The 50,399-nt window shown below is 64.7% G+C and carries 47 protein-coding genes (1 of these 47 running past the window's edge); 25 read left to right on the top strand and 22 right to left on the bottom strand.

The window, feature by feature from the left end; translation table 11 throughout:
• From G5A46_RS19405 to G5A46_RS19395, 3 genes are all read right to left on the bottom strand, one after another.
• The coding region (locus G5A46_RS19405) for a hydantoinase/oxoprolinase N-terminal domain-containing protein (RefSeq protein WP_163852247.1) at positions 1–751 on the bottom strand (751 nt) is incomplete at its 3' end.
• Between the two features lie 59 nt (positions 752–810).
• Entirely contained in the window at positions 811–2,469 is a 1,659-nt protein-coding gene (locus G5A46_RS19400) for a hydantoinase B/oxoprolinase family protein (protein ID WP_239521133.1), read from the bottom strand.
• Between the two features lie 114 nt (positions 2,470–2,583).
• Positions 2,584–3,474 (bottom strand): LysR family transcriptional regulator, encoded by an 891-nt coding sequence (locus G5A46_RS19395; protein WP_275585276.1) that lies wholly within the window; start codon positions 3,472–3,474, stop codon positions 2,584–2,586.
• A 183-nt stretch (positions 3,475–3,657) separates the two neighbouring features.
• Between G5A46_RS19395 and G5A46_RS19835 the strand changes: the two genes are divergently transcribed.
• Together G5A46_RS19835 and G5A46_RS19385 are read left to right on the top strand one after the other, a co-directional pair.
• Positions 3,658–3,858 (top strand): type II toxin-antitoxin system Phd/YefM family antitoxin, encoded by a 201-nt coding sequence (locus G5A46_RS19835; RefSeq protein ID WP_163852243.1) that lies wholly within the window; start codon positions 3,658–3,660, stop codon positions 3,856–3,858.
• A complete protein-coding gene (locus G5A46_RS19385) occupies positions 3,855–4,121 on the top strand; it encodes a Txe/YoeB family addiction module toxin (protein WP_163852241.1) in 267 nt (88 codons plus the stop codon). Before G5A46_RS19835 ends, G5A46_RS19385 begins: the two co-directional genes overlap by 4 nt.
• 75 nt (positions 4,122–4,196) lie before the next feature.
• Here G5A46_RS19385 and G5A46_RS19380 read toward each other — a convergent pair whose 3' ends face one another.
• The 3 genes from G5A46_RS19380 to G5A46_RS19370 all read right to left on the bottom strand — a co-directional run bounded on the left by G5A46_RS19380 (position 4,197) and on the right by G5A46_RS19370 (position 6,286).
• Entirely contained in the window at positions 4,197–4,739 is a 543-nt protein-coding gene (locus G5A46_RS19380; protein WP_163852239.1) for a CoA transferase, read from the bottom strand.
• Positions 4,732–4,914, bottom strand: a complete 183-nt coding sequence (locus tag G5A46_RS19375; RefSeq protein ID WP_204318818.1) for a hypothetical protein — start codon at positions 4,912–4,914, stop codon at positions 4,732–4,734. The genes G5A46_RS19380 and G5A46_RS19375 overlap by 8 nt, the downstream gene beginning before the upstream one ends.
• 157 nt (positions 4,915–5,071) lie before the next feature.
• Positions 5,072–6,286, bottom strand: coding sequence for an ABC transporter substrate-binding protein (locus G5A46_RS19370; protein ID WP_163852235.1), 1,215 nt, complete (start codon positions 6,284–6,286; stop codon positions 5,072–5,074).
• Between the two features lie 227 nt (positions 6,287–6,513).
• Here G5A46_RS19370 and G5A46_RS19365 point away from each other — a divergent pair, with 227 nt between their 5' ends.
• Entirely contained in the window at positions 6,514–7,452 is a 939-nt protein-coding gene (locus G5A46_RS19365; RefSeq protein ID WP_163852233.1) for a LysR family transcriptional regulator, read from the top strand.
• Positions 7,453–7,488: 36 nt separating this feature from the next.
• On the opposite strand, the gene G5A46_RS19360 is transcribed toward G5A46_RS19365, so the two are convergent.
• From G5A46_RS19360 to G5A46_RS19335, 6 genes are read right to left on the bottom strand one after another with little or no spacing between them, the layout of a single operon-like run.
• Entirely contained in the window at positions 7,489–8,514 is a 1,026-nt protein-coding gene (locus G5A46_RS19360) for a branched-chain amino acid ABC transporter permease (RefSeq protein ID WP_239521130.1), read from the bottom strand.
• Between the two features lie 3 nt (positions 8,515–8,517).
• Complete coding sequence (locus G5A46_RS19355) at positions 8,518–9,396, bottom strand: branched-chain amino acid ABC transporter permease (RefSeq protein ID WP_163852231.1); 879 nt, start codon at positions 9,394–9,396, stop codon at positions 8,518–8,520.
• Between the two features lie 12 nt (positions 9,397–9,408).
• A complete protein-coding gene (locus tag G5A46_RS19350; RefSeq protein WP_163852229.1) occupies positions 9,409–10,122 on the bottom strand; it encodes an ABC transporter ATP-binding protein in 714 nt (237 codons plus the stop codon).
• Positions 10,119–10,901 (bottom strand): ABC transporter ATP-binding protein, encoded by a 783-nt coding sequence (locus G5A46_RS19345; RefSeq protein WP_163852226.1) that lies wholly within the window; start codon positions 10,899–10,901, stop codon positions 10,119–10,121. The genes G5A46_RS19350 and G5A46_RS19345 overlap by 4 nt, the downstream gene beginning before the upstream one ends.
• 36 nt (positions 10,902–10,937) lie before the next feature.
• Positions 10,938–11,699, bottom strand: a complete 762-nt coding sequence (locus G5A46_RS19340; protein WP_163852224.1) for an SDR family NAD(P)-dependent oxidoreductase — start codon at positions 11,697–11,699, stop codon at positions 10,938–10,940.
• A gap of 35 nt (positions 11,700–11,734) precedes the next feature.
• Positions 11,735–12,529 (bottom strand): SDR family NAD(P)-dependent oxidoreductase, encoded by a 795-nt coding sequence (locus tag G5A46_RS19335; RefSeq protein ID WP_239521127.1) that lies wholly within the window; start codon positions 12,527–12,529, stop codon positions 11,735–11,737.
• 246 nt (positions 12,530–12,775) lie between these two features.
• Between G5A46_RS19335 and G5A46_RS19330 the strand changes: the two genes are divergently transcribed.
• The gene (locus G5A46_RS19330) at positions 12,776–14,746 is read left to right on the top strand and encodes a flavin-containing monooxygenase (RefSeq protein WP_163852222.1); all 1,971 of its coding nucleotides are present in this window, start codon (positions 12,776–12,778) and stop codon (positions 14,744–14,746) included.
• Positions 14,743–15,516 carry an alpha/beta fold hydrolase gene (locus tag G5A46_RS19325; protein WP_163852220.1) on the top strand — a complete coding sequence of 258 codons (774 nt, stop codon included), beginning with the start codon at positions 14,743–14,745 and terminating at the stop codon, positions 15,514–15,516. Before G5A46_RS19330 ends, G5A46_RS19325 begins: the two co-directional genes overlap by 4 nt.
• Before the next feature lie 287 nt (positions 15,517–15,803).
• Here the strand turns inward: G5A46_RS19325 and G5A46_RS19320 are convergent, their stop codons facing one another.
• Both G5A46_RS19320 and G5A46_RS19315 read right to left on the bottom strand, forming a co-directional pair.
• Positions 15,804–17,282, bottom strand: coding sequence for a M81 family metallopeptidase (locus tag G5A46_RS19320; RefSeq protein ID WP_163852218.1), 1,479 nt, complete (start codon positions 17,280–17,282; stop codon positions 15,804–15,806).
• Between the two features lie 12 nt (positions 17,283–17,294).
• A complete protein-coding gene (locus G5A46_RS19315; protein ID WP_204318819.1) occupies positions 17,295–18,182 on the bottom strand; it encodes a MurR/RpiR family transcriptional regulator in 888 nt (295 codons plus the stop codon).
• A 266-nt stretch (positions 18,183–18,448) separates the two neighbouring features.
• On the opposite strand from G5A46_RS19315, the gene G5A46_RS19310 reads away from it, so the two are divergent.
• From G5A46_RS19310 to G5A46_RS19275, 8 genes are all read left to right on the top strand, one after another.
• Positions 18,449–19,774, top strand: coding sequence for an aspartate aminotransferase family protein (locus G5A46_RS19310; RefSeq protein WP_163852216.1), 1,326 nt, complete (start codon positions 18,449–18,451; stop codon positions 19,772–19,774).
• A gap of 3 nt (positions 19,775–19,777) precedes the next feature.
• Positions 19,778–21,262, top strand: a complete 1,485-nt coding sequence (locus G5A46_RS19305; protein ID WP_163852215.1) for a M81 family metallopeptidase — start codon at positions 19,778–19,780, stop codon at positions 21,260–21,262.
• A gap of 39 nt (positions 21,263–21,301) precedes the next feature.
• Positions 21,302–22,882 (top strand): ABC transporter substrate-binding protein, encoded by a 1,581-nt coding sequence (locus tag G5A46_RS19300; RefSeq protein WP_163852213.1) that lies wholly within the window; start codon positions 21,302–21,304, stop codon positions 22,880–22,882.
• 111 nt (positions 22,883–22,993) lie between these two features.
• The gene (locus tag G5A46_RS19295) at positions 22,994–23,938 is read left to right on the top strand and encodes an ABC transporter permease (protein WP_163852211.1); all 945 of its coding nucleotides are present in this window, start codon (positions 22,994–22,996) and stop codon (positions 23,936–23,938) included.
• On the top strand, positions 23,935–24,795 hold the full coding sequence (locus G5A46_RS19290) for an ABC transporter permease (protein WP_163852209.1): 861 nt from the start codon (positions 23,935–23,937) through the stop codon (positions 24,793–24,795). Before G5A46_RS19295 ends, G5A46_RS19290 begins: the two co-directional genes overlap by 4 nt.
• Positions 24,795–26,462 carry an ABC transporter ATP-binding protein gene (locus G5A46_RS19285; protein WP_163852207.1) on the top strand — a complete coding sequence of 556 codons (1,668 nt, stop codon included), beginning with the start codon at positions 24,795–24,797 and terminating at the stop codon, positions 26,460–26,462. Before G5A46_RS19290 ends, G5A46_RS19285 begins: the two co-directional genes overlap by 1 nt.
• Positions 26,459–27,337: a carbon-nitrogen hydrolase family protein gene (locus G5A46_RS19280; RefSeq protein WP_163852205.1), complete on the top strand. Its 879-nt coding sequence runs from the start codon at positions 26,459–26,461 to the stop codon at positions 27,335–27,337. The genes G5A46_RS19285 and G5A46_RS19280 overlap by 4 nt, the downstream gene beginning before the upstream one ends.
• A complete protein-coding gene (locus tag G5A46_RS19275) occupies positions 27,334–27,879 on the top strand; it encodes a carboxymuconolactone decarboxylase family protein (RefSeq protein ID WP_163852203.1) in 546 nt (181 codons plus the stop codon). The genes G5A46_RS19280 and G5A46_RS19275 overlap by 4 nt, the downstream gene beginning before the upstream one ends.
• Before the next feature lie 78 nt (positions 27,880–27,957).
• On the opposite strand, the gene G5A46_RS19270 is transcribed toward G5A46_RS19275, so the two are convergent.
• Positions 27,958–29,385 carry an alanine/glycine:cation symporter family protein gene (locus G5A46_RS19270; protein ID WP_163852201.1) on the bottom strand — a complete coding sequence of 476 codons (1,428 nt, stop codon included), beginning with the start codon at positions 29,383–29,385 and terminating at the stop codon, positions 27,958–27,960.
• Positions 29,386–29,925: 540 nt separating this feature from the next.
• Between G5A46_RS19270 and G5A46_RS19265 the strand changes: the two genes are divergently transcribed.
• On the top strand, positions 29,926–30,636 hold the full coding sequence (locus G5A46_RS19265; RefSeq protein WP_163852198.1) for an IS6 family transposase: 711 nt from the start codon (positions 29,926–29,928) through the stop codon (positions 30,634–30,636).
• A 519-nt stretch (positions 30,637–31,155) separates the two neighbouring features.
• On the opposite strand, the gene G5A46_RS19260 is transcribed toward G5A46_RS19265, so the two are convergent.
• Genes G5A46_RS19260 through G5A46_RS19245 form a run of 4 tightly spaced genes read right to left on the bottom strand, consistent with a single transcriptional unit; the run spans position 31,156 to position 35,105 of the window.
• On the bottom strand, positions 31,156–32,505 hold the full coding sequence (locus tag G5A46_RS19260; protein WP_163852196.1) for an acetyl-CoA carboxylase biotin carboxylase subunit: 1,350 nt from the start codon (positions 32,503–32,505) through the stop codon (positions 31,156–31,158).
• A 10-nt stretch (positions 32,506–32,515) separates the two neighbouring features.
• Positions 32,516–33,268 (bottom strand): GntR family transcriptional regulator, encoded by a 753-nt coding sequence (locus G5A46_RS19255; protein WP_163852194.1) that lies wholly within the window; start codon positions 33,266–33,268, stop codon positions 32,516–32,518.
• 39 nt (positions 33,269–33,307) lie between these two features.
• A complete protein-coding gene (locus G5A46_RS19250; RefSeq protein ID WP_163852192.1) occupies positions 33,308–33,535 on the bottom strand; it encodes an acyl-CoA carboxylase biotin carboxyl carrier protein subunit in 228 nt (75 codons plus the stop codon).
• A 34-nt stretch (positions 33,536–33,569) separates the two neighbouring features.
• The gene (locus tag G5A46_RS19245; protein WP_163852190.1) at positions 33,570–35,105 is read right to left on the bottom strand and encodes an acyl-CoA carboxylase subunit beta; all 1,536 of its coding nucleotides are present in this window, start codon (positions 35,103–35,105) and stop codon (positions 33,570–33,572) included.
• A 134-nt stretch (positions 35,106–35,239) separates the two neighbouring features.
• Here G5A46_RS19245 and G5A46_RS19240 point away from each other — a divergent pair, with 134 nt between their 5' ends.
• From G5A46_RS19240 to G5A46_RS19215, 6 genes are all read left to right on the top strand, one after another.
• Positions 35,240–36,790 (top strand): acyl-CoA carboxylase subunit beta, encoded by a 1,551-nt coding sequence (locus G5A46_RS19240; RefSeq protein WP_163852188.1) that lies wholly within the window; start codon positions 35,240–35,242, stop codon positions 36,788–36,790.
• Between the two features lie 15 nt (positions 36,791–36,805).
• On the top strand, positions 36,806–38,392 hold the full coding sequence (locus G5A46_RS19235) for an AMP-binding protein (protein ID WP_163852186.1): 1,587 nt from the start codon (positions 36,806–36,808) through the stop codon (positions 38,390–38,392).
• Positions 38,393–38,416: 24 nt separating this feature from the next.
• On the top strand, positions 38,417–39,439 hold the full coding sequence (locus G5A46_RS19230) for a TRAP transporter substrate-binding protein (protein ID WP_163852184.1): 1,023 nt from the start codon (positions 38,417–38,419) through the stop codon (positions 39,437–39,439).
• Between the two features lie 96 nt (positions 39,440–39,535).
• Entirely contained in the window at positions 39,536–40,075 is a 540-nt protein-coding gene (locus tag G5A46_RS19225) for a TRAP transporter small permease (protein WP_163852182.1), read from the top strand.
• Positions 40,072–41,337, top strand: a complete 1,266-nt coding sequence (locus G5A46_RS19220) for a TRAP transporter large permease (protein ID WP_163852180.1) — start codon at positions 40,072–40,074, stop codon at positions 41,335–41,337. Before G5A46_RS19225 ends, G5A46_RS19220 begins: the two co-directional genes overlap by 4 nt.
• Positions 41,330–42,115, top strand: a complete 786-nt coding sequence (locus tag G5A46_RS19215; protein ID WP_163852178.1) for an enoyl-CoA hydratase/isomerase family protein — start codon at positions 41,330–41,332, stop codon at positions 42,113–42,115. Before G5A46_RS19220 ends, G5A46_RS19215 begins: the two co-directional genes overlap by 8 nt.
• Before the next feature lie 126 nt (positions 42,116–42,241).
• On the opposite strand, the gene G5A46_RS19210 is transcribed toward G5A46_RS19215, so the two are convergent.
• On the bottom strand, positions 42,242–42,973 hold the full coding sequence (locus tag G5A46_RS19210) for a DnaA N-terminal domain-containing protein (protein WP_163852176.1): 732 nt from the start codon (positions 42,971–42,973) through the stop codon (positions 42,242–42,244).
• A 463-nt stretch (positions 42,974–43,436) separates the two neighbouring features.
• On the opposite strand from G5A46_RS19210, the gene G5A46_RS19205 reads away from it, so the two are divergent.
• Positions 43,437–44,780 (top strand): AAA family ATPase, encoded by a 1,344-nt coding sequence (locus tag G5A46_RS19205; RefSeq protein ID WP_163852174.1) that lies wholly within the window; start codon positions 43,437–43,439, stop codon positions 44,778–44,780.
• The gene (locus G5A46_RS19200; protein WP_163852172.1) at positions 44,777–45,874 is read left to right on the top strand and encodes a ParB N-terminal domain-containing protein; all 1,098 of its coding nucleotides are present in this window, start codon (positions 44,777–44,779) and stop codon (positions 45,872–45,874) included. The genes G5A46_RS19205 and G5A46_RS19200 overlap by 4 nt, the downstream gene beginning before the upstream one ends.
• A 123-nt stretch (positions 45,875–45,997) precedes the next feature.
• Here G5A46_RS19200 and G5A46_RS19195 read toward each other — a convergent pair whose 3' ends face one another.
• Complete coding sequence (locus G5A46_RS19195) at positions 45,998–47,053, bottom strand: tyrosine-type recombinase/integrase (protein ID WP_239521136.1); 1,056 nt, start codon at positions 47,051–47,053, stop codon at positions 45,998–46,000.
• A 178-nt stretch (positions 47,054–47,231) separates the two neighbouring features.
• Here G5A46_RS19195 and G5A46_RS19190 point away from each other — a divergent pair, with 178 nt between their 5' ends.
• The 3 genes from G5A46_RS19190 to G5A46_RS19180 all read left to right on the top strand — a co-directional run bounded on the left by G5A46_RS19190 (position 47,232) and on the right by G5A46_RS19180 (position 50,010).
• The gene (locus G5A46_RS19190) at positions 47,232–48,116 is read left to right on the top strand and encodes a DUF1403 family protein (protein WP_163852168.1); all 885 of its coding nucleotides are present in this window, start codon (positions 47,232–47,234) and stop codon (positions 48,114–48,116) included.
• 2 nt (positions 48,117–48,118) lie between these two features.
• Positions 48,119–48,712 (top strand): SMC-Scp complex subunit ScpB, encoded by a 594-nt coding sequence (gene scpB / locus G5A46_RS19185; protein WP_163852166.1) that lies wholly within the window; start codon positions 48,119–48,121, stop codon positions 48,710–48,712.
• A gap of 128 nt (positions 48,713–48,840) precedes the next feature.
• Positions 48,841–50,010, top strand: coding sequence for an ATP-binding protein (locus G5A46_RS19180; protein ID WP_163852164.1), 1,170 nt, complete (start codon positions 48,841–48,843; stop codon positions 50,008–50,010).
• Positions 50,011–50,197: 187 nt separating this feature from the next.
• Here G5A46_RS19180 and G5A46_RS19175 read toward each other — a convergent pair whose 3' ends face one another.
• Positions 50,198–50,399: the 3' end of a MerR family transcriptional regulator gene (locus tag G5A46_RS19175; protein WP_163852163.1), read on the bottom strand. It continues 209 nt past the right edge of the window; only the last 202 of its 411 coding nucleotides appear in the window; the start codon falls outside the window, past its right edge; the stop codon is at positions 50,198–50,200.

The raw sequence follows: 50,399 nt of genomic DNA, 5'->3' as shown, positions 1-50,399 counted from the left end.
CCCCGCCATGGGACAGGATGATGAACAGCGGGCCGTCATAGCCCGCCTGGTTCAGCCGACCGGTCAGCCGTTCCATGTACAGCTTCACGATCGGGCCGACATAGGCATTCACCACCGTGGTCGACAGCCGTTCGTATTCCTTGATCTGCGGCAGCACCTCGGAAGAGACGGAGACATAGGCATCGGGCATCATCTCGGCCACGATGCGGGCAGCGCGGCGTTCGTGGTCGGGATTGCGGTAGGCATGCAGGAAGCAGATGGCGACCGCCTCGACCCCGGCGGTGCGCAGCACGTCCACCTCGGCCCGCAGGGCGGCTTCGTCCAGCGGGCGGACCACGGTCCCGTCATGGGCGATCCGTTCCGCGACCGGGCGGCGCAGATCGCGCGGTACCAGCGGGGCCGGAGGCGCCATGCGCAGGTTGTAGCGATCCGGCTTGAGCCCTTCGCGCATTTCCAGAATGTCGCGATGCCCCGCCGTGGTCAGCAATCCGGTCTTGCGGCCTTTCCGCTCCAGCAGGGCATTGGTGGCGACGGTGGTGCCATGCACGATCCGGTCGGTCCGCGCCAGCAGTTCGGGCAGGGAAAGGTCAAGCCGGGCGGCCAGGTCGTTCAGACCCGTCAGCACCCCGATCGATTGATCTTCGGGGGTGGAGGGGGATTTGCAGATGGTGGTCCGGCCCGCGTCGCTCATCGCCACGAAATCGGTGAAGGTGCCGCCGACATCGATGCCGATCTTGTAGGTTGTGGTCATGTCGCTCTCCTTGCTCCGGGCGTCGTCCGGAACCTGTATTCGGTCTGGATGGGGACGGGTCAGAGCAGGCCAAGCGCCGCGTCGCGCGCGCTGGCCTTCGGGTTGCGCTGATCGGCCGGGCCCCAGCCGCCGCCGCCGGCTGACCGGATGCGGAACAGGGTGTCCTGCGTGATGGCGATGCCGAACTGCTTGGTCCGCAGGGCGGTTTCCCCTTCGGGGGTCTGCATCCGGTAATCGTGCGGTTTGCCGTCCTGTCCGCCCGCGATGCCCGCCGATCCGTGGCGCACCCCCTCGCCCGCCGTGTGGGCATAGGCGGGCACCTCGACGCGCAGGTCCATCGAACTGCCCAGACCGCCCCGGAACTGGCCGCCGCCGCCCGATCCGGGCCGGAATTCATGGGTCTCGAAGAACAGCGGGAACCGCGCCTCGCTGACTTCGACAGAGCCGAACTTGATCCCGCCGACGGAGTGCCATTCCCCGGCCCCCGACCAGCCATCACCCGCCGAGGAGGCCCCACCGCCGGGCCGGGCATGGAACAGATGCCAGACAAAGGGGCGCCCGTTGCGCGGATTCTGCCCCGTGATCGACATCCGGAACCGCCGCGACCACCCGGCCGCGCACCGCTCCGGGCAGGCGGATTGCAGCGCGCGGGTGATCGCCTCCACGATCTCGTTGGCGGGGTGGGTCGTCGACATGGTGACGGGGGCCCCTTCAAGCGGGTTCACGATGGTGCCGGGCTTCAGCTTCACATCGAGGATGCGGAACACCCCGTCATTCTTGGGAATCTCCGCATCGATCAGGTAGGCGAAGGCCATCGCCACCGCCGCCTGGGTGTTCGCAAAGGGCGAATTCACGAAGCTGTCGGACTGGGCATCCGATCCGGTCAGGTCAACCTCGAGATCACTGCCCCGGATGGTCACGCGGGCCCGGATCGCCACATCCTGCCGGCCGCGTCCGTCGTCATCCAGATAGGCCACGCCGTCGTAGCTGCCGTCGGGCCAGTCCTGCACGATGGCCCGGGTGCGCCGTTCCGCGGCGTCGAGGAAAAAGCCCACGGCGGCGGTGACCGTCTCGGGGCTGTATTCGGCATAGAGCCGATCCAGACTGCGCTGCCCCATCCGGGCCGCCCCGATCATCGCGCTCAGATCGCCCCGGAATTCGCGCGGAAAGCGCACGTTCAGCAGGATCATGTCGATGACGTCATCGCGCATCCGTCCGGCCTCGGCCAGTTTCATGGGGGGCAGGCGCAGCCCTTCCTGCCAGATTTCGCTGGCCTCGGGGTTGTAGGCGCCATGGGTTGCGCCGCCGATATCGCCCATATGTGCCCTGACCACCGCCCAGAGGCGCCGCTCCCCGCCTGCGAACACCGGGACAAAGACAGTGACATCGGGCAGGTGGCTGCCGCCGGTATAAGGATCGTTCAGCACGATCACGTCTCCCGGCGCGATATCGTCGCCAAATCGGTCCTCCACCGCGCGCACCGCCCAGGGCAGGGCACCGACGTGGACAGGGATATGATCGGCCTGGCTTATCAAGCGGCAATGCCGGTCAACCAGCCCGATGGAGAAATCGCGGCTGGCGTTGAGGATCTGGCTATAGGCCGTGCGCAGCATCGCCTCGCCCATCTCCGCGACCAGAGAACTCATGCGGTTCTGGATAACCGCATAGGAAATGGGGTCTATACGGGGGGGTTCGCGGGCGGGCGCGGGGTCTGGCACGATGGCTCTCCTGTCGTCTTCTGCCCGTATCGGGCCCAAAACGGAGGCGCGACGCCAATATGAAGTTCCTACGATATTATAATGAAATTTGTATAAATACGCGTTTTCAGCAACTTACCCTTCGCGGATGTGGATTTTCTCCACGACATCAAGCAGCTCTCCGATGAACGGTGCGTAGTTATCGGGCATCCAGACCGCGTAAAGTTCCACCGGGGGGCTGTAATCCATGATCGGACGGTAGACCACGTCCGGGATCTGCATGCGCTGTGCAGAACGCGGCACGAGGGCACAGCCGAAGCCTCCACCGACGAGGCAGAGCATGGTGCTCATCTGCGAGGCGTCCTGAATGGTCGTGGGAACATAGCCGGCCGACCGGCAGACATGCAGCATGAGATCCCGAAACCCCGGCGCCTCCTCCCGCGAGAAGATCACCAGGGATGTGCCGCTGAGTTCCGCCAGGCGCACACTCTCCCGGCGGGCAAGGGGGTGATCGGCGGAGAGGGCGACATAGAACGGATCGGTGTGTACCAGGCGGATGCTCATCCGCTCATCCTCGACCGGGGGGCGTACAAAGCCGATATGGATGTCCCCGCGTTCAAGCGCGCTCAATTGATCGGGCGAGGCCAATTCGCGCAACGACACCTGGACGTTCGGACGGCGACGGCCAAAGGCCTGAAGCACCGGAACCGCGAATTCCAGGGCCGCCGTGCCCGTCACGCCGATGATGAGGCGCCCGCCGTCCTTTGACCCCTCCTGCCGCGTCAGCTTTTCCGCGCGCGTCACCTTGGCCAGGATCTCGCGCCCTTCGTGCAGCAACGCCATGCCTGCGGGGGTCAGTCCGATCGGACGCGTCGATCTGTCCAGAAGCTCCACCTGAAGTTGCGCCTCCAATTGCTTGATCTGCTGGGACAGGGCGGGTTGGGCGATATGCAGCATCTCGGCGGCCTGGCCGAAATGGCGTCTCTCGGCGAGGGTCACGAAATATCTGATCTGGCGAACATCCATTCGCGAAGTATGTCCACAGCGCCCGGAACCTCAAGCGCGATGACCATGCCCCCGTGACCCAGCGAACGGGTCGGGAAACGCGTTTACCTTAGCCCGGCGGGTCATGTCCTGCTGGAGCGCGCCCGCGAAATCCTGGCCCTGAACGACGCCGGGATCGAGGCGGCGCGGCGCACCGCGAAGGGCATGATCCGTGAAGTCCGGGTCGGGTATATGCCGCTGGCGCTGCTGATCGGGGGGATCGCGCCGGCGTTCCAGGCCTTCCGCCGGACCCTGCCGCATTACGAGGTGCGCCTGTTGTCCACGCCCAGGAACGCCGCCCGCCTGCGGGCCTCCATCGAGCAACTTGATGCCGGAACGGGCGAAGAGCGTGAGCTGATCGAGTGAAGTTGGTGTTCTCCGTTCAGGCCTGGAAAGTTTACCAGCATTGGGTAGAGACGAACGACAAGGTGAAGGAGCGGATCAACGACCTGATCCGCCAATGCAAACGGACCCCGTTCAAGGGTACCGGCAAGCCGGAGCCGCTGAAAGGCGATCTGACCGGCTGGTGGTCGCGACGGAACTCCCGCGAGGACCGTATGGTCTACCGGATCAGTGGAAGCCCCCCCAATCAAAGCCTGGAGATCGCGCAGCTGCGGTTCCATTATTGAGGGACGGGGCGCGGGTTGGCCAGGCGATCGGCCCTGTTGCGCGTCCACGGCGCCGGGCTGGCGCCGGAGACCGGGTCAGATGACGGCCCCGCCGTCGGCGACCAGGCCGGAAACCTCCGCGTCCGACAGCCCGGCCTTGCCCAGGATTTCGGCGCTGTGCTGGCCGACCTCCGGGCTGGCCTCCGACAGGCGCGGCGCGCCCGGCACCAAGGGCAGGGGCACCTGACCCACCACCGGGTGGTCGACCCAGTCGCAGGCGCCGATTTCGGCGACATGCGGATCGGCGAAATAATCGGCGTAGCTGTTCACCACCGAGTTCATCACGTCGGCTTCCGTCAACCGCGCGGCCCAATCGCGCGAATCCCGCGTGGCAAAAGCCGCGATCAGAAGCGCGTTCAACTCGTTCTCATGCTCCAACCGGTCGAGCGAGCTGCGGAACCGCGGCTGCCTTGGCAGGTCGTCACGACCCAGGGTGCGGCCCCATTCACCGGCCAGGGGTTCGACCTTGATGACCTCGGCGCCGTGCATGGCCATCAGCTGCGTGGCATGCGGCCCGGCGACACCGGCGGTGAAGTCCAGAACCCTCATCCCCGAGAAGGCGCCTTGCAAGTCAGTCATCCGCGATGCCCCCCTTGCGGCGGGTCAGCCCCAGCCCTGTCACCGTCGCCGCGCCGAAGACGGCAAGGCAGCCGAGGTAAGGCAGGAAGTGGCGGAAGTGCAAGCCCATCCAGGCCGGTACGACCACAATCGCCAGCACCGCCAGGCAGATGCTCCCGGCCGCGGCGCAGGCCATGACGATGGGAATGGTCGCCCGGATCCCCGTTTCGAACCCGGCGCCGTGAAGATGCCCGGACCGTGTGCGGATCGAGGCAGAGCCCCGCGGAACGACAAATCTCCGCCGGCATGTCTGCGGGCGGAGATCCGTTCAGGTGGGGTAGACTTCGATGCGTTCAATAAAGATCGCCGAACAATTCCCAGCGTTCTCCGTTGAATTTCATCAACTGCATGTTCTCGATCACACCGTAATCCTCGGGACTGGTGTTCACGGCGATGCCGGGCAGGAGCATGGGGGGCACGTAATCCTTGAGGTTGGCAGCCTGCCGGATCACGTTCTCACGGCTCAGGTCGTCGCCCGCTTGCTCCAGCACCTGCACCAATGTGTTCGCTGCGGCATAGCCGTAGGCCGTCAGGATGCTGTTCTTGTCCCCATCGGGGAAATATTGGTCCATGAAGGCGGTCCATTCCTTCATGTCGGGGGCGTCTGCCCAGGTCGGGTCGGTCGGGTCCTTGATATAGGCTGCGGAAATGATGCCTTTCGACGCCTCGACCCCGGCGGGGCTCATCACCGCACCCACGGAATTCGCCACGCTGTTGAGGAGTTGCACGGGCGTCCAGTCGATTTCATGCGCCTTGCGAATGGCCTGTGCCGCCGCCTTGTTGGTGGCGATGTTGACGAAGACCGTCGCGCCCGAGCTTTTGAGCGACACGACCTGCGAATCCACCGTCGGGTCGGATGTCTCGTAGGATGCTGTGGCGACGATCATGTCATCGGCCTTGTCCCCCAGGCCTATACGCAGCCCTTCGAGAACCTCGCGGCCGTAATCGTCGTTCTGGTACAGCACGGCGACCGTGGCGTCGGGATGCTCTTGCAGGATGTAGCGCCCGTAGATGGTGCCCTCCCCTTCGAGTGTGGGGTTCCAGCCGAAGGTCCAGGGATAATCCTCGGGGTTGGTAAAGGTCTTCGCCCCGCTGGAGGCGAACAGGTGCGGCACTTCGCGCCCGTTCAGATACTTGTGGATGGCCGTGTTGGCGGGCGTGCCCAGGGTCTGGAACACGGCCAGAACCTCGTCACGTTCCACCAGCTGGCGCGTGCGCTCCACCGTCTTTGGGGGGCTGTAGGCATCGTCATAGGACATGAAGACGATCTTGCGACCGTTGATCCCGCCCTCGGCGTTGATCTTGTCGAAATATGCCTGCTCCGTCTTGGCAATCGTGCCATAGGCAGAGGCGGGGCCGCTGTAGGCGGTGGTGTTGCCGATGCGGATTTCCGTATCGGTCACCCCCGGCATGTCCGCGGCCATCAGGGGTTGCGTGGCAAGAAACGCAAAGGCCCCGATGATGGTGGCCTTGACCGCCGACCGTGCCGACGAAGTTCGTGATGTCATGACTTCTCTCCCCAGAAGCTTTGCAAGATAACCAAGAGGTCACGCCCGCGGCAATGCGGGCACCTTGACCAACCCGGTCAGCACGTACCCGGAATTAGCGGTTGGCTATTCCTCCCTCACGTGGAAGTTTAGTCGGGTTGTCTTGCACCGGGCTAGGTGACCTCAACTGATAGTGGCCATCATTCGATGTGATGGCCCCCGCCGAAGTCACGGAAGGGGCGTATCGTATGGATTTGAAACAGCTATCGTATTTCATGCTCATCCACGAACACGGCAGCATCAGCAAGGCCGCCGCTGCGGCAGGTGTCGTGCAACCCGCGCTGAGCTCGCAGATCAGAAAGCTGGAGGCCGAGTTCGGTGTTCCGCTTTTCGTGCGAACGCATCGCGGTGTGGTGCCCACGCCGGCAGGTGACAGGATCTACCAGCTTGCCGTGTCCATCACCGCCAACATCGCTGACGCCAAGCAGGAGCTTTCGGCCCTGGTGGAGGCGGACAAGGTCGGTGGCCGGATCAAGGTCGGCTTTCCACCGTCGCTTGCGCGGGGGATATTCAGCCCCCTGATGACCAATTTCACCAGGGATTTCCCGAACGTGCAGGTCACCATGATGGAGGCCTTCAGCGGCACCCTGACGGAATGGGTGATTGACGGGCGTATTGATTTCGCCATCGGGGCGGTGCCGGTGGACGTCGCTGGACTGCGCCAGCGCAAGATCCATACCGACAACATCGTCCTGATCTCGGGCCAACCCATCGCCGGTGGCCAGCTAGAGCCGTGCCGGCTGGACAATATCCCCGGTCTCAAGTTGATCCTGCCGTCGCAGGCGCACAGTTTCGGCACGGTGGTTCGGCAATATCTCGAAGAGGGCAAGATCGTTGCCGACGCCACAGTGGAGGTGGACGGGACTTCGGGGGGGATCGCGTTGGCACGCTCCACCGACTGGGCCGGTCTTTGCCCGTTCTGCGCCGTGCATGGGGAACTGGAGCGCAACCAGATCTACGTCAACCCGATCGTGGCGCCCGAACTGAAGTGGGATCTCTACCTGCTGTATGACCAGAAACGCCCCCTGACCGCCGCGGCCCACCGGTTCATTTCCCTGGTGGAACGCGAACTCGCCCAGTTGAAGAAGACATGGACCGAGCTGAGCCAGGCCACGGCGATCGCCTAGCCTGGCCTGCCCGCCCATCGGGGTCGACCGGCGGTGCTACCCTGCGCGCTTCCCTCCGCCAAGCCGGGTGTAGAGCCAGGCGGCGATCTGCTGGGCGCCGTTTGGCAGCACGAAGATCACCAGCAGCAACAGCGCGCCGAAGACGGCTCCGGACAGGCCCTGCGAAATGCCGTCTGCGATGTTGGGGACAAAGATGACGAAGGCCGCACCGACCAGTGATCCCGGCAACCAGCCGATCCCGCCCACGATCATCCCGACGAATAGCAGGATCGCCAGTTGGAAAGTGAAGCTGTCCACGGCCACGAACTGCACGGCAATCGCGCTGAGCGCCCCGGCGATGCTGGCAATCGCTGCGCTGAGCCCGAAGATCAGCGTCTTGTAAAGCGCGACATTCACACCCATGGCTGATGCCGCGATCGGATTGTCGCGCAGCGCCAGGCAAGCGCGCCCGGTCCGCGAATTCAGCAGAGAAGAGCCGAACAGGAAGACCAGCACGCCGACCCCCAACGTCAGATAATAAAGCCACGCGTCATCGGAAATCGGCAGGCCCATGGGCGCAGAAGGCTTGTCGACGAACAGGCCCTGCACACCGCCGGTCCATTGCTCGAATACGTGCAGTTTGATGATCGGGGGAGTGGCCACCGCCAGGGCAAAGGTCGCCATGGCCAGGTAGACCCCCGTCAGCCGCAACGCCGGAAACCCGAAAAGGAAACCCGCGCCGAACCCGATCAGCGCCGCAACGGGCAGGGTCAGAACATAGTGGATGCTGGTCTGATCCAGCAAGATCGCCGCCGTATAGGCCCCCACCGCGTAGAAGGCGCTGTGGCCCAGGGAGACCTGGCCGCTTGTGCCTGTCAGCAGGTTCAACCCCAGTATCGCGATGGCGTAGATCAGCCAGAGCGTCATCTGAAACACGAAGAAGTTCTTCACGAATGCAGGGGCGAGCAGCAGCACCAGCAGCACTGCGCCCAACAGGTACAGGGTGATGCGCCGCCCGGGGCCTGCATGGGATGTTCCGGGGTCGGAAGGCGCGGCGGTGCTGGAGGTGTTGCCTGTAACCATGTGTCAGACCCTTTGCGTAATCTTGCGGCCGAACAGGCCATTCGGTTTGAACGAGAGCACGGCGGTGATCACGGCCAGCGCCAGGGGCAGCTTGATCTCGTGACCGACGCCGGGGATGTAAGTGCCGACGAGATTCTCGAAGACCCCGACCAGAAAACCCCCGGCGACCGCGCCTGCCGGGCTGCCCAGCCCGCCCAGAACCGCCGCAGCAAAACCGTAGAGCAGGATCCCGGCCATCATGTTCGGCTCCAGGAAGACCACGGGTGCGATCAACATTCCCGCGACGGCGCCGATCGCACTGGCCATGCCCCAGCCCAGGGACACCATCCGCCCGGTTCTGATCCCGACCAGCCGCGCGGATTCAGGCAGCGTCGCGGCGGCCCGCATGGCCAGCCCGACCCGCGTGAACTGGAAGAAGAGGTAGAGGATGAACAGCAGCACCATGGAAATGCCGATCATCGCTGCCTGGTGGGTGGAAATCAGGCTGCTGCCGAGGAAGGGGGAGGTGCCGAAAGGGTAGGGGAAGGGTTTGATCGTGAAGTCCCAGACAAGGCCGGCCACGCTGTTGAGGATCATGAACAACGCCACGAATCCGGCCAGGTGGGTCAACACCGGGGCCTTGGCAAGCGGCCGGAACAGCACCCGGTCGATGGCCACGCCGCCGCAGAACGCCATGATGATCGTCAGGAAGAAGGCGGGCCAGTACGGCACGCCCCAGGCCATCAATTGCCAGGCGAAGAAGGTCGAGAACATCGCCATTTCGCCCTGCGCGATATTGAGATGGTCGATGGTCTTGTAGATCATGACCAACGCCAGGGCGATGCAGGCATAGATGGCGCCGGTTGCCAGTCCGGACAGGATCTGGCCGATAAGAAGTTCCATTCCGTCGCCCCCTTAATAGCCGAGATAGGATTTACGCACTTCGTCATCCTGCGCGATTTCATCCGCCGGACCCGACATCGCGATCTCGCCGCTGGCGATCACGTAGGCCTTTGTCGCGATCTTCAGCGCCAATTGCGCGTTCTGTTCGACGACCAGGATGCTGACCCCGTCATCGCGATTGACCTGTTCGAGGATCTCGAACAATTCCTGCACCACCAGCGGCGCCAACCCGAAGGAGGGTTCGTCCAGCAGCATGAGCCCGGGCCGCAACATCAGGGCACGGGCGACCGCAAGCATCTGCTGCTCTCCGCCGGACAGCGTTCCGGCCTGTTGCGACCGACGCCGTTTGAGGATCGGGAACCGGATGAACATCTTGTCGATGTCCTCTTCGATGGCGCGATGGTCCTTGCGGGTCATGGCGCCCAGTCGCAGGTTTTCATCGACTGTCAGCGGGGTGAAGGTGCCGCGCCCCTGGGGCACGTGGGCCACGCCCATCTCGACAATGCGCTCGGTGCTGCGTCCCGATATCCGCTGACCGTCCAGGCTGATCGTGCCGGTGGTGCGGATCATGTTGCAGATCGCGCGCAGGGTTGTCGTCTTGCCTGCGCCATTCGCACCAAGCAACGTCGTGATCGTCCCTCGTTCCATCGACAGGGACAGCCCGTGCAGGGCCTGAACCTGCCCGTAGAAGGCATTCAGGTTTTCGATTTCCAGAAACGCGCTCATGTGTCCCCGCCCCCCAGGTACGCTTCGATGACCCGTGGATGGGCCTGTATCTCTGCCGGCGTGCCTTCGGCCAGTTTCCTGCCGAAATTCAACGCGACCACGTGATCCGCGATCGACATCACCAGGCCCATGTGGTGTTCGACCAGCAGGATGGATGTCCTGAACTCGGTGCGGACGCGCTTCATCAGGTCGCCCAGGACGAAGACTTCCTCCTGGTTCAGCCCACCCGCCGGTTCATCCATCAGCAGGATCCGGGGTTTCGCGGCCAGGGCCCGCGCCAGTTCCACCCGCTTCTGGGTGCCGAACGGCAGATTGGCGGCGGTGACATCCAGCACGTCGGCGATCTCCAGCAATTCCGCGATTTCGGTCGTCGCGGCCCGGATCTGCGCCTCGGTCCGGCGGGAGGTGGGCAGGCGCAGGGCATCGCTGATCACGTTGCCCCGCGTCAGCGCGTGCATTCCGACGCTGATATTGTCGCGTACGGTCAGATCGGCAAACAGCGCGACATTCTGAAACGTGCGCCCGATGCCGACCTTGGCAATCTGGTGCGCCGGCCGGTTCAGGATCGACTTGCCGTCCAGCACGATATCGCCCTGCGTCGGGTGGTACAGCCGGCTGAGGCAATTGAAGAGCGTGGTCTTGCCCGCGCCATTGGGCCCGATAAGGCCGAGGATCTCATCCTGCGCAATTCCGAACGACACGCCATCCAGGGCAACGATACCGCTGAATTCGACATGCACGTCCCGGACATCCAGGATTGTTTCGCTTCTGTGGGTCATGTTGGTTTGTCTTCCCGGGTTCTGCGCGGTCACGGTTCAATGCAAGAAAGAGCCGCCGTCGACAACGAGGGTCTGGCCGGTGATGAAATCGCTGCTGCGCGAACACAGGAACAGGATCGCACCGGCCAGGTCTTCGGGCACCTGTTCGCGCGGGATCGACCGACCGTCGATCTGGGCAGACATCACCGCATCGGTGCCCATGGTGGCGTGGTCGCGCATCTGCTCGGTCATCACCAGCCCGGGCGATACGCAGTTCACCCGGATGCCATGCGGTCCCAATTCCCGCGCAAGGGAGCGGGTCATGCCGACGACTGCCCCCTTGGAGGCGACGTAATGCGGCAATCCCGCCATACCTTTCAGGAACGTGCCGGACCCCATGTTCACGATCTTGCCGTATCCTGCCCGGCGCATGATTGGCGTGACCGCCTTGGTGCATTCGAACACGCCGCGCACGTTCACGTCGAACACCCGCGTCCATTCCTCGCTCGAGATCGCTTCGATCGGCTTGAAATCCAGAGCACTGGCAAGAGCTGCGTTGTTGATCAGGATGTCGGGGTCTCCGAAGGTCCGGCAACAATGATCCACCATGGCGGCGACCTGCGCAGGGTAGGTCACATCGGTCCGGACAGCGGTCACCTGTCCCCCGGCACGGCGGATGGTTTCGACCGCGGCATCGCAGGGGGCGATATCCGCCAGGACGACGCGCGCGCCTTCGGCCGCCAGATGTGCGGCTGTTTCCGGACCGATCCCCTGTGCCCCGCCAGTGACGATGGCGATCGCATTTTCAAGTTTTCCCACGTTCTCTCATGCTCGCTATTATTGGAATTCGGGGTTCAGCCGCAGGCATTGCAACCACCGTCAATGGGTATGACCGCGCCGGTGATGTAGCTGGACGCCGCAGAGGCAAGCAGCATTGTCACCCCCTTGATTTCCTCCGGCTCGCCGATCCGGCCCAGGGGAACCCGCCCGGCAAAGGCCTCCTCCACCGTCCCGTCGTGCATTCGGCCATTGCCGATATTCGTTCGGATCGGACCGGGCGCAATGGCATTGATCAGGACATTGTCCCGGGACAGCTCGATCGCGGCTTGCCGGACCAGGTTCGCCGTCGCCGCCTTGGTCGCGGCATAGGCATAGCCGACCATGGTCTCACCACGCAGCCCGGCAACGGAGGAGGTCACGATGATGCGGCCGGATTTCTGCGGCCGCATGTAGCTGGCCGCCATCTGGATCGTGTTGAACACGCTGGTCAGGTTCAGTTCCACGATGCCCGTCCATTCCTGCGGTGACACGGCCGCCAACGCGCCAGCCGGATTCAGGGGGCCGGCACCGGCGCCCTTGCCGGCATTGGCGCAAACGATGTCCATCCGCCCCTGCCAGCCGTAGGCCCGGGCCATGGCCTCCGTCAGTTGTGCTGCATCCGCGACATCCGCCACCACGCCTTGAGCGCGTCCGGGACTGCCGTCCAGAGCCTGGGCCAGCGCAAGGACGCTGCGATCCAGATCGACAAGCGTCACATTGGCCCCGTTTGCCAACAGCACCTCTGCCATCGCGCGGCCGATGCCGTTGGCGGCGCCGGTCACGATGGCGTTCTGACCCTGGATGTCGAACAGGCCGGCGGCATTCATCATGTGTCCCTCTCTCTCCCACATCGTCCGGTTGGCCCGGCAATGCTCCCCTTGGTGTCGGGCACCCTAACTGCCCTGCGGCGCGGCGGTAGGCGTTGCGGTTTTATGACGGGTATCACCGAAATGTTTTAACCGAAGAGAGAGGGCATCAATTTTCAAGATGGGCGTTATTGCCCCGAGATTTGTTCCGACACGTTGGAAATGTTCTTACGAACTGGGGGGCAAGCAGTACTCACGCAGGGGATAAACATGAAGAATCTGGCGTCCACAGCCCTTCTGGACGAAACGGCCCTCCGGTCGGCTTTGTCGGAAGCCGAGATTTTGACAACCTTGCTCGTGACGACGCATCTCGGTGGCAAGACGGATCTTCTGGAGAAGGCGGCGCCCCATATCCAGGGGGCGTGGGACTACATGCAGACCCTGCCCGACGACCTGCGCGCCGAGATCATCGACCGGCTGGTCGCGACGCTCGGGGATCTGGAGCGCACCGGGGATTTCCCGCCGCGCGAACCCGCGCCCGCGCTGATGCAGCAGATGATGGACCTTGCCACGGGCCAGAAGGTTCCGGAGGAATATCAGCCCCTTGTGGTTGAAGAACTGGGACTGGCCACCGAGGATACACGCCGCCTGCGCTGGCGAAAGACGCCGACCGCACAGCAGCTGGAGGCCCACAAGGTGACGATCATCGGGGCCGGGTTGTCTGGCATCTGCGCCGCCGTCCGCTTGCAAGAGGCGGGCATTCCCTACACGATCTTCGAGAAAAACGACGACATTGGCGGCACCTGGCTGGAAAACGACTACCCGGATTGCGGGGTCGATACCGCCAACCACATCTATTCCTATTCGTTCAAGCCCAAGGCGGACTGGTCGCGCTATTTCTCCAAGCGCGACGAGATCCTGGACTACATCCTTGAAACGGTCCGCGACTATGGCATCCGTGATCACATCCGGTTCGGGGTGGAGGTCACGTCGATGACCTGGAATGACACCAATGCCCGTTGGAACACGCGCCTGCGCCACAAGGACGGGACAACGGCCACCCATGAAAGCCGGTCGGTCATCACGGCGGTCGGTATTCTGAACCGGCCGGCGATGCCCGATATCGCTGGGCTGAAGGATTTCCGGGGGGCGGCGTTCCACACCGCGGAATGGGACCACGACATCCAACTTGCGGGCAAGCGCGTGGCGATGATCGGCACCGGGGCCAGCGGAATGCAGGCCGGGCCGGCCATCGCGGGAGAGGTCGAACATCTGACCGTTTTCCAACGCTCGCCGCATTGGGCCGGGTACAATCCGCTGTATCACAAGACGGTTTCCGATGGGCAGATGTGGGCGCTGGCCAATGTCCCGCTGTTTGCCGAATGGCAGCGGTTCCTGATGTTCTGGGCCTCCTCCGACGGGTTTCATGGCACGCTCAAGGTCGATCCGGACTGGACGCAGCCTGACCTCTCCCTGAACCGCGAAAACCACGCGATGCGGGAAATGCTGGTCGGCTATATCAAGGATCAGTTGAACGGCGATGAAGAGCTGATCCGCAAATGCGTGCCCGGCTATCCGCCCTATGGCAAACGGATGCTGCGCGACAACAACTGGTACAAGACGATGCTGCGCCCGAATGTCGATCTGATCGACACGCCGATCAGCCGCGTGCGGCCAGAGGGGGTCGAAACCTCCGACGGCGTGACCCATCCCGCCGATGTCCTGATCCTTGCCACCGGGTTCAACGCCACGCGGGTCCTGTGGCCGCTGGAGATCACCGGGCGGGGGGGGCGTCTGCTTTCCGATCAATGGGCGGGCGAAGACCCGCGCGCCTATCTTGGCATATCCGCGCCGAATTTCCCGAACCTGTTCATGACGCTGGGGCCGAATACCGGGCTGGCGCACGGGGGGAGCGCGATCTTCCATATCGAATGCCAGATCAAGTACATTCTACAGGCGATGCGGGACATGATCGAACGTGATCAGATCGCGATCGAGGTCCGGCAGGATGTCCATGACGCTTATAATGATCGTGTCGACGAAGCCTGCAAGAACATGGTCTGGTCCCATCCCGGCGTGAACAGCTGGTACAAGAACGACAAGAACAGGGTGACGATCACATCGCCCTGGCGCCTGGTCGATTACTGGGCGCTGACGCGCGATTTCGATCCGGCCGATTACACGTTCACCCCCATCCCGACCCCTGCGACCCCCAAGCGCGTGAAGGAGCAGCAACAATGATCGAGAACGCGGAATACAAGGTAGATGTCGACGGGACCGAATTGCGGATGCAACGTGGCGGCCAGGGCACGCAGGTGTTGTTTCTGCACGGTGCCGCCGGGCACCAGGGATGGCTGCCGTTCGTCGATGCGCTGGCCCGGACCCATGATGTGATGGCGACCGAACACCCCGGTTTCGGGCTTTCGGATGCTGCGGTCTGGGCGGATTCCATGGCCAAGCTCGCGGATTTCTACGTCGCCTTCCTGCGCCGCGACGACATCGGACCGGTCCACCTGATCGGCAGTTCGCTGGGCGGCTGGCTGGCGGCCGAGATCGCGATTCGCGACGAGAGCTTGCTGCGCTCGCTCACCCTCATCAGCCCGGCCGGTATTCAGACCCCTGAGCTGAGGCTGCCCGACATGCTGGCCATGACCTACGAAGAGCTGATGCGCGCGGTCTTTGCCTCCTCCGCGATTGCCGACATGGTGCTGTCCCAGCCGCTCAGCCCGCAGCAAGCCGATATGCGCAATCGCAACGGCACGGCCGTCGCGCGACTCGGGGGGGAGGGGTTCCACAACCCCGAGTTTCCGGGCAAGCTTTCGGCGATCACCGTGCCGACGACTCTCATCTGGGGCGATACCGACCGTATCGTGCCCACCGGCTACGGCCCGATCTGGAAGACCGCCATCCCCCAAGCGGCGTTCCACGTGCTGGGCCAATGCGGGCATCTGCCACATGTCGAATGCCAGGCCGCCGTCATGGATATCCTGGCCACGCGGCTGAACGACTGACCTGACCGCAGTTTCGAGCCGAATGACCCACCCCATGCCTGGGGTGGGCTGCAAAACAGGCGTGCGGCGCCTTGCAGGCCGAAATCCGGGCACTGCTGCGGCATCCGGGCCACATGGAAAGATCCTTGCGCGCGCATCTCCAGATCGTCGAAGCCATCAGGGTCCGCGACCTCGACAGGGCGCAGACACTGCTGGCCTGCCAAATCGACCGCAAGGGAGGTTCGTATTGGAACACCGCCACGAAGGCAGGGCCATGGGACGCAGGACCCCACCGCCAGGGCCGCAGGTCAGGTATAGAAGGCGGGAGGGACGTGGCGATAGGGCAGCAGCGACATGTCGGCGGGGGCCACGCCGGGGCAATCGACCTCCTGGATCGGGCCGCAAATCTTTTCGAACCCGGCGCGGAAGTGGTTCTTGGCCTTGATCCCGAACAGGGCAAATTCGGCCAGGTCCACACCGTGCAGGTCGCACCAGGCCGGGTCATTGGCGCTTTGGCAGGTTTCGCTGATCACCACCGTCATGTGGCCGATCCGCAGCACCGCGGTGCGCCCCATGTCGATCTCGCGCCCGTATTCGAACGGGCCGCGATTGCGGAACCGCCCGTCGGTCACATGCGCCACCGTGCCGGAGAAGGGCACCGGGTCGCCGAATTCAGGCGCGATCCGTCCGCCCAGCGTGCCGTCGATTGGCGCGCCTGTGCCCAGATCATGGGCGCGGGCGACCAGATCCGGATCGTAGAAGAAGCAGAACAGCATCGGCAGATCCGATTTCACCGCCAGCATTTCACGGAACAGCGCCGTGGTGTCGCCGATGCCGCCTGAAAGAGGGTTGTCCGCCGCATCCACCAGAGTGACGGGCCAGCGGGCCCCGGCCTGCGCCCGGTCCAGCGCCTGCGGTACCGCGTCTTGTGCCGAGGGGAGGGAGACGTGGAACTCCGCGCGCCGGTCCATGTAGGCCGTCGCCAGCCGATCCACAACGGGCCCCGGATCCTGATGGGGCCAATACGAGACGCAGAGCGCGGCACGGGTGTTGGGCGTATCGGCATAGGTGAACCCGCCGAAGAAGCTGACATCGGCCAGACCTTCCGCGTCCCGCGAGGCCCGGCCCAGATCCACCAGCTCCGCCATTGGCCCGGCGGCTGTGGCCATGCCATGTGACAGCGGTGCGAAATCCAGCTGCCGCAAGGCGATGGCGGGCCGGACATCGCGCACGAAGGCGCGCTCCATCATGTCCAGCACCCGGCGGGCGGCCGCATCCATATCGACATGCGGATAGGTGTGGTAGCCCGACATGACATCCGCGGCATCGGTCAGCGACGGGTCGAGACAGGCGTGCATGTCAAAACTGACCCCCAGAAGCGGCTTTGGGCCGATGACGTCACGCACCGCGCGGAGCAGGGAATATTCCGGTGACAGGTCGCTTTCGGTGATCATGGCACCGTGCAGCGACAGGTAGACACCATCCCAATCCTGCCCGGCAAGTCCGGTCAGGATCTCGTCGCGGATCGTGGCGAAGGCTGTGTCCTGCACCGGTCCCAGGGGTGGCGCCGAGGTGCAGCGCAACACCGTGACCTCCCAATGCGGGTGTTCGCTCAGGAAGGCTGCCAGCCCGCCCAGTTCGGTCGCCGTGTCGCGCGCCGCGGCCAGCGCCTCGGCGCCCTTGCACCATTCCCTGCGCTGGAAATCCTCCAGCGCCGTCGCGACGGGGTTGAAGGAATTGGCCTCGTGCCACAGACGGGCAACAGCGATGCGGCGGGGTTCGGTCATTGGAGCCTGCTTTCAGATTTGGCGGCGCGGGATCGTATTGGCATAGATGTCGAGCTTTCCCAGGTGCTGGTCCGCCTCTTGCAATGCCTTCAGCGAGGCGTCGCGATCCCGCGCGGCAAGTAGTCCGCACAGCACTTCGGACACGGCCAGTGCCGGGGTCAGCGTGTGGAAGAACGTGCGGCTTTCGGTAGAGCAGAGGATCACCTGGTCCGAAATCGCGATCAGGGGAGAGACCTCGCTGTCGGTGACGGCAACGACCGACAGGCCCATGTCGCGGGCAAGTGCCGACAATTCCAGAGATTGCACCGCATAGGGGCTGATGGAAATGACCAGCAACACGTCCTGGGGGCCCGCGCGCAGCAACCCGTCGGCGCCCGTACCTGCGGGACCGTCCAGATGTACCGTGCGGTCGCCCAGCAGGGTCATGACGTAGTGAAAATGCCAGGCCACCGAATGGCAGGAGCGCAGCCCCAGAACGTAGACGCGCCGGGCCTGCGCCAGCAGATCGGCCGCTGTTTCCAGCCGGGACAGCGCCTCCGGCTCGCTCAGACGGGCGATCTGCGCGGACAAGCCTTGCAGCATGTCGTGGGCCAACCCGCTGCCGGCCTTGCCATTTTCGCCGTCGCGTTCCCGGGCGCGGGCGGCAAAGCCATCGGCCCGCAAGCGCAACGCCTCGGAGAAATGGGCGCGGATGTCATCGTATCCCGAGAGATCCAGGAACTTCGCCAGCCGCGTCATCGTTGCCGGTTGCACCTCCGCATTGCGCGCCAGTTCCCGCATCGAGATCAACGCCACTTCCTGCGTGTTTTCCAGGATATAGCGCGCGGCCTGTTGCAGCTGCGGCGACATCGCGTCGAAACGGGCGACGATCCGGTCCCGCAGGGTTTCCTCATGAAACACTTGTTTCAACTCCCCCTGTCCATCTATCGCTCTCTTTCTGCGCGGACATGGCACGGAAAACAATCATTTCCCGCTGTTTCGCGCGATGCGGCGCCGAACGCCCAGGATTTGAACGTTTCATGATTTCACGGTGAGAGCCAGTCGTTTCTCTTGAGATGAATATGAAACAAATGTTGCAAAACGATCGGACACCTGCGAACCAAGGGACAGCCGCGGCCTGACCCGCGATTCCCTCCGGCCCCGCCGGGACGACGTACGGATAGACCATGACCAGACTTCTCCACCGCAAGATCGGCAGCCCGCCGCCTCACGCCGTGACCGGGCGGGGCGTGTCGATCACCGACCACACCGGGCGCAGCTATATCGACGGCTCGGGCGGGGCGGCGGTCAGTTGCCTGGGCCACGATCATCCCGAGGTTCTGGCGGCGATGAAGGCCCAGATGGACCGGATTTCCTATGCCCATACCTCCTTCTTCACCACCGACCCGGCGGAAGAGCTGGCGGAACGCCTGACCGACCTTGCCCCCGAACCGCTGAACTATCTCTACATGGTGTCCGGCGGATCCGAGGCGGTGGAGGCCGCGCTGAAAATGGCGCGTCAGTATTTCGTCGAGATCGGCCAGCCGCAGCGGCGCCATATCATTGCGCGGCGGCAAAGCTATCACGGCAACACCATCGGCGCGCTTGCCACCGGGGGCAATGCCATGCGCCGCGTGCAGTTCCAGCCGCTGCTGCCAGAGACGCATCATGTCGCGCCCTGCTATCCCTATCGCGATCAGCGCCCGAACGAGACGCCCGAAGCCTATGCCGCCCGGCTGGCGGAGGAACTGGAACAGAAAATCGCGGAACTGGGCGGCGACCGGGTCATGGCCTTCGTGGCGGAGCCGGTGGTGGGGGCGACGCTGGGCGCCGTGCCCCCCGTGGCCGATTATTTCCAGCGTATCCGCGCCATCTGCGACCGCCACGGCATTCTGCTGATCCTGGACGAGGTGATGTGCGGCATGGGGCGGACTGGCAGCCTGTTCGCGTTCGAGCAGGAAGGCATCGTGCCTGACATCGTGACCATCGCCAAGGGCATGGGCGGCGGCTATCAGCCGGTCGGGGGCGTGCTGCTGTCCCAGCAGATCTACGAGGCGTTCCGCGACGGGTCGGGTCTGTTCCAGCATGGGCACACCTACATCGGTCATCCCATCGCCGCCGCCGCCGCCAACAAGGTGGTGGAGATCATCGCCCGCCCCGGCCTGATGGATCAGGTCAACCACCTGGGCAACCGGTTGCAGGCTGGGTTGGACGCCGCCCTGGGCCAGTGCGCCCATGTCGGCGATATCCGGGGGCGGGGGCTGTTCCGCGGGATCGAGATCGTGGCCGACAAGGACAGCAGGACGCCCTTTGATCCGACACTGAAGATCCACGCCCGGATCAAGGCAGAGGCCATGGCCCAGGGGCTGTTGTGCTATCCGATGGGCGGCACGATCGACGGGGTGCATGGCGATCATGTGCTGCTGGCGCCGCCCTATGTCTGCACCGAAGGAGAGATCGACCAAATCGTCGACCGTGTCTCCCGTGCCATTCTCAACGTGACGAAGGCCTGACCGGTGTCGCGCCGCATCGCCTTTGCCGGGTTCAATCTGGAATCCGTCACTGCCGTGCCGCAGGCCTCCACCCGTGCGGATTTCGAACGGGTCTGCCTGCGCGGCGCGGAGATTCCGGCGCAATACCGGGGCACCAACACCGTCGCGGGGGGCACGCTGAAAGTGTTGGACGCGGCCGGTGCCGCGATGGTGCCGCTGTTTCATACGTTGCTGGGCGCCCTGGGTCCGGCAGAGGATGCCGCGGTCATCGCCTTTGCCGACGAGATGGCGGCGGGGCTGGCGGCTGCGGGGCCGCTGGATGGGCTGATCCTTTACCTGCATGGTGCCTGCTGGGCGCCGGGTTTCGCCGATGTCGAACGCTACATGATCGAGCGCGCCCGCGCTGCCGTGCCGGGCGTGCCGATCGCGGTTCCGCTGGATTATCACGGCAATATCGACGCCCGCACCCTGGCTGCGGCGGATATCGCCGTGGGCTATCGCCATTCCCCGCATATCGACATGGGCGAAACCGGAGAGCGTGCCGCCACGGCCCTTTTGCGCATGATCGAAACCGGCGTGACACCTGGCCTTGCGGTGGCGCGGCCCGACGTGGTGATCCCGTCGATCCTGTCCGCCACCGCGCTGGAACCGTTGGCCACGCTGATCGCCCGCGCCCGCGTCGAAGAGGCCGCCGGGGATTGCGACATCTCCCTGATGGGCGGCTTTGCCTATGCCGACAGCGCCAATACCGGCATGTCGGTGATCTGCCTTGACTGGCAGGGCCAGCAGGCGGCGGAGGAGAAGGCCAACGCCCTCGCCGGGGCGATCCATGACGCCCGTGCGGACCTTTCCGACGCGATCCCGATCTGGTCGATGAAGGCCGCCATCGCCGAAGCGGCGCAGAAGCGCGGCGGCGGGGCACCTGTGGTGATCCTGGAACATGCCGACCGCATGAATGACAGCACCCACGGGCTGCGCGCCGTGCTGAACGCGGAGCTGGGCCGCGTCATGGTGCCCTTCCTGCTGGATCCCGCAAGCGCGGCCGCCGCCCATGCCGCCGGGATCGGCGCCGACATCACCCTGCGCCTTGGCGGCAAGAGCGCGCCGGAAACCGGCGGACCGCTGGAGCTTCCGGTGCGGGTTCTCTGGACGGGAGAGAAACGGTTTTCTGTGTCAGGCCGCTATCAGCAGGGCGCGCCGGTCGATCTGGGCCTGACCGCGCTGGTGGAGGCCGGGCCGGTGCGGATCTCGATCACCTCGCATTTCGCCTTTGCGGTCGATGGCGATCCGTTTTTCATCTTCGGAGAGCGCCCCGAGGATTACGACGTCATCCTGCTGCGGTCCAAAACGCATTTCCGCGATTTCTACACCCCGCTTGCGCGCGCGATTCTGGTCGCCGACACGCCCGACCTGGGCCCCGCCGACGTCCGGCTGATCCGGTACGCGCAGCTAGACACCCGGCGGGCCCATCCCTGGCGCGACGCGGACCGACCATCCGGGACCCCTTAACAACAAGAAGAAACTTCCAACCCAACACGGAGACTTTCAATGACTTTCCATTCCCTGAAGACCCTCGGCCTGGCCGCCATGCTGGCCGGTACCGTGGCCCTGCCGACCTGGGCCGAAACCACGCTGACCGCTGTCATGCAGGCGCCGTTGCGGTCCCTGGACCCGCATCTGAGCACCGCGCAGATCGTGCGCACCCATGGTTTCATGGTGTTCGAAACCCTGTTGGGCATGGATGCGGAATACCAGCCGCAACCGCAGATGGCAGATTACGCCGTTTCCGACGACATGCTGACCTATACGCTGACCCTGCGCGACGGGCTGATGTGGCATGACGGTACCCCGGTCACCGCCGAGGATTGCGTCGCCTCGCTGATGCGCTGGTCGCAGCGCGACGGCTCTGCCAAGACCATGATGGAATATGTCGATACGATCGAGGCGACGTCCCACAAGGAACTGGTCATTCACATGAAATCGCCCTTCGGCCCGGTGCTGGAACTGCTGGCGAAACCCTCGCCCATCCCGGCATTCATGATGCCCAAGCGGTTGGCCGACACCCCCGTGGGAGAGCAGATCCCCGAGATCATCGGCTCCGGCCCGTTCAAGTTCGTGGCCGACGAATATCGCCCCGGCGATCAGGCGGTTTATGTCAAGAACGAGGATTACGTGCCGCGTGAGGAACCATCCAGCTGGACCGCCGGCGCCAAGACCGTGAACGTGGATCGCGTCGTCTGGCAGGCGATGCCCGACATGCAGACCTCCATCAATGCGATCCAGTCCGGCGACGTTGACCTGATCGAGCAGGTCACCATCGATCTTCTGCCCCTGCTGGAGATGAACGAAGAGGTCGAGACCGGTATCCTGAACCCGCTGGGCGCGCAGGTCACGGGCCGTTTCAATCACCGCCTGCCGCCCTTCGACGATCCGCAGGTCCGCAAAGCCGTGATGTATGCGCTGGATCAGGAAACCATCATGCAGACTGCGATCGGCAATTCGGAATTCTTCCAGCTTTGCCCGTCGATTTACGGCTGCGAGGTGCCGCTTGCCTCCGACGTGGGTGCCGAGTACCTCGAAGGGAGCGCGGACGAGCGGATGGCGAAGGCGCAGGAATTGCTGGCGGCGTCCGACTACGACGGCACGCCGGTGCTGATGATGCAGCCCACTGACCTGACCGTCCTGACCACCCAGCCCATCGTCGCCGCCGAACGGATGCGCGAGGCGGGCTTTACCGTCGAAGTTGCCTCCATGGACTGGTCCACCCTGCAATCGCGCAAGAACGGCTGGCAACCGGTCAGCGAAGGGGGCTGGAACTTCTTCTTCACCTACTGGGGCGTCGCGGGCATCTGGAACCCGCTGGTGCATTCGCTGATCAACGGGTCCGGCGATGACAACACCTGGGCCGGCTGGCCGGTGAATGCCCGCATGGAAGAACTGCGCGCCGATTACCTGACGGCCGGCACCCTGGAAGAGCAGAAGGCCATCGCCGAGGAGATCCAGCAGATCGCCTGGGACGATTCCTTCTATTTCAACTCCGGGGAATTCAAATCCGTCGCCGCCTGGCGGACAGAACTGGAAAACATCCAGTCCGGCCCGATCACCCTGTTCTGGGGCGTCAGCAAGTAATATTGGCCCCGAAAGGGAAACGGGCGGCCGCCTTCTGGCCGCCCGTCGCCTGTTTTCCGTTTCCCGGCGCCATGCCGCCCCTGTCCCTAATCCTGATCCCCGGAGACAGCGATGATCACCTATTTCCTGCGCAGGCTGCTGATGGCCATCCCCGTGATGTTCTTCGTTGCGGTATTCGTCTTTCTTCTGCTGCGCCTCACACCCGGAGATCCTGCGCAGGCCATTGCCGGGGATCAGGCCTCGCTTGATCAGCTTGAAGCGATCCGCGAAAGCCTGGGCCTGAACGACCCGCTATCGGTGCAGTTCCTGACCTGGATCGGCAACATGGCACAGGGCGATTTCGGCCGATCGCTGATTTCGGACCGGCCGGTTCTGGAGATGATCGGTCAGCGGCTTGGCCCGACGCTGGCCCTGTCGCTGGTGGCCATGGCGATGACATTGATGATCGCGCTGCCGATGGGGGTGCTGGCCGCATGGCGCCATGGCGGGATGACCGACCGGCTGGTGATGGCGGTTTCCGTCCTGGGATTTTCAGTGCCGATCTTCGTCATAGGCTACGTCCTGATCGGTGTCTTTGCCGTCAATCTGCGCTGGTTCCCCGTGCAGGGCTACAAACCGCTGGCGGACGGGTTCTGGCCCTTTGCGCATCGCATTTTCCTGCCCGGCCTGGCGCTGGCTTCCATCTACATCGCCCTGATCTCGCGTATGACACGGGCCTCCATGCTGGAAGTGCTGCGCGAGGATTACGTGCGTACTGCCCGCGCCAAAGGGCTGCCCGAAGGGATCGTGCTGTTCCGCCACGCCCTGCGCAACGCGGCGATCCCGATCCTGACCGTGATCGGCACCGGCTTTGCGATGATGATCTCGGGCGTGGTGGTGACGGAAACCGTGTTCAACATCCCCGGCCTTGGCCGGTTGGTCGTCGATGCCGTGCTGGCCCGCGACTACCCGCTGATCCAGGCGATCATCCTGCTGACCGCGGGCACCTACGTGCTGATCAACCTGCTGATCGATCTTTCCTATGCGCTGACCGACCCGAGGATCCGTTACCAATGAGCCTGACGACAAGCGCCGCCGCGCCCCGCAAGCGCCTGATGGAAACACCGCCGCATTGGACCACGGTGCTGGCCCTGGTCGTGCTGCTGGCGATCGTTGCCATGGCCCTTTTTGCGCCGCGCCTGGCCAATTTCGCCCCGACCGAACTGAATGCGATGATGCGGCTGAAACCTGCGGACGGCACCTACTGGATGGGCACCGACAGCTTTGGCCGCGATCTCTATTCCCGCGTGGTCCATGGCGCGCGCGTCTCGCTGATGGTCGGGGGGGGCGTGGCCCTGGGCGCCATCCTCATCGGCCTCCCGCTGGGGCTGCTTGCTGGCTGGTTCCGGGGATTGGATGCTGTCCTGATGCGGGCCATGGACGGGTTGATGGCAATCCCCGGCATTCTGCTGGCCATCGCCATCGTCGCGTTGACCAAGGCCGGGCTGGGCACCGTTATCATCGCCATCATGCTGCCCGAGATCCCGCAGGTTGTCCGGCTTGTGCGGGCCAGGGTCCTGGCCACCCGTTCCGAAACCTTCGTGGAGGCGGCCGTTCTGTTGGGCACCCGGCCGCTGCGGATGATCTGGCGCCACCTTCTGCCCGCGACCATTGCGCCGCTGATCGTGCAGGGCACGTATATCTATGCCTCCGCCATCCTGACCGAGGCGGCGCTGTCCTTTCTCGGCGTCGGGATCGGCACCGAAACCCCGACCTGGGGCAACATCATGGCCGAGGGGCGGCTCTATTTCGCGATGAATCCCTGGCTGGTCTACTGGCCCGCCATTGTCCTGTCGCTGTGCATCCTGTCGATCAACCTGCTGGGCGACACCCTGCGCGACCGGCTGGACCCCAAGATGAAAGGACGTTCGTGATGCCTGATCCCCGGACTGACCAGCCCGTCCTGTCGGTGCGTGACCTGCGGGTCGCCACCATGGGCCGCCGCCCGGCGGAGATCCTCAAGGGGATTTCCTTTGACATCGCGCCGGGTGAAACGCTCTGCCTTGTCGGCGAAAGCGGCTCCGGCAAATCCGTCACCTCGCTTGTGACGATGGATCTGCTGCCTGCGGGGGAGTTGCAGGTGACCGCTGGCCGCGCGGCGCTGAACGGCGAGGACATCACCGCCGCCAGCCCGGCACGGACGAAAGCCCTGCGCGGGGCCGAGATGGCAATGATCTTTCAGGAGCCCATGACAGCGCTGAACCCGGTGCTGCCCATCGGGTTGCAGATGGACGAAATCTACAAAGCGCACCGCCGGATGAGCGCACCCGAGCGCAAGACCGCCGCCATCGCAGCGTTCGAAAGCGTCAACCTGCCGGACCCGGCCCGTATCTACGACAGCTACCCGCACCAATTGTCGGGCGGCCAGCGTCAGCGGGTGATGATCGCGATGGCATTGGCGCTGAAGCCGAAACTGCTGATCGCGGACGAACCGACAACGGCGCTGGACGTCACCACCCAGAAGCAGATCCTGGAGCTGATCCGCAGACTGCAGGAGGAGATGAACACGGCCGTTCTGTTCATCACCCATGACATGGGCGTGGTGGTGGATATCGCCGATCGCGTCTGCGTCATGCGCCACGGCGAGGTGGTCGAGGCCGGAACGACCGAACAGGTGCTGCGCCAGCCGCAGGAGCAATACACCCGCGATCTGCTGGCCGCTGTCCCCGCCCTGACGCCCCGGCCCGCCCGCGCGCAGGAGGCCCCGGATCATGTGCTGGAGCTGATCGCGGTCAACAAGGTCTTTGCGTTCCGCCCCTTCCTGGACAAGCTGTTGCGCCGCCCCGGTCATCGGGTTCATGCGGTCAGCGATGTCAGTTTTCGCCTGGACCGGGGGCGCACCCTGGGGATTGTCGGCGAAAGCGGCTCTGGCAAGTCCACCGTGGCGCGGTGCGTGCTTCGGCTGGAGGATCCGACCTCCGGCGCGATCCTGGTCAACGGCCACGACATCGCCGCGTTGGAGGGGCAGGCGGCCCTGGCCCCGGCCCGTCGCGCGGTGCAGATGATCTTTCAGGATCCCAACCGCTCGCTCAACCCGCGATTGACGACCGGCGACAGCCTGATCGAAGGCGCGCTGAACGCCGGTGAGCCGCGCGCCCAGGCGCTGGACCGCGCGGCCGAGCTGCTGGACGTGGTGGGCCTGCCGCGTGATGCGCTCTTGCGGTATCCGCACCAGTTCTCCGGCGGGCAGCGCCAGCGTATCGCCATTGCCCGCGCGCTGATGATGTCGCCGGACGTGATTGTCGCGGACGAGGCCGTCTCGGCCCTTGATGTCTCCGTTCAGGCGCAGGTGCTGGATCTGCTGGCAGAGGTGCAGGCACGGCGCAATCTTGCGCTATTGTTCATCACCCATGATCTGCGCGTCGCGGCGCAGATCTGCGATGATGTGATGGTGATGCGGCGCGGGGAGGTCGTGGAATTCGGCCCGGCCGGGCAGGTTCTGTCCGCCCCGCAGCATTCCTACACCCGCGCGTTGCTGGAGGCCGCCCCCGGCCGGGATTGGGATTTCGCCAGGGGCCGCCGCGTGGGGGAGCCCGCATGATCGCCGCACATCTTGTCCAGTTCGATGCCGTCCCCCTTGACCCCGCCCGCAACTTCGCCCGCATGGCGGAGCATATCCGGGCGGAGGCCGCGGCCGGCGCGGATCTGATCGTCTTTCCCGAATTGGCCAACACCGGCTATATCGAACCGCTGGTGCCCGGCGGGCCGATCTTTGCGCAGGTGCCGCATTACGGTGCGGCGCTCTGGTCGGCCTGTGCGGCCCCCGACGGAGAGGAGATGGCCAGCCTGACGACCCTTGCCGCAGATCTGGGGGTGACCCTCGTTGCCGGTCTTGGGCTGCGTGATGCGCGCATTGCAGGTGTGATCCGCAACACGTCCGTCCTGTTCACGCCCGAGGGTCGCGTCGGGATCTACGTAAAGACCCATCAATGGCAGAACGAAAAGCTGTATTTCACGCCCGGCGATGCCCTGCCGGTGTTTGGCGCGCTTGGCACCACCCTGGGGATGCAGATCTGCTACGATATCCGCTTTCCCGAGGTGACCCGCGCCCTGGCGGGGCAGGGCGCGCAGATCATCACCTCGGCCTGGGCGTCCTTCGGGGCCAGCGGTGCGCCCGTGGCCGACGCGGATCTCTTTGTCCATCGCGCCTATACGCGGGCGGTGGAAAATGGCGTCTTCTTCCTGTCCTGCAATCGCGCCGGGACGCAGGGGGATCAACGGTTCTTCGGCCGGTCCTGTGCGATTGGCCCCGATGGCACGGTGCTGGGCCGTCTCGACCACGACGAAGAGGACGTGCTGCGCGTCCCTCTCGACCTGGCGGAGATCGCGCGGTATCGCAGTTTCACCGGGATCTGGACCGACCGTCGCCCGGCCCTTTACGCCCGCCACCTCGCCCCCGGAGGAGACCCGACTTGACCGATAGCCCTTGCCCGCCCCTTTCCGATGCCGACTGGCCCGAGGAGATCGCCGACCTGCTGGGCGACTTCGCGGGTCAGCTGAATGTCTACCGCACCATGGCGCACAATCCCGCGTTGCTGCGGGCCTGGGCGCCGCTGCGCCAGCATGTGGTGAAGGACTCCGCCCTGGGCCCGATCCGTTCGGAGGTGGTGATCCTGCGCACCGGGCTGCGGCTGGGGTCTTCCTATGAATGGGGGCAGCATGTCAGCCGGGCGCGCAAGCTGGGGATGTCGGACGCCCGCATCACCGCCATCCGTGACATGCCGGAGGGGGAGGACGGGCTGATCGTGCGTGCCGTCGATGCGCTGATCGACGACCGGCAGCTGGCCCCCGCGCAGGAGGCCGAACTGGCCGCCGCCATCGGGCGCACCGCCGTCATCGATCTGATCGCCATGGTCGGGTTCTACTCGGTCCTGGGCTACCTGCTGATGACCTACCGCACCCCGCTCGATACGGAAATCGCGCGGGAGTTGGCGGAGGCCCCACTGCCATCGGCCTGAGGTCTGAAACGGGAACAGGCCGCAGCGTCGTGCCACGGCCTGTTCCTCTGTCCTGCCCTGCCGCGCGGCGGCGGCGGGTTACCTGGCGGGGACGTTCCATGCCTCCCGGTCGATATCGAGGTCGGTGAAATCGTCGGGGTTGAGCACCGGACGCTCCACACCGGCTTTCAACTGCGTGCGGAAATCGCGCAGAAGGCGCATGGCCACCGGAAACAGCATCATGATCGCCAGCAGGTTGACCAGCGCCAGGATGCCCATCATCGGATCGGAGAAGAAGAACACCGCCGTTGCCCCCGGTGCCGTCGCCCCCAGGAAGACGATGCCGATGATCGCCACCCGCAGGATCAGGATGCCCATCGGGTTCTTCGTCAGCACGGCCATCGCGTTCTCACCCAGATAGTAATTGTAGATGATCGAGGAGAAGGCGAACAGCAGGATTGCCCCGGTCAGGAAATACTGTGTCCAGGCCCCGAGATGGAAGACCATGCTTTGCTGCGTCAGCGCGACACCGTCGATCCCCTCGGCACCCGGGACGTAGACATCGCCCAGCAGGATCACGAAGGCGGTACAGGTACAGATGATGATCGTGTCGATGAAGACGGAGAACGATTGCGTGATGCCCTGGCTGATCGGGTGACGCACATCCGCTGTCGCCGCGACATTGGGGGCCGAGCCCAGGCCCGCCTCGTTGGAGAACAGACCCCGGCGCAGGCCCTGGGCGATGGCTGCCCCCATGCCGCCCCCGACCGCTTCGCGCAGACCGAAGGCGTTCGCCACGATATCATAGAGCACGCCCGGCAGGCTGGTGACATTGATCAGGATGACGACCGCGGCCATCAGCAGGTAGCCGACCGCCATGATCGGAACGACCACATCCGCCACCTTGGCAATGCGGTGGATCCCGCCAAAGATGATCACGCCAGAGATCGCAGCCAGAAGAAGACCCGTCCAAAGCCGGTCTACGCCCAGGCTGTCCTGAACGGCGCCGGCCACGGTGTTGCCCTGGAACGCATTGAATCCCAGGCCGAAAGCGGCGATCAGACAGATCGCATAGACCACCGCCAGCCAGCGATATTCCCGGCCAAGGCCATGGATGATCGCCGTCGCCGGACCACCGCGATAGGTGTTTTCCCCGACCTTGCGCTTGTACAGCTGCGCCAGGGAACATTCCACAAGGCTGGTGGCCATGCCGACCAGCGCGATGGTCCACATCCAGAACACGGCCCCCGGCCCGCCCAACGAGATCGCGACCGCGACACCGGCGATATTGCCGCCGCCTACACGCCCGCCGACGGAGACAAGCAGCGCCTCCCGCGCGGAGATCTGGTTCGGGTCGCCGGTGTTGTTCTTGTTCGAGAGCACGCGAAACATGCGTCCGAAGAACTGGATTTGCACGAAACCGGTCGCGATGGTGATGAAACAGCCAAAGATGACGAGGATCGGGATAAGTGACCAGCCCCAGGTCAGGTCTCCGATCTTGCCGAATATGAGTTCCAGAAATTCCATGATGGTGTCCCTCGTTTCTGCGGATTTTCCGCCGATGATGCGTGGACTCCATGCAATAGCGCGGGGCTCAGACCTACACTACCCCCGCCCACCACGTGCGCCCTGGCGCCAAACCCGCATCAATCAGCGCGACGCAGGGTCATCCTGACCCGAGCGCCGGGCCTGATCAAGCCTTTCCCCGACCTGGGACAGTGACAAGGAACCGGCGTTGAGCGGTGGCTGGTGCAAGGGTCAACGCGCGGACATACCCCCGTATCAGCCATCCGGGGGCGTCTGCAACCGAACCGATGGCTTTGCCACCCGCGCGGTGTCAGTGTTCGGCGAAAGTGCGGAAAGGGGGCTTGCCGCCGCCTCCGCGGTCAAGCGGCGTTCACCTTTACGGTTCCTGTGCGCAGTTCGTGAAGAACCGATCGACCATCTTCTTCGCGAACCTGCCGACGATCCGGGATCCCAGCTACGCGATCTTGCCGCCGATCCTGGCCTCCACGGAAGAGGAATTGCCAAGTTGATCGCGTTGTCCTTCTCGGATAGCGCGGCACCATGACCATATCGACCTCATTGCCGCGGCTGAAGGGCTTCCGTTTTCCTCGTGAAATCATCACCTATGCGGTGTGGGCATATCATCGGTTTGCTCTCAGCACGGCGGATGTCGAGGACCTGCTGGCAGAGCGTGGCGTCATCGTCAGTCGTGAAGCGGTTCGTCTCTGGGTGAACCGTTTCGGGTCTCAGTTCGCGGCTTGCATCCGACGCGACCGGCCCCGGCCGAACGACAAATGGCATATGGACGAGGTCGTCGTCCCGATCAATGGCGTGAAACACTGGCTGTGGCGTGCAGTCGATGGCAATGGAAATGTACTCGACATTCTGATCCAGCCTCGCCGCAACGCCAAAGCCGCAAAGCGTTTCTTCGGCCGACTGGTCGCAGCCTATGGCGAACCGCGTGTTGTCATCACGGACAAACTGCACAGCTATACCAAGCCGATCAAGGCCATTGCGCCAGACGCCGACCATCGGGCGCACGAGGGGCTCAACAACAGGATCGAAGGGTCACACCGGCCGACGCGAAAGCGGGAAAAGATAATGGGTCGGTTCAAGTCACCACGCCAGGCGAACCGATTTCTCGTCGCCCACGACCAAATCAATACGATCTTTCGTCCCCGCCGCTATCGCCTTTCCACTCTCTCTTACCGCCATGCCAGAGCCGACGCGTTCAAGCTGTGGGAAGGTTATGCTGCCGAAATATCGGCCTGATTGCACGGTCTCACGCTTAACCCAATCCATGGACGATAACTTGGCAATGCCCTTCGAACATGTCGGCGCGATAAACGTCTGCGCGCCCCAGGAGCCGAATGGAGCGTCCATCTCGCGCCTGTTGCGGGCGAAAGCTTCAAACGCAACGCCGCCGCGCGCCCGCTTGACCCTTCTTCAATCAACTTCTGAAACCGCGCCCGCAGCGCATTCGGCAAAGGTGCTGACATGATCCATCCTCCCAAACTGGATGAATCACAGATCACGCTTCAAGGGATTCCCTGCGACTCAGGTTTTTGGCGGGGCGCTTTAGGGCGTTCGCCCGGCGGCCCGCCCGTGCACGGCTGCCGGCCGGTACAGGGTATCCCGCCCCACAACGCGACAGATGCCGCCCCAAGGTTCAGGCAGACAGAGGCGGCTCAGGCGCCCACGGGGATCACCCCCGCGCCGCTACCCTCTTCACGGACCGCCCGGACATCGTGAAGGGGCGCGCGGCAAACGCGCGCGCCCCGTTTGCAGGCCTCAGCACGTCATGCCAGCCTCGATGAAGGTCGTATCATATTCCGCCTGAACAACATCCGGGTGTTCAAGCAGCTCTATCAGGAACGGCAGGTTGGTGGTCAGACCCTGGATCTCAACCCGCTTCAGGGCATCGACCAGCGTTTGTCGCGCGGCCGCCCGGTCGGAGCCACGGGCGACGACTTTCATTACCAGCGGATCGTAATGAACGGAGACCTCGTTGCCGGTCGCATAACCGCAATGGAAATCGACATCCGCGAGCCGCGGCAGGATCAGACTGTCGATCCGCCCCGGCGCGGGCAGGAACCGTTTGGACGGGTTCTCCGCGTATACCCGCGCCTCGATCGCGACGCCGTCCAGCCGCAGCGCGTCCTGCGCAGGCAGCGGGCGCGCGTCGGGGGCCATGGCAAACCGGATCTGCGCGGCGACCAGATCCTGGCCGGTCACGACCTCCGTCACGGGATGCTCTACCTGGATGCGGGTGTTCATCTCCAGAAAGAAGAACTCTCCCGTTGCGGGCTCGTACAGGTACTCCACCGTGCCGGCACCGGAATATCCGATGGATCGCGCAAGATTGCAGGCCGCTTCGGTCATCGCATCGCGGGTTGCGGGCGACAGGCCGGGCGCGGGCGCTTCCTCCACCACCTTCTGGTGACGCCGCTGGAGCGAGCAATCCCGTTCGAACAGGTGCACCGCGCCATGCCGCCCAAAGCCGAAGACCTGCACCTCCACATGCCGCGCCGTCCCCAGGCAGCGTTCTAGGTACAGGCTGTCGTCGCCAAAGATCCGGCCCGCGAAATCCCGCGTCCGCTCGATGGTGCCGATCAACGCCGCCGGATCGTCGATCCGTTGCATCCCGTGCCCGCCACCACCAGCGGTCGCCTTGACCAGCAGCGGATAGCCGATCGCCGCTGCCTGTTCGCGCAATGTCGCCTCGTCCGTGCCCAGACGACCGGTGCCAGGCAACACCGGAACGCCCGAGGCGATCGCCGCATCACGGGCGTTCTGCTTGTCCCCCATCAGCGCGATATGATCGGCGGAAGGCCCGACAAAGGTCAGTCCTGCCGCCACGCACCGCCGGGCGAAATCCGCATTCTCCGACAGAAAGCCATACCCCGGATGGACCAGCGTACAGCCCGTTTCTCCGGCGATCCGGATCAGCTTTTCCGCATCAAGGTAGCTTTGACGCGCGGCGGCCGGGCCGATGCAGACCGCCTGGTCAGCCATGGAAACATGCGGCAGCTGGGCGTCCTGTTCGGAATGGACGGCGACGGCCTCGATCCCCACGGCATGGGCGGCACGAATGATACGGCAGGCGATTTCGCCCCGATTGGCAACGAGAAGTCTGGTCATTTTATTGCTTTCAAGTGGTCTGGTGGCGTCCCGGACCATCGGATGCGGGGGCGGCATCCGCCGCTTCCCGTTCCAGTTCGGCCACGGCGGCACGCCGGGAATCGTTGATCAGCCGGGAGATCAGGTCACGCGCCCGCGCCACGTCACGCGCCCGCACCGCATCCGCCACGTCGATCCAGATCTGCGCGGATTCGTGGCGACGCTCCGGTCGGCGCAGGCCCAGCTGGGTGTAACGGTTGGTCTGCCGGGCCAGCGACCGGATCATCTCGGCCAGTCGGACATTGTCGCAGGACTCCGCAAGGATGGTCTTCAGTTCGTAGCTTCGGTGCACGTAATCCGACAGCATGTCAGGATCTTCGACGAAGTCTGTGAGCCCTTCGGCGCCTGCGATGAACTTCTGCCGCAATGGCTCGTTCTCGGTATTGCAGAGGTATTTCACGCCTACCTTACTCAGGGCTTCGCGGATTTCGAAGATATCATTGACCTCGCGCGTTGTAAGTCGCGTGACCCGGGCGCCCCGATTGGGCACCAGCCGGACGACACCGTCCTTTTCCAGGATGCGCAGGGCTTCGCGGACGGGTCCGCGGCTGACGTCGAACAAGGTGGCCAGGGCCTGTTCCTTGATCGGATCGCCCGGCCCGTAATCGCCTCTCATGATCGCGCGGCTGACCTGCTCTGCGATCTGGTCAGGCAGCGTCAGAAGCCGGCGGTAGCCGAACTCCTGTTCGCCCTCGTTTCCGACATTTGAGAAAGGCAACTCCATCGACACCCCTTTACTGCGCTACCGGCCCTTGTACAGCGTTCAGCTGCTTGAGGACATCTTAGCCAGTTCCTGGCCTTCGCGCACGGTGTCGCCTTCGGCAACCAGGATTTCGACGATCTTTCCCGCCTCTGGGGCGAGAACGGCGATTTCCATCTTCATCGATTCGAGGATCATGATCACCCCTTCCTCTTCCAGGCTGTCGCCAGGGGCGGATTCGATCTTCCAGACGGTGCCGGCGATTTCGGATTCAACTGGGAATTCGGACATGTCGTTCCTTTCAGGTAACGAAATTGGGTGAGGTTCAGAAATAAGTCGGCCAGTTGGCCATGTGATGCTGCCCGACGCCGTTGCTGCGCCGCCGTCGATGCAGGGCCAGGGACCGGGTCAGGAATTCACGGGTTTCGCGCGGGTCAATCACGGTCTGAACCCCGAAGACCGACGCCATGTCATAGGCGCTGGTATCGGCGCGCAGGCTGTCGCAGGCCGCGTCGAACGCCTCGGCATTGTCCTCACGCTTCAGGCCGTAGACGACGCTGACCCCGACGCCGGGATCCATGAAACTGACCTCGGCGCTGGTCCAGGCGGCGATTTCGTCGCTGTTTCGGCCGCCGCCCATGTTCAGGAACGCCTGGCCGTAGCTCTTGCGCAGGATGACCGAGACCTTGGGCACAGAGACCAGTTGCAGCGCGTGCATCATGTTCATGATATGCGCCGGTGCTGCCTTCCGCTCTCCCGAGACGCCGACAAGGAAACCGGGGGTGTCCACCAGCAGGACCAGCGGAATGTTGAAGGAATCGCACATCACCATGAAATCGGTCGCCTTGCGGCAGGCATCCGGATCCATTGCGCCGCCCCGGATAAACGGGTTGGTCGCCAGGAATCCGACGCTTTGACCTTCCAGTCGGGCCAGCGTGGTGACCACCGCCTTGCCGAACCGCTCCTTCAGCGGAAAGACCGAACCGTCGTCGGCGATGGCGCGGATGACCTTGCGGATATCGTAGGTACGGGTGCGTTGCGTCGGGATCAGGTCCAACAGCGTTTCCGCATCCGGGGCTGACCATGTGCCGGGGGCCTGTACGGGTGGGGCCTCGCCCGCATGGGCGGGCAAGTAGGACAGGAAGCTGCGCACCTTCTCCAGCGCCTCTTCGTCGGTGTCCACCACCGCGTCGGCCAGCCCCGTGACCTCGCTGTGCAGGCGCCATCCGCCCAGCTCCTCCGCATCCACGCTTTCCCCGATCGCCAGCGAGGTAACGCGCGCGCTGGACACCGCCAGCGTCGCGCCTTTACGCATCACCCGGAAATCCGACAGGCAGGTGTACCAGGTGGAGGAGCCATAGCAGGGCCCGAGGATCGCACTGACCCAGGGCGTATCGCGACGGCGGCAATATTGCTCGGGATCCGCGCCGCCCTGCGACATGGATTCTGCGCCCATCGTGTCAGGCATCCGCGCACCGGAGGATTCCCCAAGGAATACGATCGGCATCCCCGACCGCGTCGCCGTCCGCTTGATATAGGCGACCTTCTTGGCGTTGGTGGCGGAGGAAGACGCCCCCTTGACCGTCAGGTCGTTGGAGACGACGGCAATGTCGCGCCCCGCCACATGGCCGAAGCCACTGACCTTGCCGTCGGCGGGGGTGCTGTCGCGATCCTCCTTGCGGATGGAGCGCGCCAACAGGCCCACTTCGCGGAAAGTACCGGCATCCAGCAGCGCATCCAGCCGCGACCGCGCGTTCAGAACACCCTGCTCCGCCCGCTGCTTCAGCTTCTTCTCGCCGCCCATCTGCATGGCGCGCTGGCGACGCGCTTCCAGCTCAACCCTGTTGTCCTCGTGCGACATTCCTGCCCTCCCCTCTTGATATGGGCGACCATCCATTTTGATTGTCGGATTGTCAACAATATTATTGACATCAATCTGTCACATGCGTTTTATCGAGCCGGGCGCCGATGGCGTCAGTCGAAGAGGGGGAGGCCATGAGCTGGCAGCGCGAAGTTGACGAGATCCAAAGACGCAAGGCATTGGCCAGGGAAATGGGAGGGCCGGAGGCGCTGGAGAAAATGCGCGCCGCGGGAAAGCTGAACGCACGCGAACGCATCGACATGCTTCTGGACCCGGACAGTTTCTGCGAGATCGGCAGCCTGACAGGGGCCGCCACCTATGACCAAGACGGCACCCTGGTGGATATCCTGCCGTCCAACGCGATCATCGGAACCGGCCGCATCCACGGCCGCAAGGTGCTGGTGTCGGCGGATGATTTCACCATCCGCGGCGGATCTTCCGAAAGCACGATCAGCGACAAATGGATCTACGCCGAACGCATGGCGCTGGACCTCGGCCTGCCGCTGATCCGGCTGGTCGATACCGCCGGGGGCAGCGTCAAGTTGCTGGAGAAACAGCAATCCACCAAGCTGCCCGGCTATACCACCTGGGAACAGTTGCGGATGCTGGGCGAAATCCCGGTGGTCGGCATCGCCCTGGGTGCCTGTGCCGGTCTGGGCGCGATCAAGGTTGCGGGCGCGCATCTGTCGCTGATGGTCAAGGACCAGTCCTATATCTTTGCCGCCGGCCCTTATGTCGTGAAGGAAGGGCTGGGCATCGACGTCAACAAGGAACAGCTGGGCGGCTCTTCGGTCCATGCGCGTGGCAGTGGACTTGTCGACAACGAAGCGAAAACCGAGGCTGACGCCTTTGACCAGACCCGGCGGTTCCTGTCCTACCTGCCGCCCAATGTGCACACGCTTCCGCCAGTTGCGGAAACCGATGATCCCGCCGACCGTAAGGACGACTGGCTGCTGGAGGCAATCCCACGGGAAAAACGCCGCGCCTACCAGGTGCGCAAGATCATCAACGCCGTCTTCGACCGCGACAGTTTTTTCGAGATCGGGCGCTATTCCGGTCGCTCCAGCGTGACCGGCCTGGCCCGTCTACAGGGGCGCCCGGTCGGGGTGCTGGCCAGTGATCCGGCCGTGGCGGGCGGGGCGATGACATTGAAATCCTCGCAAAAGATCGAGAGCTTCGTGGATTTCTGCGACACCTTCCATCTGCCTGTCGTGTCGTTGTTCGATCAACCCGGGATCATGATCGGCCCGGATGCCGAGAAATCCGGCACCATCCGTGCCGCGATGCGCGCGCTGGCGGCCATCGACCAAAGCCGCGTGCCGTGGTGCACCATCGTCATTCGGCGTGCCTTCGGCGTGGCGGGGGCCGCGCATGGGCGTCTGCGCGGGCTGAACCTGCGCTATGCCTGGCCCTCCGCCAGCTGGGGATCCATCCCGCTGGAAGGCGGAATCGCCGCCGCCCACCGTCGGGAGATCGAGGCCGCGCCTGACCCGGAGGCCCGCCGCCAGGAGCTGACGGACCATTATGTCCGCTACACCTCGCCATTCCGCACCGCCGAACGGTTCGGGATCAATGACATCATTGACCCGCGCGAGACGCGCCCGCTGCTGTGCGATTGGGTAGAGACCGCCTGGCAACAGCTACCGCAACTTCTTGGCCGCTGCGGCCGAACGATGAGAAAGTAAGGATCCGCCTTTCACATGAAGATTATCGCAGGAAATGAACTCACCTGGGCCGCCCGGCAGCACCGCGACCGGCCCGCCCTGATCTTTGGCGACCGCACCTTTCTCTATCGCGAGGTGGAGGACGGCTCCAACCGGCTGGCCCATGCGCTGGCCCACCTGGGCGTCGTGCCGCAGGATCGCGTGGCGGTGCTGTTGAACAACAGTATCCAAAGCGTGGAAACGGTGTTCGGCGTGACCAAGGCGGGGATGACCTACGTCGCCCTGAACGCACGCCACACGGTTCCCGAACAGGCCGGCATCCTGAACGATTCCGGGGCGACCGTCCTGATCGCCGGGCCAGAGCACAAGCAGACCGCGCTGGATGCGGCGCGCGGCGCCCCCGGTGTCCGGCATGTGCTTGGTGTCGGGTGGGACAGCTATCCTGACGGCAGCCTGAACTACGGCGACCTGCTGGCCCAGGCACAGGCCTGGGCGCCGCAGGTCGAGGTCGACGACGCCACGCTGGCGCGGATCGTCTACACCTCCGGCACGACGGGCAAACCCAAGGGGATCGCCTACAGCCACGCGCGGTTCCGCAATCGGTTGGACAACTTCTTTGCCGCGCTGGAATACCGCCTGGGCGTTGAAGACAGCATGATCCACGTCGGCCCCCTGACCCATGCGGCGGGGAACTACCTGATCCCCTATTACCTGCGCGGCGCCCGCAACATCATCCTGCCGAAGTTCGAACCGGAGCTGCTGCAACAGACGATCGAGGCCGAGCGGGTAACCCACCTGCTGCTGGTCCCGACCATGATCATCCGCCTGCTGGACGATATCGAGACCAACGGCCGTCGTTATGACCTGTCGTCGTTGACCCGCATCAACTACGGCACCGCCCCCACGCCCAGCCACGTGGTCAAGAAGGCGATAGAGACCTTCGGCCCGATCCTGCGCCAGCACCTGGGCATGTCCGAATGCCCGCAGCCGCTGACCGTGCTTTATCCGCATGATCACGTCACCGAAGGGGCAGAACACGAGACGCGCCGGCTGAAGTCCTGCGGCCGGCCCACGATGAACGTGCGGATTTCGATCCGGGGCAAGGACGGTGCGGAACTGCCAGCGGGCGAGGTCGGTGAAATCGCCGTCGGCGCCAAAGGCGTGGCCGATGTCGAATATTGGAACATGCCCGACATGCGCGCCGAAACGGTCCGCAATGGGTGGTTTCATACCGGCGATCTCGGCTGGATGGACGAGGAGGGGTTCCTCTTTCTCGCCGGGCGCAGCAAGGACATGATCATCAGCGGCGGTTTCAACATCTACGCGCGCGAGGTGGAGGATGCCCTGCTGTCCATTCCCGGCATCAAGGATGCCGCCGTCACCGGCCTGCCCGACCCCGATTGGGGCGAGGCAGTCGTGGCCGCCGTGGTCATTCAGGAGGGATCGGACCTGACGGAGGCCCAGGTGATCGACCAGTGCCGCGCACAGATCGCCAGCTACAAGAAACCCAAACGGGTGCATTTCACCGACGCCCTGCCCCGCAATGTCGCGGGCAAGGTCAACAAGGTCGAACTGAAACAACGTCTCGCCGCCATCGAGGAGGATGCCGGCGCGACGACGTAATTCATTTCAAGGGAGGAAACCAACATGTTCAAACATCTGAAACGCACGGCATTGCCGCAGGGCCTGATCACGGGCGTCATCCTGGGGCTGGCCGCCGCCATGCCCGCACAGGCCCAGCAATCCGCGAAACTGTCCTATCACTGGGGCCCGAAACACCCGGCCTCGGCCTTTGCCAACGAATTCGCCGAGCGCATCACCGAACGCAGTGACGGCGCGCTCTCCGTTCAGGTCTTTCCCAGCGGCCAGCTGTTCGGCATTCGCGACGTGCTGGGCGGCGTGTCCTCCGGTGCGGTGCAGATCGGCATGGCCGTCGGCGTGGTCAGCTTTCCGCCGCTGAACAAGAATTACTACGTCACCACCCTGCCCGGCGTCTTCGGCAGCTATGACGAGATTCGCGGCTTCTTCGACGAGACGGAAGCGGGGCGCGGCATCATGGACGACATCACGTCCTCTGCCGGGATCGAGATCGTGGGCTACAACCCGGTGGGGCCAAGCGCGCTGTTCACCACGCGCGAGAATGTCACCTCGATCAAGGATTACGAAGGGGTCAGCGCCCGCGTCCTGTCGGATTCCGAACGTCCCCAATGGGAAGCGTTCAACGCCGGACGCATGGTGTCGCTGCCCACGTCGGAGGTCTACACCGCCCTGCAAAGCGGGATGGTCGATACCGTCTCCACCGTGCCGGGCGCGATCGAAAGCTACAGCTGGTGGGATTACTTCAAGACCGCGCAGCTGCCCTATTCCCAGTTCAACGATGCCTACATCATCGCCAACGCCGCCTGGCTGGACAGCCTGACACCGGAGATGCGCACCCTGGTGGAAGAGGTCGGCGCAGAGATCAGCCAGGAGGCGACAGCCGCCATCATGGAAGCATCCATGGCCACGCTGAAGACATTCGAAGAGATGGGCGGCAGCATCGTCACCTTCGACGGCGACGCATTGGAAGAGCTGCGCATGGTGGAGCGGGACCAGATCCTGCCCCAGCTGATGGAGAACCTGGACCCGGATGTCGCGCAGGCGGCTCTCGATTACGTCGGCAGCCAGTGATCCCAGGCGGGCACCGCGCTGACGGTGCCCCCCCCCTCGCCCATCCCAACTATCGCACCGCATGGCCCTGACCGGCCAGCCGCGTTGGAGCCGCCTGTGAAAAACACATTGAAATTCTATCTCCGAATGAACACCTGGCTGGCGCGTCTGTGTCAGTTCGTAGCCTGTTGCGGTGTTGCATTCGCCATTTTCGCCCTGACCGTATCGGCGTTCGAACGTTTCTTCTTCGGCTTCGGCTACGCGATATTGAACGACCTGCCCCCGTTGCTGATGCCCTGGGTGGTCTTCCCGATGATGGGCGTCCTGCTCCGCTCCAACCACCATATCACCGTCGACATGCTGCCCGCGCTGTTGTCGGATCGGCGCGAACAGATGCTCAGTCTCGGGATCGGGGTGATCATCCTGGCCGCTTCGGTCTGGTTCTTCTGGGGCGGGATGGATGCGCTACGCTTTTTCATGCGGCTCAACCAGACGACAGAGACAGGCATCCGGTTTCCGCTGTGGTGGATCTACACCTCGTTCCCGGTGGGCTTTGCCCTGCTGGCCTGGTTCGCCATCGAACGCATGATCCTCAGCGCGCTGTCCCTGGCGCGCGGTGAAACGGTTACTCCCGACACGGAAGGCGGTCTGGCATGATCCCCGTATCTCTCGCAGTTTCCACCTTCCTGCTGATCATTTCGGTGCCGATCTTTCTGGTGTTCGGCGTCGGCAGTGTGCTGATCGCGTCGCTGGACCTGAACCTTCCGTGGGCGACCCTGCTTCAGGTCTCCTTCTCCGCGGTCAGCAAACAGATCCTGCTGGCGGTGCCGTTGTTCATCTTTGCCGGCTACACCATGGTCAAGGGCGGCATCGCCGGGCGACTGGTGAATTTCTGCGTCGCCCTTGTCGGGCATTGGCCCGGCGGGCTGGGCGTGTCGATGGTGCTGGCCATGGGGTTCTTCGCGGCTTTCTGCGGCTCCATCCTGGCGGCGATCACGGCAATCGGCACCATCCTGATGCCGCGCATGATCGAAGAGGGCTATCCCAAGGCCTTTGTCGTCGTGCTGGCGGCCATGGCCGCGCTGCTCGAAGGGCTGATCCCACCCAGCAACGCGGCGATCATCTATTCCTCCCTGACCTCCGTCCCGGTTTCCAAGACCTTCGCGGCCGGTATCGTGCCGGGCATCGTGCTGATGGTCATGCTGGGCGCCTATGTCGCCTATCGCTGCCGCCATATTCCCCGCACGCCCAAGGCCAGCTGGTCCGAGCGGCGCAACAGGTTCACCAAGGCCGTGCCGGCCCTTCTGACGCCGGTGATCATTCTGGGCGGGATCTACAGCGGCATGCTGACGGCGGCGGAATCCGCTGCGGTCGCCGGGGCCTGGGCGATGCTCATCGGCTTTTTCGTCTATCGCGAGCTGACCCTGCGCGGCCTGGCCGAAGGGCTGATGGCCACCGCCGTGGCCACCAGTGCCATCTTCGTCATCATCGCCATGGCAACCTTTCTGTCGGTCATCCTGACCTTCACCCAGGCGCCGCAGCACCTCATCACCTTCCTGACCGACATGGGCACCGGGCGGATCACCTTTCTGATCATGGTGGCCGTGGCATGCCTGCTGCTGGGCACCTTTGTCGAAGTGGTGCCGATCCTATACCTGGTGGTGCCGATGACCCTGGCGGCCCTGGGGCCCATCGGCATCGACCCGATCCAGTATTACATCGTCCTCGGTGCTTTTGTCGGGCTGGGGATGCTGACCCCGCCGGTTTGCGTCGGCCTCTATACCGGGGCGGCGGTGATCCGCATGTCACCTGAGAAGGCCTTTGCCGAACTGCCTGGGTTCCTGCTGCTGGGCATCCTCTACGGGTTGCTGATGATCCTGGTGCCGGCCTTTGCCACCTGGCTGCCCAGCCATGTTTGACGCCGGGCTGCGGGTAGAGGAACCTGCGCGCGGTCTGGTCATCGTCACCATCGACCGGCCCGCCGCCCGCAACGCGCTGACCACGGCCAGCGGGCGGGCGCTGGTCGATCTCTATACCCGGCTGGCCATGCGCCCGGAGATGCGGGCGCTGGTGATCACCGGCAGCGGGGACAGGGCCTTCTGCTCCGGCGCGGATCTGAAGGAGCGGGCGACCCTGAATGCCGAGGCCGCCCGCGCCCAACACCTGACCCACCGTCTGGGCCTGACCCTGCGGGGCAGTTTCGAGTTTCCGGTGATCGCGGCGGTGAACGGGGCCGCCCATGGCGGCGGGGCCGAACTGGCCCTGTCCAGCGATCTGGTCATTGCCGCGACCAACGCGCGGTTTGCCCTGCCCGAACTTCAGCGCGGCGTGATGCCGGGGATGGGCGGAACACAGTTCCTCGCCCGGGCGCTTGGCGGACGGCGCGCGTTGGACCTGCTGCTGAGCGGCGCAGAGCTGGACGCCCCCCGCGCCGAAGAGCTGGGCCTGGTCAACCGCGTGGTCCCGCCCGACAGGCTGATGGACGAGGTGATGCGATATGCCGACCGCCTGATGGCGCTGCCCCCCCTCGCCGTGCAGGCCGCCGTGCGCAGTACCCGTGGCGCCGCCGATTTCGGAGGCCCCGCCGGGCTGGCCCTGGAACTGGCGCTGCACCAGCGGCTGATGGCCAGCGAGGACCGCGTCGAAGGCGCCCGCGCCTTTGCCGAAGGCCGGCCCCCGGTCTGGCAGGGCCGGTAGGGCGCGGATCTGCCGGGCGGGTGGTCACTGACCGGCCCGGCCAGCCTGCCTCCTGTCTACCGGTCGGCCTGCGGCGCCCGCCCGCCGTCTGCCACGTCCCGGACGCCCTGCGATCGGCGACCGGTCTCACTCTTCCGTCCAGATCACCTCCACGTCGCGCAGGCCGGGTTCGGCGCTCAGCGCGGCGGCCAGCAGTCGGGTGCGGAAATGGGTGCGCACGTAATCGGCGACAAAGCGCGACGGCGCCTGCAAGGTCAGCACCGGCGCCTCGTCCTCTACCGGCACCAGCCGCGCGAACCAGGCGTCGAAGACAGCGGGGTCCTGAGCGCGCAGCTTCTCGCAGGTGGCGCCCCAGGGCGTGCCCGATCCGGGCGCCGGTACCGCGCTGGCGGCAAAGGGGACCACGTTGTCGGGCACCTCCGGGGCTTCGGGGCGCCCGGTCATGCGGGCGGCGAAATCGGGGCCAACCGCGTCCCAATGCGGCATCGTCTCGCGCAGCACGGCATCGAAATCGATCCGGTGTTGTGCCACCCTGCCCCGCGCCGCCGGTACGCTGACCGCGATCCAGCCCCGCGCCCGCATCGCCGCGATCTCCCTCTTGGCCGTGCGTTCGGTGACGCCCCACATCCGGGCCATTTCCTTCTGGGCGACGGCAAAGCTTTCCTGCCGCCAGTTGAACCGTGCCGTGATCAGCAATGACAGCCGCATCGCCAGCCGTCCGACATCCGCATTGCCACGGGCGGTGGTCACCAGCAGCGCGGTGATGATATCGTATTTGCGCGATGACGCGCCCGGACCCGTCAACCGCTTGTGCGTATCCAGGGCCGCGGAGGGCCCCTGTCCTGTCCATGTCCGCATCTCTGCCCTCGTTCGACGGTGCCCCGGTCCTGCCATTCGGGATGCAACCTGTCTGCGCAGGTGATTTGAACGCTTTTCCCGATCTTGCAGCGATTAGCGTTGAAGAGGCGGGACTTGTCAAGGATTCGAGTCACTTGGGCCTCGGTCTCCTAACCTGTTTCGAAGAAAAAGGGTATGTATTTGGTATAGGGGGTCGTGCTGTATGTCCCCCCAAACAGCCAGGATGTCCCCTCAACCGCTTGTGTGTCGCCCCATGGTGTCCCCCCATCTGTCGCGACCTTGTCCATCAGGCAGCGGTCGCGCCGGGACACTGCGATTCGCGGCGGGGCGGCTGGTTATCCGCGGATAAGCCTGGCCTGGCGACCGCTGTGCGCCCTTCAGCTCCAGTATAATTGCAACTCGACAAAAATGGCAAATTGGGCGTAAACCGGAGGAGAACAACAATTTGCGTTTGAGGTGCCGCGTGCTGACCCATACCGACTTGCGGGAGATTCAGTCCCGCTCGCTCAAGATGCAGAGCTGGATCCGTCAACAGACCTTCTCCCCCGAAAGCCGCAAGACCCTGCGCCGGTTTTCCTCCTGGGAGGTGGCGGAGCTGATCCTGGGCATCAACCAGAACACCTTTCGCGGCAAGATGGCGGCCGATCCCTCCCTGCCCTCCGGCATGGTTGAGCCCGAGGGCCGCCAGCGCTGGTTCACCCTTGAAGAGGTCAACACCCTACGCCGCAAGCTCAAGCCGCGCGGCAAGACCCTGATGCCGCCGCGCCCCGGCGGCCGGGCCTTCCGCACCGCCATCGCCAATTTCAAGGGTGGCGCGGGCAAGTCCACCGTGGCGCTGCATTTCGCCCATGCCGCCGCGCTTGAGGGGTACCGCGTGCTCTGTGTCGATTTCGATCCGCAGGCCACGCTCAGCCATTCCATGGGCCTGACCGATGTCAGCGAGGAACGCACCGTCTGGGGCATCATGGCCCGCGACCTGATCCGCGAGACGGAGGCGCAGAATGCCGCCCCCCGCGGCGCTGCCAGTGGCACCGCGCTGCCGGAACGCACCCTGCCCTCCTCCATCACCGGGCTGGGCATCCAGGATCTGCGGGTCAGCGATTTCATCCAGCCGACGAACTGGCCGACGATTGATCTGATCCCGTCCTGTGCCAATGCGGCCTTTGTCGAATTCGCCTCGGCCCAGTACCGGCACCTGAACCCGGAATGGTCGTTCTTCGCGGCGGTGAACCGGTTCCTGGACCAGCTGCCCGATGATCAATGGGACCTGGTGTTCTTCGACTGCCCGCCGGCGATCGGCTACCAGTCGATGAATGCGGTCTTTGCCGCGGACATGCTGTATGTGCCGTCGGGGCCGGGCTATTGGGAATACGATTCCACCACCTCCTTCATCGGGCAATTGTCGGAGGCGCTGGAGGATCTGGCCTATGGGTTCGACGATACCTTATCCGCGGATAAGATTACCCTGCCCAAGGCGTTTCACGACGTCCGCTTCCTGCTGACGCGGTACGAGCCGGGCAACGATCTGCACCGCGCGATGTTCGAGGCCTTTGGCAAGGTGTTCGGCGACAAGATGGCCGAACACCCGGTCGAGATGACGCGCGCTGTCGAACAATCCGGCCGGTTCCTGAGTTCGATCTACGAAATGGACTACCGCGACATGACCCGCGAAACCTGGCGCCGTGCCCGCGCCAGTTTCGACCGGGCCTTCGCCGAATACCGCGCGGCGATGCAACAGCATTGGGATGGCATGGCCGATGCGTCCTTATCCGCGGATAAGGTCCAGCCAGAGGAGGATAACACATGAGCCGCAAACGCCGCGTCTTCGATATCGACCTGCCGGAGGAGAACACCCCCCCGGCGGCCTCCGCACCGCCGAATGAGGAGCCGCCGCGCCGTGGCCCGATGGCCAGTGCCATTGCCGAAAACGCGCAGGCGGTGAAGGCCCGCAAATCCGCCGCCGATGCGATCCGCGAGGAGAACGATTCCCTGGCCCATGAATATGTCGCGCTGCGCGATGCCGGGCATGTCGTGCAGTCGATCCCGCTGGACGCGGTGCACACCAGCCTGTTGGTGCGCGACCGTATCCCCGGTGACGACATGGAACTGGACGAACTGGTCACCTCCATCCGGGAGCTGGGCCTGTCGAACCCGATCCGCGTGATGCCCCGGCCCGATGGCTCCGGCTACGAATTGATCCAGGGCCACCGCCGGCTGACCGCCTATCGTCGCCTGACCGAAGAAGACGGGCAGGGCGGCTGGGCCGAGATCCCGGCCCTGATCATGCCGGGGGAACCGGACATCAGCGGCCTGTATCGCCGGATGGTGGACGAGAACGTGATCCGCAAGGATCTCTCCTTTGCCGAGATGGCCTATGCCGCGCAGAACTACGCCGCCGAACCGGGCACCGACGCTCAGGATCTGGCTGGCGCGGTTGCCGCGCTGTTCCAGTCGGCGCCTTATTCCAAGCGCAGCTACATCCGCAATTTCGCCTATCTGCTCGATCAGCTCAGCGGCGCGTTGCGCTTCCCGACAGAGATCCCGCGCGCCCTTGGCGTTGCGCTGGCGCGGGAGATCAAGGCCCGGCCCGAGATCGTCGGCCAGATCCGCGAGGCGCTGGCCGATTGGGACAACCGCAGCATTCAGCAGGAGTTGGACATCCTGCGCGCCCACACCGGCCAGAACGATCCGGAAGTCGACGCACCGGCGCCGTCCGGCACCAGGGCAAAAGGGCAGGGCGGACGCACCAAGACCACATTCCATATCTCAAGTTCTGCCGGGCAGGTGAAATGCACCGCCGGTCCGGGGCGGCTGGAAATCAAGGTGGCGCGCGATTTCTCCACTATCGAGCGGGCGCGGCTGGAACGGGCGATCGCCTCCCTGATCGACGGGCTGGGCTAAGCTTATCCGCGGATAAGCTGGCCGGCGGATACGCCCCCGGACGCGTTGGCGCCGGGGGCGTTTGCGTGTCCGGCCCGCCGTCGCCGTCGCCGTCGTCGCGAACGCGTCGTCCCCCGTGTCGGCCTACAGACCGGCGGCTTTCGTCAGGTTCACCCGGAACCGATCACGGCGCCGTTGATAACGGCGGGTCATTTCGGCGGAAGCATGGCCAAGTTGTTTCTGCACATACCGTTCATCGACCTCCGCCGCGCTGGCCAGACCCGCGCGCAGGGAATGGCCGGAAAACAGCGCCAGCCGTTCCGCCTCCGGCAGGTCCGCACGGATACCCGCGTCGCGCACGCAGCGCTTGACCAGCCGGGCGACATGGCGGTCATTCAGCCGCCGGTCCAGCGCGCGCGTCCCATCGCGCGACGTGGCGACGAAGATCGGGCCAAAGTCGATCCGCGCGAAATGCAACCATTGCGCCAGCGCATGAACCGGGCAGGTCCGGTCCGAGGATCCGCGGCCGATTTCCACCTCGCGCCAGCCGGTCTTGGCATTCAGGGTCAGCAGAGCACCGGCCGCCATGATCTCCACCCAGCCGCCGCTGTCCGGCGTATCGTCCTTGTGCAGGTCTAGGCTGACGATCTCCGACCGGCGCAACCCCCCGGCATACCCCAGCAGCAGGATCGCGCGATCCCGCAGCCCGCGCAGATCATGGGGCAGAATGGCCGTCATCGCCAGGATGTCCTCCGCAAGGATCGCGGCCTTCTGCACCGGAGGGCGCGCGTGCCGGCGCCTGATCCCGGCCAGGACGGCGGCGATATGACGGTCCCGGCGATCCAGGGGCAGGCCACGTTGCGCGTAGTTCCAGCACAGGCCGGACAGGCGGCGGTCAATCGTGCTGACCGCCAGCGCCGGCCCCCGCGCCGTTCCCCTGGCCAGATCCGCAAGGTAGAGGCCGATCACCTCCGGCGCAGGGGGCAGGGGGTCTGTCCCTTTCATCCGACACCAGCGCGTGAAATGCGCCCAGTCGCGGGCATAGGCCGTCAGCGTATTCTCCGAGGTCGCCGCCCGCGCATAGTCGCGCGCGGTCTCCGCCAGCTGGTCCAGCGATCCCGATCCAGCCACATGCGCGGGCAGGGCAAAGCTGTTGCCGTCGGGTTCATCGTCCTGCACCGCACCCGGCGGGAAGGTCATTTTCTTTGTCTCCAGGCCCATGTTCGCCCCCTGATCCCGGCCCCGATGGGTCTGCGTGCCATCCTAGTCATCTATGACCGATAATGCAAATTTACTGGACATTTTTGAGTATCATAAGGTGAGGCGGTTTTTGCCTAAACTTGTGGTATAAAGCGCCGCCCACCTGTAGGCTGCGGCCATGACATTTGCCCGACCGGTTCATCAGAGTATCCTTGGCTCCTTGTCCGGGATACCATCCTGGATCACCTCCACCCGCGCGGAAGCCCCTGAAGATGTTGCGTTCTGTTCGGGCGCGGCGCTGAACCACCTGCATCTTGTGTTGGAACGCGAGGACGTTCCCCAAGCCTTGTTGCGTGACCGGCTCGCGCTGCGCGCCGCAGAGGCTTGCGTCGCGTTTTCCGGGCGTCCCGAGCGGGCCGCAGAGCTGCGCGATGCGGTGCACCTGTTGCGCCCCGGCGACCTGCCCGGACCGGCCGGTGAAACCTGTCTTGAATGGCGGCGGGCTGCGGAGCGGCCCCTCTCGGTCAAGGCGCTGGCCCGCGCGCTGCCGGGCGCTGAGCCGGGGCAGATCGCCACATGGCTCGACGCGGGATGCGGACCGCCGGTGACCCGTGCGGCGATGGTTCTGGAGGCGGTGCAGTCCGATGCCCCGCGCGCGCAGGCGCCGGCACTGGTGCTTGCCGATGCCGCCCTCACCCAGGCCCTTGGTTGGCCTCATCTGGTCCCGCTGCTGGCCGCGGGCCTGAAGCGAGCCGATCTGCGCAAGCGGGGCTGTGACCTGCGGCTGGCCTGTCATCGTGGGCTGATTGGATCGGCGGTTGAGGCCGTGCGGCAGGCTGCCGACCTCACGCGCCGGGCGGCGCATCTGAAGGCGGTCGCGCCCAAGCTGCGTGCCAAGGGGGCGGGCGCCGCCGTCGAGATTTTCCTGACCCGCGATGCCGTGGCGCCCTCGGCCTTGCCCTTGCCGGATCGTGCGGCGCGACGGCTTTGTGACCGGTTGGTTGAGCTCGGCGCGGTGCGCGAGCTGACGGGCCGCGACACCTTCCGGCTCTACGGAGCGTAGCGATGGCGAAGGATCGCTCTGACCCTGAGCTTGATCGCGAACTGGCGGAACTGCCGCCCGATCTGCGCTGGCGCGAATGGATGCGGCGGATCGAGGCGGTGCTCTTTGCCTCTGCCGCGCCAGTCCCGCGCGAGGATCTGGCGCGGATCGTGGGGCAGGGGGCCTCGGTCGACCTGTTGGTCGAGGACCTTGCTGCCGATCTGGAGGGCCGGGCGTTTGAGATCGCGCAGGGCGCCGCCGGCTGGATGTTCCGGACGCGCGCGACCTACGCCCCCGCGATCCGCGCTGCGGCGGATGTCGGCGACCAGCTGCTGGACCTGAGCGAATTCGACGTCGCGGTCCTGGCCGCCATCGCTTACCACCAGCCGATCACCCGCGACGGGCTGAAGGACATTTTCGGCAAGGAGATCAGCCGCGATCTGATCGGGCGGCTGCATGCGCAGGCTCTCATTGGCACCGGGCCGAGGGCTCCGCGCCGTGGCGCGCCCTACACCTTCGTCACCACTGAGCAATTCCTAGTCGCGTTCGGGCTGGCGAGCCTGAACGATCTTCCCGATCGGGAGCAGTTGAACGATGCGGGCGTGGGCGTTTTATAAGCGGCTGTCGGGTTTCTGGAGAACCCATTATAGGGCATGTGGTGGTGCTTCTAGTGGACATTTCGTGAGCTTCTTTGTGGGCAATTGGTGAAACGAGCGACACCGATGACTATCTGCCGCGGCATCTGATGCCCGAACTGCGTGACTCGCTGGCAACGGCCCGCGTGGTAAACCTTGTCGGGCCACGGCAGGTGGGCAAGACCACGTTGGTGCGCGATCTCTTCCGGTTGGGGCGGTTCATCACGCTGGACGATGCCGCGATCCTGGCCGCGATGGAGGCCGACCCCGAAGGTCAGCTGACTGCCCTGGCCGAGGTGCAGCCTGACACGCCGGTCATCATCGACGAGGCTCAGCGGTCCCCGAAGCTGGCGCTGGCTATCAAGAAGATCGTCGAGCGTAATCGCCGGAAGGGCCAGTTCGTGCTGACCGGGGCCGAGGTCAACCGCGCCCCCGCCAGCCGTCTGATCGACTGGGCGATGCAGCCGGTCCCGCGCCTGGCGCAGATCGCCGACCCCGCGCCGCTGGGCCGCAAGGATTATGCCAAGCTGATCCTGATGGGGGGCTACCCCGAGATCCGCGCGCTGCCCCTTAGGTCGCGTCAAAGGCAGTATCGCGATTATATTGACGCGGTGGTGGAGCGCGACGTTGCCGATGTCATGCCGGTAAGGAAGCCCGACGCGCTGCGGTTCCTGATCGACCAGATGGCGGCGCGGACGGCGCAAGAGATCAACACCTCTGAACTTGCGAAACTCGCAAAGCTCAAGCGCGAAACGGTTGATCAGTACCTCGACGTGCTGATGCGGTTGTCGCTGGTAATCAAGCTGGGCGCCTGGATTCCTGGGGAAAGCAAACGAGATATCAAGCAGCCGAAGTTCCATTTCGTGGATACCGGCGTTGCCGCCGCGCTGCGCCGGCTGAATGAAAGGTCATTCGACATCGGCAACAGCCCGGAGGCCCTGGGCGGTCTGCTGGAAAGTTTCGTCGTGGGCGAGTTGCAGCGCGCCCTGCCGCTACAGGACGAGGACTATCGCCTATACCACTGGCGCAGCGCGGACCGGCGAGAGATTGACGTGCTGATCGACGGAGGCCACCGGCTGGTAGGGGGCGAGGTCAAGGCCGCGACCAGCGTTGCCGCCGAGGATTTCAAGCATCTGAAATGGTTCGCCAAGGATGGGCCGGGCAAGGGGCGCAGCACCGTTGGAATCGTGTTCTACCTTGGGCAGGACAAGCTGACCTTGGGGGATGGAAACTTTGCTCTCCCGGTCAGCGCACTTTGGTCGGCGGCGGATCCGGGTTAGAGGTGCCGCGATGCAGGTGTAGGACCGTGTCGTCGCCGAAGACGGGCCGGATGCCGGCACAGGATCATCACATCTGGCTTTTGGTCCGCTGCGTGATCACAACAAGGCGCCTGAAGAGCCATTCGAAGGCGGGCTCTGCGCGGGGTGCTGCCTTGCGTGGAGATGACGTGGCACGGCTCGGACCGTGTCAGTTGGTTTCTCCCAATGCGTCAAGAACACCGCAGCAGTCTATCCGGCCGCCCCCTTCGCAGTGGCGGCTCAGCGCACGCAATCTCTGTGCTAGCGCGGAGAGATCGGCGATCTTGCTCTCGACATCCTGCAGGTGCCGCTGGGTCAAGGCGTCCACGTCATCACAAGAGCGTTCGGCTTCGGACGAGAGGTCGGCCAGT

Source organism: Pseudooceanicola aestuarii (genome assembly GCF_010614805.1).
Taxonomy (GTDB): domain Bacteria; phylum Pseudomonadota; class Alphaproteobacteria; order Rhodobacterales; family Rhodobacteraceae; genus Pseudooceanicola; species Pseudooceanicola aestuarii.
This window is presented reverse-complemented; position numbering and strand designations above follow the sequence as displayed.

Bases quoted from the DNA above. Each gene is read 5' to 3' on its own strand.
- G5A46_RS19395 (WP_275585276.1), bottom strand. From the start codon at position 3,474: ATGGATGTTCGCCAGATCAGATATTTCGTGACCCTCGCCGAGAGACGC.
- G5A46_RS19835 (WP_163852243.1), top strand. From the start codon at position 3,658: ATGATCCGTGAAGTCCGGGTCGGGTATATGCCGCTGGCGCTGCTGATC.
- G5A46_RS19380 (WP_163852239.1), bottom strand. From the start codon at position 4,739: ATGACTGACTTGCAAGGCGCCTTCTCGGGGATGAGGGTTCTGGACTTC.
- G5A46_RS19375 (WP_204318818.1), bottom strand. From the start codon at position 4,914: ATGGCCTGCGCCGCGGCCGGGAGCATCTGCCTGGCGGTGCTGGCGATT.
- G5A46_RS19370 (WP_163852235.1), bottom strand. From the start codon at position 6,286: ATGACATCACGAACTTCGTCGGCACGGTCGGCGGTCAAGGCCACCATC.
- G5A46_RS19365 (WP_163852233.1), top strand. From the start codon at position 6,514: ATGGATTTGAAACAGCTATCGTATTTCATGCTCATCCACGAACACGGC.
- G5A46_RS19360 (WP_239521130.1), bottom strand. From the start codon at position 8,514: ATGGTTACAGGCAACACCTCCAGCACCGCCGCGCCTTCCGACCCCGGA.
- G5A46_RS19355 (WP_163852231.1), bottom strand. From the start codon at position 9,396: ATGGAACTTCTTATCGGCCAGATCCTGTCCGGACTGGCAACCGGCGCC.
- G5A46_RS19350 (WP_163852229.1), bottom strand. From the start codon at position 10,122: ATGAGCGCGTTTCTGGAAATCGAAAACCTGAATGCCTTCTACGGGCAG.
- G5A46_RS19345 (WP_163852226.1), bottom strand. From the start codon at position 10,901: ATGACCCACAGAAGCGAAACAATCCTGGATGTCCGGGACGTGCATGTC.
- G5A46_RS19335 (WP_239521127.1), bottom strand. From the start codon at position 12,529: ATGATGAATGCCGCCGGCCTGTTCGACATCCAGGGTCAGAACGCCATC.
- G5A46_RS19330 (WP_163852222.1), top strand. From the start codon at position 12,776: ATGAAGAATCTGGCGTCCACAGCCCTTCTGGACGAAACGGCCCTCCGG.
- G5A46_RS19325 (WP_163852220.1), top strand. From the start codon at position 14,743: ATGATCGAGAACGCGGAATACAAGGTAGATGTCGACGGGACCGAATTG.
- G5A46_RS19320 (WP_163852218.1), bottom strand. From the start codon at position 17,282: ATGACCGAACCCCGCCGCATCGCTGTTGCCCGTCTGTGGCACGAGGCC.
- G5A46_RS19310 (WP_163852216.1), top strand. From the start codon at position 18,449: ATGACCAGACTTCTCCACCGCAAGATCGGCAGCCCGCCGCCTCACGCC.
- G5A46_RS19300 (WP_163852213.1), top strand. From the start codon at position 21,302: ATGACTTTCCATTCCCTGAAGACCCTCGGCCTGGCCGCCATGCTGGCC.
- G5A46_RS19295 (WP_163852211.1), top strand. From the start codon at position 22,994: ATGATCACCTATTTCCTGCGCAGGCTGCTGATGGCCATCCCCGTGATG.
- G5A46_RS19290 (WP_163852209.1), top strand. From the start codon at position 23,935: ATGAGCCTGACGACAAGCGCCGCCGCGCCCCGCAAGCGCCTGATGGAA.
- G5A46_RS19285 (WP_163852207.1), top strand. From the start codon at position 24,795: ATGCCTGATCCCCGGACTGACCAGCCCGTCCTGTCGGTGCGTGACCTG.
- G5A46_RS19280 (WP_163852205.1), top strand. From the start codon at position 26,459: ATGATCGCCGCACATCTTGTCCAGTTCGATGCCGTCCCCCTTGACCCC.
- G5A46_RS19270 (WP_163852201.1), bottom strand. From the start codon at position 29,385: ATGGAATTTCTGGAACTCATATTCGGCAAGATCGGAGACCTGACCTGG.
- G5A46_RS19265 (WP_163852198.1), top strand. From the start codon at position 29,926: ATGACCATATCGACCTCATTGCCGCGGCTGAAGGGCTTCCGTTTTCCT.
- G5A46_RS19260 (WP_163852196.1), bottom strand. From the start codon at position 32,505: ATGACCAGACTTCTCGTTGCCAATCGGGGCGAAATCGCCTGCCGTATC.
- G5A46_RS19255 (WP_163852194.1), bottom strand. From the start codon at position 33,268: ATGGAGTTGCCTTTCTCAAATGTCGGAAACGAGGGCGAACAGGAGTTC.
- G5A46_RS19250 (WP_163852192.1), bottom strand. From the start codon at position 33,535: ATGTCCGAATTCCCAGTTGAATCCGAAATCGCCGGCACCGTCTGGAAG.
- G5A46_RS19245 (WP_163852190.1), bottom strand. From the start codon at position 35,105: ATGTCGCACGAGGACAACAGGGTTGAGCTGGAAGCGCGTCGCCAGCGC.
- G5A46_RS19240 (WP_163852188.1), top strand. From the start codon at position 35,240: ATGAGCTGGCAGCGCGAAGTTGACGAGATCCAAAGACGCAAGGCATTG.
- G5A46_RS19235 (WP_163852186.1), top strand. From the start codon at position 36,806: ATGAAGATTATCGCAGGAAATGAACTCACCTGGGCCGCCCGGCAGCAC.
- G5A46_RS19230 (WP_163852184.1), top strand. From the start codon at position 38,417: ATGTTCAAACATCTGAAACGCACGGCATTGCCGCAGGGCCTGATCACG.
- G5A46_RS19220 (WP_163852180.1), top strand. From the start codon at position 40,072: ATGATCCCCGTATCTCTCGCAGTTTCCACCTTCCTGCTGATCATTTCG.
- G5A46_RS19215 (WP_163852178.1), top strand. From the start codon at position 41,330: ATGTTTGACGCCGGGCTGCGGGTAGAGGAACCTGCGCGCGGTCTGGTC.
- G5A46_RS19210 (WP_163852176.1), bottom strand. From the start codon at position 42,973: ATGCGGACATGGACAGGACAGGGGCCCTCCGCGGCCCTGGATACGCAC.
- G5A46_RS19200 (WP_163852172.1), top strand. From the start codon at position 44,777: ATGAGCCGCAAACGCCGCGTCTTCGATATCGACCTGCCGGAGGAGAAC.
- G5A46_RS19195 (WP_239521136.1), bottom strand. From the start codon at position 47,053: ATGACCTTCCCGCCGGGTGCGGTGCAGGACGATGAACCCGACGGCAAC.
- G5A46_RS19190 (WP_163852168.1), top strand. From the start codon at position 47,232: ATGACATTTGCCCGACCGGTTCATCAGAGTATCCTTGGCTCCTTGTCC.
- scpB (WP_163852166.1), top strand. From the start codon at position 48,119: ATGGCGAAGGATCGCTCTGACCCTGAGCTTGATCGCGAACTGGCGGAA.
- G5A46_RS19180 (WP_163852164.1), top strand. From the start codon at position 48,841: ATGCCCGAACTGCGTGACTCGCTGGCAACGGCCCGCGTGGTAAACCTT.